This window comes from Magnetospirillum sp. SS-4 (assembly GCF_902729425.1).
Classification (GTDB): Bacteria; Pseudomonadota; Alphaproteobacteria; order Rhodospirillales; family Magnetospirillaceae; genus Phaeospirillum.
This window is the reverse complement of record NZ_CACVCH010000070.1, coordinates 113,589-169,626: the sequence shown is the minus strand read 5'-3', so window position 1 is coordinate 169,626 and position 56,038 is coordinate 113,589. Positions and strand designations below refer to the sequence as shown.

Annotated in this window: 53 protein-coding genes and 1 tRNA gene (2 of these 54 only partly in view); 36 read left to right on the top strand and 18 right to left on the bottom strand. The window is 67.3% G+C overall.

Annotation, left to right across the window (positions count from 1 at the left end):
• Nucleotides 1-92, bottom strand: partial view of an endonuclease domain-containing protein gene (locus MTBSS4_RS12920; RefSeq protein ID WP_173983947.1) — the beginning only. The gene continues 280 nt to the left of window position 1, outside the view; only the first 92 of its 372 coding nucleotides appear in the window; its start codon is at nucleotides 90-92; its stop codon lies beyond the left edge, outside the window.
• Nucleotides 93-190: 98 nt separating this feature from the next.
• Here MTBSS4_RS12920 and MTBSS4_RS12915 point away from each other — a divergent pair, with 98 nt between their 5' ends.
• Genes MTBSS4_RS12915 through pseI form a run of 5 tightly spaced genes read left to right on the top strand, consistent with a single transcriptional unit; the run spans nucleotide 191 to nucleotide 5,297 of the window.
• Nucleotides 191-1,216: an ABC transporter permease gene (locus tag MTBSS4_RS12915; RefSeq protein ID WP_173983814.1), complete on the top strand. Its 1,026-nt coding sequence runs from the start codon at nucleotides 191-193 to the stop codon at nucleotides 1,214-1,216.
• Nucleotides 1,213-2,814 (top strand): ABC transporter ATP-binding protein, encoded by a 1,602-nt coding sequence (locus MTBSS4_RS12910; protein ID WP_173983813.1) that lies wholly within the window; start codon nucleotides 1,213-1,215, stop codon nucleotides 2,812-2,814. Before MTBSS4_RS12915 ends, MTBSS4_RS12910 begins: the two co-directional genes overlap by 4 nt.
• Nucleotides 2,815-2,851: 37 nt before the next feature.
• Nucleotides 2,852-3,745: a DMT family transporter gene (locus MTBSS4_RS12905; protein ID WP_173983812.1), complete on the top strand. Its 894-nt coding sequence runs from the start codon at nucleotides 2,852-2,854 to the stop codon at nucleotides 3,743-3,745.
• Entirely contained in the window at nucleotides 3,745-4,200 is a 456-nt protein-coding gene (gene gpt / locus MTBSS4_RS12900) for a xanthine phosphoribosyltransferase (protein WP_173983811.1), read from the top strand. The genes MTBSS4_RS12905 and gpt overlap by 1 nt, the downstream gene beginning before the upstream one ends.
• Before the next feature lie 47 nt (nucleotides 4,201-4,247).
• Nucleotides 4,248-5,297 (top strand): pseudaminic acid synthase, encoded by a 1,050-nt coding sequence (gene pseI / locus MTBSS4_RS12895; protein WP_173983810.1) that lies wholly within the window; start codon nucleotides 4,248-4,250, stop codon nucleotides 5,295-5,297.
• Nucleotides 5,298-5,315: 18 nt separating this feature from the next.
• Here pseI and dksA read toward each other — a convergent pair whose 3' ends face one another.
• Both dksA and MTBSS4_RS12885 read right to left on the bottom strand, forming a co-directional pair.
• Nucleotides 5,316-5,732: an RNA polymerase-binding protein DksA gene (dksA, locus tag MTBSS4_RS12890; protein ID WP_173983809.1), complete on the bottom strand. Its 417-nt coding sequence runs from the start codon at nucleotides 5,730-5,732 to the stop codon at nucleotides 5,316-5,318.
• Between the two features lie 119 nt (nucleotides 5,733-5,851).
• Nucleotides 5,852-6,283, bottom strand: a complete 432-nt coding sequence (locus MTBSS4_RS12885; RefSeq protein WP_173983808.1) for a flagellar assembly protein FliX — start codon at nucleotides 6,281-6,283, stop codon at nucleotides 5,852-5,854.
• Nucleotides 6,284-6,543: 260 nt separating this feature from the next.
• Here MTBSS4_RS12885 and MTBSS4_RS12880 point away from each other — a divergent pair, with 260 nt between their 5' ends.
• From MTBSS4_RS12880 to MTBSS4_RS12855, 6 genes are read left to right on the top strand one after another with little or no spacing between them, the layout of a single operon-like run.
• Nucleotides 6,544-7,719 (top strand): flagellar basal body P-ring protein FlgI, encoded by a 1,176-nt coding sequence (locus MTBSS4_RS12880; RefSeq protein WP_173983807.1) that lies wholly within the window; start codon nucleotides 6,544-6,546, stop codon nucleotides 7,717-7,719.
• Complete coding sequence (locus MTBSS4_RS12875; RefSeq protein WP_173983806.1) at nucleotides 7,719-8,057, top strand: rod-binding protein; 339 nt, start codon at nucleotides 7,719-7,721, stop codon at nucleotides 8,055-8,057. The genes MTBSS4_RS12880 and MTBSS4_RS12875 overlap by 1 nt, the downstream gene beginning before the upstream one ends.
• A gap of 1 nt (nucleotide 8,058) precedes the next feature.
• Nucleotides 8,059-8,532, top strand: coding sequence for a flagellar protein FlgN (locus MTBSS4_RS12870; RefSeq protein WP_173983805.1), 474 nt, complete (start codon nucleotides 8,059-8,061; stop codon nucleotides 8,530-8,532).
• A gap of 24 nt (nucleotides 8,533-8,556) precedes the next feature.
• Nucleotides 8,557-11,166 (top strand): flagellar hook-associated protein FlgK, encoded by a 2,610-nt coding sequence (gene flgK, locus MTBSS4_RS12865; protein WP_173983804.1) that lies wholly within the window; start codon nucleotides 8,557-8,559, stop codon nucleotides 11,164-11,166.
• A 12-nt stretch (nucleotides 11,167-11,178) separates the two neighbouring features.
• A complete protein-coding gene (locus MTBSS4_RS12860; protein ID WP_173983803.1) occupies nucleotides 11,179-13,323 on the top strand; it encodes a flagellin in 2,145 nt (714 codons plus the stop codon).
• A gap of 8 nt (nucleotides 13,324-13,331) precedes the next feature.
• Nucleotides 13,332-15,083 (top strand): tetratricopeptide repeat protein, encoded by a 1,752-nt coding sequence (locus MTBSS4_RS12855; RefSeq protein WP_173983802.1) that lies wholly within the window; start codon nucleotides 13,332-13,334, stop codon nucleotides 15,081-15,083.
• On the opposite strand, the gene MTBSS4_RS12850 is transcribed toward MTBSS4_RS12855, so the two are convergent.
• The gene (locus MTBSS4_RS12850) at nucleotides 15,074-15,520 is read right to left on the bottom strand and encodes a flagellar biosynthesis repressor FlbT (RefSeq protein ID WP_173983801.1); all 447 of its coding nucleotides are present in this window, start codon (nucleotides 15,518-15,520) and stop codon (nucleotides 15,074-15,076) included. The genes MTBSS4_RS12855 and MTBSS4_RS12850 overlap by 10 nt on opposite strands.
• 260 nt (nucleotides 15,521-15,780) lie before the next feature.
• On the opposite strand from MTBSS4_RS12850, the gene ffh reads away from it, so the two are divergent.
• The 10 genes from ffh to leuB all read left to right on the top strand — a co-directional run bounded on the left by ffh (nucleotide 15,781) and on the right by leuB (nucleotide 24,374).
• The gene (gene ffh / locus MTBSS4_RS12845) at nucleotides 15,781-17,145 is read left to right on the top strand and encodes a signal recognition particle protein (RefSeq protein WP_173983800.1); all 1,365 of its coding nucleotides are present in this window, start codon (nucleotides 15,781-15,783) and stop codon (nucleotides 17,143-17,145) included.
• Nucleotides 17,146-17,180: 35 nt separating this feature from the next.
• Nucleotides 17,181-17,552 carry a 30S ribosomal protein S16 gene (rpsP, locus tag MTBSS4_RS12840; RefSeq protein ID WP_173983799.1) on the top strand — a complete coding sequence of 124 codons (372 nt, stop codon included), beginning with the start codon at nucleotides 17,181-17,183 and terminating at the stop codon, nucleotides 17,550-17,552.
• A 6-nt stretch (nucleotides 17,553-17,558) separates the two neighbouring features.
• Nucleotides 17,559-18,104: a ribosome maturation factor RimM gene (gene rimM / locus MTBSS4_RS12835; protein WP_173983798.1), complete on the top strand. Its 546-nt coding sequence runs from the start codon at nucleotides 17,559-17,561 to the stop codon at nucleotides 18,102-18,104.
• A gap of 19 nt (nucleotides 18,105-18,123) precedes the next feature.
• Nucleotides 18,124-18,810: a tRNA (guanosine(37)-N1)-methyltransferase TrmD gene (gene trmD / locus MTBSS4_RS12830; RefSeq protein WP_173983797.1), complete on the top strand. Its 687-nt coding sequence runs from the start codon at nucleotides 18,124-18,126 to the stop codon at nucleotides 18,808-18,810.
• Between the two features lie 3 nt (nucleotides 18,811-18,813).
• Nucleotides 18,814-19,245: a 50S ribosomal protein L19 gene (gene rplS, locus MTBSS4_RS12825; RefSeq protein ID WP_173983796.1), complete on the top strand. Its 432-nt coding sequence runs from the start codon at nucleotides 18,814-18,816 to the stop codon at nucleotides 19,243-19,245.
• 149 nt (nucleotides 19,246-19,394) lie between these two features.
• On the top strand, nucleotides 19,395-20,798 hold the full coding sequence (gene leuC, locus MTBSS4_RS12820; protein ID WP_173983795.1) for a 3-isopropylmalate dehydratase large subunit: 1,404 nt from the start codon (nucleotides 19,395-19,397) through the stop codon (nucleotides 20,796-20,798).
• 12 nt (nucleotides 20,799-20,810) lie between these two features.
• Nucleotides 20,811-21,998 carry an AAA family ATPase gene (locus MTBSS4_RS12815; RefSeq protein ID WP_173983794.1) on the top strand — a complete coding sequence of 396 codons (1,188 nt, stop codon included), beginning with the start codon at nucleotides 20,811-20,813 and terminating at the stop codon, nucleotides 21,996-21,998.
• On the top strand, nucleotides 21,995-22,567 hold the full coding sequence (locus MTBSS4_RS12810) for a DUF4276 family protein (protein ID WP_217425541.1): 573 nt from the start codon (nucleotides 21,995-21,997) through the stop codon (nucleotides 22,565-22,567). The genes MTBSS4_RS12815 and MTBSS4_RS12810 overlap by 4 nt, the downstream gene beginning before the upstream one ends.
• 2 nt (nucleotides 22,568-22,569) lie before the next feature.
• A complete protein-coding gene (gene leuD / locus MTBSS4_RS12805; RefSeq protein WP_173983793.1) occupies nucleotides 22,570-23,175 on the top strand; it encodes a 3-isopropylmalate dehydratase small subunit in 606 nt (201 codons plus the stop codon).
• Nucleotides 23,176-23,267: 92 nt separating this feature from the next.
• Nucleotides 23,268-24,374: a 3-isopropylmalate dehydrogenase gene (gene leuB, locus MTBSS4_RS12800; RefSeq protein WP_173983792.1), complete on the top strand. Its 1,107-nt coding sequence runs from the start codon at nucleotides 23,268-23,270 to the stop codon at nucleotides 24,372-24,374.
• Between the two features lie 75 nt (nucleotides 24,375-24,449).
• Here leuB and flgH read toward each other — a convergent pair whose 3' ends face one another.
• From flgH to flgF, 4 genes are read right to left on the bottom strand one after another with little or no spacing between them, the layout of a single operon-like run.
• Complete coding sequence (gene flgH / locus MTBSS4_RS12795) at nucleotides 24,450-25,232, bottom strand: flagellar basal body L-ring protein FlgH (protein WP_173983791.1); 783 nt, start codon at nucleotides 25,230-25,232, stop codon at nucleotides 24,450-24,452.
• Nucleotides 25,233-25,254: 22 nt separating this feature from the next.
• Nucleotides 25,255-26,271 (bottom strand): flagellar basal body P-ring formation chaperone FlgA, encoded by a 1,017-nt coding sequence (flgA, locus tag MTBSS4_RS12790; RefSeq protein WP_173983790.1) that lies wholly within the window; start codon nucleotides 26,269-26,271, stop codon nucleotides 25,255-25,257.
• A gap of 10 nt (nucleotides 26,272-26,281) precedes the next feature.
• Nucleotides 26,282-27,067: a flagellar basal-body rod protein FlgG gene (gene flgG, locus MTBSS4_RS12785; RefSeq protein ID WP_173983789.1), complete on the bottom strand. Its 786-nt coding sequence runs from the start codon at nucleotides 27,065-27,067 to the stop codon at nucleotides 26,282-26,284.
• Between the two features lie 29 nt (nucleotides 27,068-27,096).
• The gene (gene flgF / locus MTBSS4_RS12780; RefSeq protein ID WP_173983788.1) at nucleotides 27,097-27,837 is read right to left on the bottom strand and encodes a flagellar basal-body rod protein FlgF; all 741 of its coding nucleotides are present in this window, start codon (nucleotides 27,835-27,837) and stop codon (nucleotides 27,097-27,099) included.
• A gap of 291 nt (nucleotides 27,838-28,128) precedes the next feature.
• Here flgF and MTBSS4_RS12775 point away from each other — a divergent pair, with 291 nt between their 5' ends.
• The 12 genes from MTBSS4_RS12775 (at nucleotide 28,129) to MTBSS4_RS12720 (ending at nucleotide 41,483) form a co-directional block, all read left to right on the top strand.
• Entirely contained in the window at nucleotides 28,129-28,671 is a 543-nt protein-coding gene (locus MTBSS4_RS12775) for a flagellar basal body-associated FliL family protein (RefSeq protein ID WP_173983787.1), read from the top strand.
• A gap of 21 nt (nucleotides 28,672-28,692) precedes the next feature.
• Complete coding sequence (fliM, locus tag MTBSS4_RS12770; protein ID WP_173983786.1) at nucleotides 28,693-29,880, top strand: flagellar motor switch protein FliM; 1,188 nt, start codon at nucleotides 28,693-28,695, stop codon at nucleotides 29,878-29,880.
• A gap of 3 nt (nucleotides 29,881-29,883) precedes the next feature.
• On the top strand, nucleotides 29,884-30,414 hold the full coding sequence (locus MTBSS4_RS12765; RefSeq protein ID WP_173983785.1) for a DUF6468 domain-containing protein: 531 nt from the start codon (nucleotides 29,884-29,886) through the stop codon (nucleotides 30,412-30,414).
• A 10-nt stretch (nucleotides 30,415-30,424) separates the two neighbouring features.
• Nucleotides 30,425-31,279, top strand: coding sequence for a MotE family protein (locus MTBSS4_RS12760; RefSeq protein ID WP_173983784.1), 855 nt, complete (start codon nucleotides 30,425-30,427; stop codon nucleotides 31,277-31,279).
• Between the two features lie 119 nt (nucleotides 31,280-31,398).
• Nucleotides 31,399-31,785 carry a response regulator gene (locus MTBSS4_RS12755; RefSeq protein ID WP_068489845.1) on the top strand — a complete coding sequence of 129 codons (387 nt, stop codon included), beginning with the start codon at nucleotides 31,399-31,401 and terminating at the stop codon, nucleotides 31,783-31,785.
• Nucleotides 31,786-31,919: 134 nt separating this feature from the next.
• Nucleotides 31,920-32,561 (top strand): protein phosphatase CheZ, encoded by a 642-nt coding sequence (locus tag MTBSS4_RS12750; RefSeq protein WP_173983783.1) that lies wholly within the window; start codon nucleotides 31,920-31,922, stop codon nucleotides 32,559-32,561.
• 37 nt (nucleotides 32,562-32,598) lie between these two features.
• Nucleotides 32,599-35,988, top strand: coding sequence for a tetratricopeptide repeat protein (locus tag MTBSS4_RS12745; protein WP_173983782.1), 3,390 nt, complete (start codon nucleotides 32,599-32,601; stop codon nucleotides 35,986-35,988).
• Nucleotides 35,989-36,013: 25 nt separating this feature from the next.
• On the top strand, nucleotides 36,014-36,637 hold the full coding sequence (locus tag MTBSS4_RS12740; RefSeq protein WP_173983781.1) for a hypothetical protein: 624 nt from the start codon (nucleotides 36,014-36,016) through the stop codon (nucleotides 36,635-36,637).
• A gap of 43 nt (nucleotides 36,638-36,680) precedes the next feature.
• Nucleotides 36,681-36,756 (top strand) — tRNA-Val (locus MTBSS4_RS12735).
• 151 nt (nucleotides 36,757-36,907) lie between these two features.
• On the top strand, nucleotides 36,908-37,507 hold the full coding sequence (locus tag MTBSS4_RS12730; protein ID WP_173983780.1) for a DsbA family protein: 600 nt from the start codon (nucleotides 36,908-36,910) through the stop codon (nucleotides 37,505-37,507).
• A gap of 23 nt (nucleotides 37,508-37,530) precedes the next feature.
• Entirely contained in the window at nucleotides 37,531-40,995 is a 3,465-nt protein-coding gene (smc, locus tag MTBSS4_RS12725; RefSeq protein ID WP_173983779.1) for a chromosome segregation protein SMC, read from the top strand.
• 50 nt (nucleotides 40,996-41,045) lie between these two features.
• Entirely contained in the window at nucleotides 41,046-41,483 is a 438-nt protein-coding gene (locus tag MTBSS4_RS12720; RefSeq protein ID WP_173983778.1) for a hypothetical protein, read from the top strand.
• Here the strand turns inward: MTBSS4_RS12720 and MTBSS4_RS12715 are convergent.
• Nucleotides 41,461-41,733 carry a BolA family transcriptional regulator gene (locus tag MTBSS4_RS12715; RefSeq protein WP_173983777.1) on the bottom strand — a complete coding sequence of 91 codons (273 nt, stop codon included), beginning with the start codon at nucleotides 41,731-41,733 and terminating at the stop codon, nucleotides 41,461-41,463. The genes MTBSS4_RS12720 and MTBSS4_RS12715 overlap by 23 nt on opposite strands.
• A 158-nt stretch (nucleotides 41,734-41,891) precedes the next feature.
• Between MTBSS4_RS12715 and MTBSS4_RS12710 the strand changes: the two genes are divergently transcribed.
• Nucleotides 41,892-43,721 (top strand): aminopeptidase P family protein, encoded by a 1,830-nt coding sequence (locus tag MTBSS4_RS12710; RefSeq protein WP_173983776.1) that lies wholly within the window; start codon nucleotides 41,892-41,894, stop codon nucleotides 43,719-43,721.
• On the opposite strand, the gene MTBSS4_RS12705 is transcribed toward MTBSS4_RS12710, so the two are convergent.
• Complete coding sequence (locus tag MTBSS4_RS12705; protein WP_173983775.1) at nucleotides 43,702-44,394, bottom strand: class I SAM-dependent methyltransferase; 693 nt, start codon at nucleotides 44,392-44,394, stop codon at nucleotides 43,702-43,704. The two genes, MTBSS4_RS12710 and MTBSS4_RS12705, sit on opposite strands and share 20 nt — an antisense overlap.
• Nucleotides 44,395-44,519: 125 nt before the next feature.
• Here MTBSS4_RS12705 and MTBSS4_RS12700 point away from each other — a divergent pair, with 125 nt between their 5' ends.
• Nucleotides 44,520-45,326 carry a glucosamine-6-phosphate deaminase gene (locus MTBSS4_RS12700; protein ID WP_173983774.1) on the top strand — a complete coding sequence of 269 codons (807 nt, stop codon included), beginning with the start codon at nucleotides 44,520-44,522 and terminating at the stop codon, nucleotides 45,324-45,326.
• A 43-nt stretch (nucleotides 45,327-45,369) separates the two neighbouring features.
• Entirely contained in the window at nucleotides 45,370-46,647 is a 1,278-nt protein-coding gene (locus MTBSS4_RS12695; protein ID WP_173983773.1) for an alpha-glucosidase/alpha-galactosidase, read from the top strand.
• Between the two features lie 27 nt (nucleotides 46,648-46,674).
• On the opposite strand, the gene MTBSS4_RS12690 is transcribed toward MTBSS4_RS12695, so the two are convergent.
• From MTBSS4_RS12690 to MTBSS4_RS12655, 8 genes are all read right to left on the bottom strand, one after another.
• Complete coding sequence (locus MTBSS4_RS12690) at nucleotides 46,675-48,174, bottom strand: DnaJ domain-containing protein (RefSeq protein WP_173983772.1); 1,500 nt, start codon at nucleotides 48,172-48,174, stop codon at nucleotides 46,675-46,677.
• A 69-nt stretch (nucleotides 48,175-48,243) separates the two neighbouring features.
• A complete protein-coding gene (locus MTBSS4_RS22735; RefSeq protein ID WP_173983771.1) occupies nucleotides 48,244-49,959 on the bottom strand; it encodes a DNA polymerase III in 1,716 nt (571 codons plus the stop codon).
• 28 nt (nucleotides 49,960-49,987) lie between these two features.
• The gene (locus tag MTBSS4_RS12680; protein ID WP_173983770.1) at nucleotides 49,988-50,785 is read right to left on the bottom strand and encodes a MinD/ParA family protein; all 798 of its coding nucleotides are present in this window, start codon (nucleotides 50,783-50,785) and stop codon (nucleotides 49,988-49,990) included.
• Nucleotides 50,782-51,780: a GTP-binding protein gene (locus MTBSS4_RS12675; protein WP_173983769.1), complete on the bottom strand. Its 999-nt coding sequence runs from the start codon at nucleotides 51,778-51,780 to the stop codon at nucleotides 50,782-50,784. The genes MTBSS4_RS12680 and MTBSS4_RS12675 overlap by 4 nt, the downstream gene beginning before the upstream one ends.
• Nucleotides 51,781-51,817: 37 nt before the next feature.
• On the bottom strand, nucleotides 51,818-53,926 hold the full coding sequence (gene flhA / locus MTBSS4_RS12670) for a flagellar biosynthesis protein FlhA (protein WP_173983768.1): 2,109 nt from the start codon (nucleotides 53,924-53,926) through the stop codon (nucleotides 51,818-51,820).
• Between the two features lie 24 nt (nucleotides 53,927-53,950).
• The gene (locus tag MTBSS4_RS12665; RefSeq protein ID WP_173983767.1) at nucleotides 53,951-55,324 is read right to left on the bottom strand and encodes a sigma-54 dependent transcriptional regulator; all 1,374 of its coding nucleotides are present in this window, start codon (nucleotides 55,322-55,324) and stop codon (nucleotides 53,951-53,953) included.
• A 31-nt stretch (nucleotides 55,325-55,355) separates the two neighbouring features.
• Entirely contained in the window at nucleotides 55,356-55,679 is a 324-nt protein-coding gene (fliN, locus tag MTBSS4_RS12660) for a flagellar motor switch protein FliN (RefSeq protein WP_173983766.1), read from the bottom strand.
• Nucleotides 55,680-55,891: 212 nt separating this feature from the next.
• A protein-coding gene (locus tag MTBSS4_RS12655; RefSeq protein ID WP_173983765.1) for a FliH/SctL family protein crosses the window boundary here: on the bottom strand, nucleotides 55,892-56,038 show its end. Its footprint extends 528 nt past the window's final position; only the last 147 of its 675 coding nucleotides appear in the window; its start codon lies off the right edge, out of view — the gene reads right to left on this strand; the stop codon is at nucleotides 55,892-55,894.

The window sequence follows — 56,038 nt, the reverse complement described above, 5'->3', positions numbered from 1 at the left end:
CCCTCAAGGCGCCGACCGCGCAAAGCCGACCACAAACGACGCTCCGCATCGGTCATGACATATCGCAATTGGCGTGCTTGTCGGCCGGGCATGGAGAAAAGAGTATCATACAACCCCTCACCCTCCCAAAGCTCCGCTTTTGGCCCCTCCCTCTCCCGCATCGCGGGAGAGGGGGTCAAGGGAGGGCGTCATGACTCTCACTCCGCTGGATCGCCGCCGGCTCGATGCCTTCCGCCGCAACCGGCGCGGCTTCTGGTCGCTGTGGATATTCCTGGCGGTGTTCGGCCTCACCCTGGCCGCCGAGCTGATCGCCAACGACCGGCCCATCGTGGTCGGCTATGACGGCGCGCTTTATTTTCCGGTGGCGAAGGACTACCCGGAAGTCACCTTCGGCGGCGACTTCCTGACCTATGCCGATTATCGCGATCCCTATATCGTCGCCAAGATCGACGAGAAGGGATGGGCGCTGTGGCCGCCGGTCCGGTTCGACTACAAGACCATCAATTACGATGCCGGCCGGCCGCATCCGGCGCCTCCCAGCGCCGCCAATCCGCTGGGCACCGACGATCATGGCCGCGACGTCCTGGCGCGGCTGATCTACGGCCTGCGCCTGTCCATCGCCTTCGGGCTGGCGCTCACCCTGGTCAGCACGGTGATCGGAGTGGCCGCCGGGGCGGTGCAGGGCTATTTCGGCGGCCGGGTCGACCTGGTGTTCCAGCGGTTCCTGGAAATCTGGGGCGGGCTGCCGGAACTGCTGATCCTGATCATCGTCGCCTCCATCATCACGCCGGGTTTCTGGAGCCTGCTGCTGGTGCTGGTGGCGTTCTCGTGGACCAATCTGGTTGGCGTGGTCCGCGCCGAATTCCTGCGCGCCCGCAATTTCGACTATGTCCGCGCCGCCCGTTCGCTGGGCATGGCGGATTCGCGGATCATGATCCGCCATGTCCTGCCCAACGCCATGGTGGCGACCCTGACCTTCATGCCCTTCATCCTCAATTCCTCGATCGTGTCGCTGACGGCGCTGGATTTCCTCGGCCTGGGGCTGCCGCCGGGCTCGGCGTCGCTGGGCGACCTGCTGCGCCAGGGCAAGGACAACCTTCAGGCCCCGTGGCTGGGCCTGACCGGCTTCATCGTCGTCGCCACCTTGCTGTCGCTGCTGGTCTTCGTCGGCGAAGCGGTGCGCGACGCCTTCGATCCCCGAAAGACCAACGGATGAATGACGTGACCCCAATCCTGGTCGTCGACGACCTTGCCGTCAGCTTCGGCGACACCCAGGCGGTCCGGGGCGTCTCCTTCACCCTGGCGCGTGGCGAGACCCTGGCCCTGGTGGGCGAATCGGGCTCGGGCAAGTCGGTCACCGCGCTCTCCATCCTGCAATTGCTGCCCTATCCCCGTGCCCGCCACCCCAGGGGCAGCATCCGCTTCGACGGTACAGAACTGGTGGGAGCGCCCGAGCCGGCGCTGCGGGCGGTGCGCGGCGCCCGCATCTCCATGGTGTTCCAGGAACCCATGACCTCGCTCAATCCCTTGCATTCCATCGAGACGCAGGTGGGCGAGGTGCTGGAGATTCACGAAGGCCTGCGCGGCGCCCCCTTGCGCACCCGCGTGCTGGAATTGCTGGCCATGGTGGGGATTCCCGAGGTGGAAAAGCGGCTGGACGCATTGCCGCATGAATTGTCGGGCGGCCAGCGCCAGCGGGTGATGATCGCCATGGCGCTGGCCAACCAGCCCGACATCCTGATCGCCGACGAGCCGACCACCGCGCTGGACGTCACCATCCAGGCCCAGATCCTGAAGCTGCTGAAGGACTTGCAGGCCAGGATGGGCATGGCGCTGCTGTTCATCACCCATGATCTCGGCATCGTGCGCAAGATGGCCGACCGGGTCGCGGTGATGTGCCGGGGCGAGATCGTCGAGACCGGTCCGGTGGCCGAGGTGTTCGACACCCCCCGGCACCCTTACACCCAACGCCTGCTGGCGGCCGAGCCCAAGGGCCGGCCGGCCGGCTCCGACCCGGACGCGCCGATGGTGATGGAGGCCCTGGACCTCAAGGTCTGGTTCCCCATCAGGGGCGGCCTGTTCCGCAAGACCGTCGGCCACATCAAGGCGGTGGATGGCGTCAGCCTGGAGGTCCGCCGGGGCCGCACCATCGGCGTGGTGGGGGAATCCGGCTCGGGCAAGACCACGCTGGGGCTGGCGCTGCTGCGCCTGACCGGATCGGAGGGCGGTATCGTGTTCGGCGGTCGGCCGATCCAGGACATGGGCGCCGGGGCGTTGCGGCCGCTGCGCCGCGAGATGCAGATGGTGTTCCAGGACCCCTACGGCTCGCTCAGCCCACGCCTGTCGGTGGGCCAGATCGTCGGCGAGGGCCTCGAGGTCCATCACCTCGCCGCCGGGCCGGGCGAGCGCGAGGCCGCCATCGTCCAGGCGCTGGAGGAGGTCGGGCTGGACCCCGACTCCCGCCACCGCTATCCCCATGAATTCTCGGGCGGCCAGCGCCAGCGCATCGCCATCGCCCGCGCCCTGGTGCTGAAACCCAAATTCATCGTGCTGGACGAGCCCACCAGCGCGCTCGACGTTTCGGTCCAGGCCCAGATCGTCGATCTGCTGCGCGACATCCAGGCCCGTCACGCCATCGCCTATCTGTTCATCAGCCACGACCTGCGGGTGGTGCGCGCCCTGGCCGACGATCTGGTGGTGATGAAGGACGGCAAGGTGGTGGAGGCCGGACCGGCCGAATCACTGTTCTCGGCGCCCCGGACCGCCTATACCCGCGCCCTGATGGCCGCCGCCTTCGATCTGGAGGTGGCGTGATCTTGCAAACGCTCTCAATCGCCGGGCGGGGTGCTCCATGACCGGTCGCCGCGCCCATCTCGACGCCCTGGCCATGACCGTGATGGTGGGGCTGTGCATTCTGTGGGGGCTCAATCAGGTGGCGGCCAAGCTTGCCAATGCCGGCATCTCGCCGGTGATGCAGGCGGGCTTGCGCTCCGCCGGCGCCGCGCCGCTGCTGTGGGCGTGGTCGGCGTGGCGCGGCATTCCGCTGTTCGGCCGCGACGGAACCTTGATGGCGGGACTGGCGGCCGGGCTGCTGTTCGCCGGCGAATTCGCCCTGATCTTCTGGGGGCTGGAATATACCACCGCGTCGCGGGGCGTGGTGTTCCTTTACACCGCGCCGTTCGTGGTGGCGGTGGGCATGCACGTTCTGGTGCCGGCCGAACGGCTGAACCGTTGGCAGACCATCGGCCTCGTCCTGGCGTTCCTCGGCGTGGTCGCCGCCTTCGCCGAGACCCTGGCGCTGCCCAGCGGCCAACAATGGCTGGGCGATTCCATGCTGCTGGTCTCGGCGGTGATGTGGGGCGCCACCACGGTGTTGGTGCGGGTCACCCGGCTTGGCAAGGCCAGCGCCGAGAAGACGCTGTTCTATCAGCTGGCGGTGTCGGCGGCGCTGCTGCCGCTGGCCTCGCTGGCCCTGGGCGAGAAGGGGTTCACCGATCCGACGCCGCTGGTCTGGGCGTTGCTGGCGTGGCAGGCGGTGGGAGTGGCCTTCGCCTCGTATCTGGCGTGGTTCTGGCTGATCACCCGCTATCCCGCCACCAAGCTGTCGGCGTTCTCGTTCCTGACGCCGCTGTTCGGAATGGTGTTCGGGGCGTGGCTGCTGGACGAGCGCATCACGCCGACGCTCGGCCTCGCCATGGTGCTGGTGGCGGCGGGAATCTGGCTGGTCAACCGGAAGAAGGCCTGATGGAACTCGATCCCGCCTTCACCACCACCTTGTCCCTGTCGTGGGAGGACATTCACCGCGATTCCCGCGCCCTGGCCCGCCTGCTGAAGGCCAGGGGGCCGTTCATGGGCATCGTGGCGGTGGCGCGGGGCGGATTGGTGCCGGCGGCGATCCTGGCGCGCGAGCTTGGCCTTCGCCATGTGGACACCATCTGCATCGCCAGTTACGGCGACGGCACCCGCGAGAACATGGCGGTGATCAAGCGCATCGAGGGCAGCGGCATCGGCTGGCTGGTGGTTGACGATCTGGTGGATACCGGCGGCACGGCGCGCATGGTGCGCTCCATGCTGCCGGCCGCCCATTACGCCACGCTTTACGCCAAGCCGGCCGGAAGGCCGCTGGTGGATGCCTTCGTCGCCGAAATGGCCCAGGACGCCTGGCTGGTGTTTCCCTGGGACGCGCCCGAACGGGTCTGATCCGACCGGGCTTCAAGCCTTGGGTCCGATGGGCTACACTTGCCGCCATGAACACCATCTCCATCGACGGCCGCGCCATCGGCCCGGACGTTCCCCCCTATGTGGTCGCCGAGATGTCGGGCAACCACAACGGCGATATCGGCCGCGCCTTCCGGCTGCTGGACGCGGCCAGGGCGGCGGGCGCCGACGCGGTCAAGCTTCAGACCTACACCGCCGACACCATCACCATCGACCATGACGGCCCCGGCTTCGTGATCGAGGGCGGACCGTGGAGCGGGCGCAGCCTGCATGACCTGTATCGCGAGGCCCATACGCCGTGGGAGTGGCACCGACCGCTGTTCGAGCACGCCCACGCCCTGGGGCTGACCATCTTCTCGTCGCCGTTCGACGCCACCGCGGTCGACCTGCTGGAGGATCTGGGGGCACCGGCCTACAAGGTCGCCTCGTTCGAACTGGTGGATCTGCCGCTGGTGCGTCGAATCGCCGCCACCGGCAAGCCGCTGGTCATGTCCACCGGCCTGGCCCATCTGGGCGAGATTCAGGATGCGGTGACGGCGGCCCGCGATGCCGGCTGCCGCGACCTGATCCTGCTGCATTGCGTGTCGGGCTATCCGACCGCGCCGGAGGACGCCAATCTGCGCACCATCCCCCATCTGGCCGAGGCCTTCGGGGTGGCGGCCGGCCTGTCCGACCATACCTTGGGCGTGGCGGTGTCGGTGGCGGCGGTGGCGCTGGGGGCCTGCTTCATCGAAAAGCATTTCACCCTGGCCCGCGCCGACGGCGGTCCGGACGCGGCGTTCTCGCTGGAGCCCGACGAACTGAAGGCGCTGGTGGACGGCGCCCGCACCGCCTGGGCGGCGTTGGGGCGGGTGTCCTACGACCTGAAACCGTCGGAACGCGGCAACCTGCAATTCCGCCGCTCGCTGTACGTGGTGGCGGACATGGCGGCGGGTGAAATCTTCACCGAGGCCAATCTGCGTTCCATCCGTCCCGGCCACGGCCTAGCGCCCCGCCACCTGCCGGAGGTCGCCGGCAGGCCGGCGACACGGGCGCTGGCGCGCGGCACGCCGCTGTCGTGGGACATGGTGGGGCGGTAGGACTTCGCCGGCCCGGACTCAGTCTTCGCGGTGGGTGCGTTCCAGCCGCTCGTGACGTTCCTGCGCCTCGATGGACAGGGTGGCGATGGGACGCGCCTCCAGCCGGCGGACTCCGATGGGTTCGCCCGTTTCCTCGCAATAGCCGTAGGAATCGTCCTCGATGCGCTGCATGGCGGAATCGATCTTGGCGATCAGCTTGCGTTCGCGGTCGCGGGTGCGCAGTTCCAGGGCGCGGTCGGCCTCGGCCGAGGCGCGGTCGGCGATGTCGGGTTCCTGCATTCCGCCTTCCTGGAGGTGTTGCAGGGTCTCGTCCGACTCGCGCAGCAGTTCGGAGCGCCACCGCAGAAGCTTCTGACGGAAGTATTCCTTCATGGTCTCGTTCATGAAGGCCTCGTCCTCGGTGGGACGGTAATCCGGCGGCAGCGTGACGGTCATCAACATCCCTCGATGTCACGGTCGGGTCTGGTCGCTGCGCAATATATGGACAGGGATGCCCCCTCGCAAGCGCAATTGCGTTTCGTGGGCACAGCGAGGGGCTGGGATATCAGTCCGCTTCAGAAATCGCGGGACAGCTTTGCCAGTTCGACCTCGACCCGAAGCTCGATCTCGTCGAGCAGGGCGGCGAGGCGGGGGTCGGAACAGGCCTCGCGCCGCGAGCGCACCGACTGGGCCAGGGCGGCCATCCTGGCGCTGGGAATCTCGCCCATCAGCAGGCCGTGACGCAGGTCCTCCAGGCCGTCCAGCAGCAGTTCGCCGTGGCGCACCAGCCGGCGGCGGGCGTCGCGCTCGGCGGAGCCGTCGACCTGCTGGATCACCAGCAGGGCGTCGACGGCGGTAATGCCGACCGGCGTTTCCACGGCATGCGCCTCCTCCATCGAATCCATGGATTCGACGAGGGCCTGCTTGAACTCGCCCTTCCTGTCGGTCTTGTCGGTCTTGCGGGCGCCGGTGGCCGGGCCCTTGGAACCGATTCCGGAAATCTTCATGTGTCTCGCGCGATGATGGGTTCGCTTGATTCTAGCCGTTCGGACCCGACGGCGATAGGCGCTATTTCGCCAGACCGGCGGCTTCGGGTCAACTGGGCAGGAATTGCCGGGCAAGGGGGGACGGAAGTTCCCCCGAAACCATGACGGAGGCGAGGCCGATGTGGCGTGAAGGGCGGAAACACGGGGGCGCGGCGGTTGGCACGGCTTTCGCATCGGGTATGGCGAACGACCGTGACCCGCTTGTCTGGGGTGAGATGATCATGACCCGCATCGACGTAACCGCCGCCACCTTCACCGCTCCGCTGCGCGCCCTCTTGCTGGCTGCCTCGCTGATGGCGGTGACGGTCGGACTGATGCCCGCCCAGGCGCTGGGCGCGTCGCGCATCAAGGATATCGCCGACTTCGAGGGAGTCCGCGAGAACATGCTGGTGGGATACGGCCTGGTGGTCGGCCTCAACGGCACCGGCGATTCGCTCACCAACGCTCCGTTCACCAAGGAAAGCCTGGTCGGCATGCTGGAACGCCTCGGCGTCAACATCCGCGACAAGACCGGCGCCATCACCTCGGTCAGCCCCAAGAACGTCGCTGCCGTCATGGTGACCTCGGTGCTGCCGCCGTTCTCCCGCCAGGGATCGCGCATCGACATCCAGATTTCCGCCATGGGCGACGCCAAGGACCTGCGCGGCGGCACCCTTCTGGTCACGCCGCTGATCGGCGCCGACGGCGAGGTCTACGCCGTGGGCCAGGGGCAGGTCGCCACCGGCGGTTTCAGCGCGACCGGCGCGTCCGGCACTTCGGTGGTCAAGGGCGTTCCCACCGCGGGGCGCATCGCCAACGGGGCCATCGTCGAGCGCGAACTGCCGTTCGAGATGGCGCATCTGGAAGCGGTCAAGGTGTCGCTTCGCAATCCCGACTTCACCACCTCGCGCCGCATCGCCCAGGCCATCAATTCCTATCTTGGCGGCGACATGGCCCGTCCGGTCGATCCCGGCACCGTCCAGGTGGTGGTTCCGCCCTCCTATCGCGGCAACGTGGTCGGCCTGCTGACCGACGTGGAGCAGCTTCGCGTCGAGCCCGACCAGATGGCCCGGGTCGTCATCGACGAGGTGTCGGGCACCATCGTCATGGGCGAGAACGTCCGCATCAGCACCGTCGCCATCGCCCAGGGCCAGCTCACCATCCGCATCTCCGAGACGCCGCAGGTGTCGCAGCCGTCGCCGTTCTCCGACGCCGGCACCACCACCACCGTCGAGCGCACCGACATCGAGGTCGACGAGGGCGCCGGCAACAAGCTGGCGGTGGTGCCTCAGAAGGTGACGTTGCAGGAACTGGTGGAAGGCCTGAACAGCCTGGGCATTGGTCCGCGCGACCTGATCACCATCTTGCAGGCCATCAAGGCCGCCGGCGCCCTGCAAGCCGAGCTGGAGGTCATGTGATGAGCATCTCCGCCATCCCGTCCTTCGACGCCGCGCAGATGAGCGTCAAGCCGCCGCCCATGACGGGGACCGTCAACCCCGCCACCGCCGCCAAGGTCGGGCGTCAGTTCGAGGCCCAGTTCGTGTCGCAGATGTTCCAGCACATGTTCGAGGGCATCAAGACCGACGGCGTGTTCGGCGGCGGCAGCGCCGAGGGAATGTTCCGGTCCCTGCTGATCGACGAGTACGGCAAGATGGTCGCCAATCGCGGCAGTATCGACGCCAGCGCCAAGGGCGGCGGCTTCGGCATCGGCGCCGCCGTCCAGAAAATGCTGCTGAAGCACCAGGAGGTGCAGTGACATGACCCAGATGAACGACAGCGATCACGACAACCCCGTTGATCGCAGCCCCATCATTCCCTTCGACGATCTCATCTTCGCCTGCACCAATCTGTGCGAGCTGCTGGAGATCGAGAACGAGGCGCTGGCCAGCCACGATCCGGAGACCGTCAAGGCGGTGCTGGAGAACAAATCGGCGCTGGCCCGGCTGTACGAGCAGTCGATGCAGCCGATGATCACCAGTCCGGAACTGGCCGAGACCCTGGAGCCGGAGCAGCGCGAGGAATTGCTGGCCGTCGGCCTGCGCCTCAAGGAACAGGTCGAGATCAACGCCATGCGGCTGATGGCCGAGATCGAATCCTATCAGCGCGTCATGGACATCCTGGCCACCACGTCCAAGGCGCAATCGACCACCACCAGCACCTATGGCCGCGCCGGCACCTTCGATTCGCCGCCGGCGACCGGGTCTTCCATTTCGTTCAACAAGTCGCTCTGACGCCGGAACGGCGGGGAGAATATCATGGGCCTCACACTCGGTCTCAGCACGGCGCTCTCGGGGCTCCTGACCAGCCAGAAGGGGCTGGACGTCATTTCCCAGAACGTCGTCAACGTCAACACCAAGGGCTATGTCCGCAAGGTGATGACGCCGGAATCGGTGACCGTCAACGGCATGGGGGCCGGCGTCCAGACCGGCAAGATCATCCGTTCGGTGGACGAGGGTCTGTTGCAGGACATCCGCCGCCAGACCTCGACCCAGGGCATGCTGGACACGCTGAACCAATACTATCCCCGCGTCATGGACCTGTTCGGCCAGGTGGGCGACAACAACTCGATCTCGCATCAGATGCAGACGCTGCAATCGTCGTTCCAGTCGCTGGCTGCCCAGATCAACACGCCGGCCATGCAGACCGCGGTCATGCAGACCTGCCTGGATACCGCCAACCAGCTCGACCAGATGTCAGAAAGCCTCCAGAGCCTGCGTCTCGAGGCCGATCGCGGCCTTCAGACCGTGATCGGGCTGGCCAACGAGCAGATCGCCAATATCTTCGATCTCAACCAGAAGATCGTTCGCGCCTCGGCGATCGGTTCCGAGGTCGGCGACCTGGAAGACAAGCGCGACAACGCCCTGACCGAGTTGGCCAAGTACATGGACATCCAGTACTTCCCGCGCGGCGACAATTCCGTCGGCGTCTACACCAAGAGCGGCAAGACCCTGGTCGACAAGGGCGCCGCCGAGCTGACCCATGTGGCCACCACCATCACCGACGCCTGGATGACCAAGGCCGGCGGCAACTTCAATTCCATCACCGTATCCACCGACGATCTGCTAAGGGACATCACCGGCGACTTCACCAGTGGCGAGATGCGCGCCCTGATCGACCTGCGCGACAAGATCGTGCCCAACCTTCAGGCCCAGATCGACGAACTGGCCGCCAAGATGAAGGACGTGGTCAATCAGGTGCACAATCGCGGCACCACCTATCCCACCACCCGTTCCACCATGAGCGGAACCCGCCAGTTCATGGACCCCAACAACCCGGACATCAACGCCGGCATTCCCGCCGCCCTGGTGGCCGATCCGCAGACCATATGGCTGAGCGGCGACGACGACGTCACCATCGCCATCTTCGATCCCAACGGTACCGAGGTGGCCAGCACCACGCTGAAGACCATCATGGCGAGCAACGCCTACAACGACGCCGCCGGCAACGCCACCGCGCTGGACATCTCGGACACTCCGGCGACGCCGGGCGTCAAGCTGACCGACGTCGCCGCCAAGATCCAGAACTGGATGCAGGCGCAGACCTACCAGAACAGCACCCTGAGTTCGGCCAGCGCGTCCTTCGCCACCGGCAAGTTCGAGCTCAACACCGGCCATTCCTCGCTGTCCCTGGCCTTCCGCGATCAGGTCTCGTCGGTCAAGGGCAGCAACGCCGAGGACGCCACCATCAATTTCGACGCCGATGGCGACGGCACCGCCGACCAGTCGGTGGACGGATTCAGCAACTTCTTCGGCCTGAACGACCTGTTCACCAAGACGGTGCCGAATTCCATCAGCGATTCGAACATCCTGCACCAGGACTTCACCCTGTCGACGACCCGGACCATCCGTCTGCTGGACCCGTCGGGGCAGATCGGCAACGCCATCAGCATTCCCACCGGCTCCAACCTGGCGGCCATGGCCGCCGCCATCAACAAGCAGACCCAGACCAACGAATCGTCGACGCTGTCCACCGCCGCCGTCACCATGACGTCGGACGCGACCATCACCATCTACGATTCCTACGGCACCATCACCGGCTTTCCCATCACCATCGATTCGGCCACCACCGACAACCTCAACGACATCGCCGCCGAGATCAACAATGTCGGCGGTTCGGTCCAGGCCAAGGTGGTGCAGACCGGTCCCAACGCCTTCAAGCTGCGGGTGTGGGACAGCCGCGGCACGCCGCTGACCATGTCGGTGGAGGCCGGCGCCATCGGGTCCAGCAATCTGGGGACCTATCTCGGCATGCAGCAGGCCAACCTGATCCAGGCGACGGTGGTTCCCGACGGCTCGGGCTATCGGTTGCGTATCCGCCAGACCGACGACCAGGAACTGTTTGTCGCCGCCGACCAGGACAACGCCACCCCACCCACCAGCTTCATCACCGAGATGGGGTTGCGGGCCTCGTCCAGCCGCTCCGCCGGCAACCTTTCCGTCCGCACCGACATCCAGGGATCGCCGTCGCTGATCAGTCGCGGCGCCATGAAGTACAACGCCGATCTTCAGCAATACGCACTGTCCGAGGGCGACAACACCACCACCATGGCCATCGCCAACGCCATGGCGGCCAAGTCGCAGATGGCGTCGGCCGGCAACATCTATGCCGGCAGCTACAATTTCGTCGAATACGCCGCCGCCAGCATCTCGGTGGTTTCCACCAACGCCTCGCACGCCAAGGATCAACTGGCCTACCAGAAGACCCTCAGCACCGCGCTGAACAACCAGCATACCTCGTTCAGCGGGGTGAACCTCGACGAAGAGGTCGCCAACATGATAAATTTCCAGCAGGCCTATTCGGCCTCGGCGAAGGTGATCTCGACCCTTCAGCAGATGCTGGACACCCTGGTCAACATCATTCAGTAGGGAGGGCCGGTCATGACACGCATCGGCACACTCGGCGCCAACACCTCGTTCATCACCCGGATGTTCGACATCCAGACCAGGATGAACGATGCCCAGGCCCAAAGCGTCAGCGGCCTGAAGTCGCCCTCCTACGCCGGCATCCACCGCGAAACCAACATCTTGCTGACCTTCGAGGCCCAGGTGGCGGCGTCGAACACCTATATCGACAGCAACAAGGTGGTCGAGACCAAGCTGAGCGCGGTGATGGCGTCGATGACCGGCATCGAGAGCTCCATCAAGAACTTCAAGAACGCCCTGACCTCGTTCAACCAGGGGGACACCACCACCCGGAGCAGCGTCGAGCAGATTCAGACCTTCGCCTGGGAGACCATGCTGGACCTGCATTCCTACCTGTCGGAAAGCGTCAACGGCCAGTACCTGTTTTCCGGCGGCAAGCTGAGCCGGGAGCCCATGGAGCTTCCCGCCACCACCAAGGACGGGTTCCAGGCCATCTACGACGGCAGCAACCGCACCTGGGCCACCACCCGTTCGGCCCAGTTGCTGGAGACCACCCTGACCAAGGAGGCGTCCACCAGCCTGATCCTCAACGCCACCACGGGGACCATCCGGGCCGCCGACGCCGACAGCCTGACGCCCTTCGCCAGCGGCACCGCCGTCACCATCACCGGCAGCATCTCCAACAACGCCACCTATCAGGTCCGCAGCCACGCCGCCACCAACGTGGCCGGAACCCCGCTGGCCGAGGGCACCACCGCCACCGCCACCACCATCAGCTACGGTTCCACCCCCACCGACCTGACCAGCGGCGCCGACACCGGCGCGCTGACCTTCGCCTTCGCCCCCAACGGCAACATGACCATCACGCCGGCCACCGCCAATTCCCTGGCCAACATGACCGCCGGCACCACGTTCACCATCAACGGCTCCACCAGTTGGGACGGCGCCTTCAAGGTGGTCAGCAATACCGACGGCGTGGTCGAGATCGCCGTCGACACCGACCAGGCCAAATCCGAGACCATCACCCAGACCGCCGCCAGCACGCCGCTGACCCTGACGCAGAACGGCGGCGCCGCCATTCCCCTGACCAGCGGCGCCATCACCATGACCACCAGCGCCTCGGCGGCCACCGGCCTGACCACGGTGACCATCACCACCGCCGGCAACGATCTGGCCTTCGTCGCCGGCGACACCATCTCCATCGGCGGGTCGGACGCCCATAACGGCACCTTCACCGTCGCCGCCGCTCCCGCCCCCACCGCCAGCACGGTTTCGTTCGTGATCAACGCCGACGCGCTGCGCATCAGCAAGTTCCTGCCGCAGACCGGGCGTTCCGACGTCACCCTCACCTACGACACCGACAGCAGCGACGCGGTTCTGAACACCTCGATCACCGCCACCGCCGGCAGCGCCGCCACCGGCTACGGCACCCTGACCTTCAGCCCCAGCGGCACCACCGGCGAGCGCATCACCGCCAGCAACGGCGCCAATTCGTTCCTTGACGGTTCGGGCAATCCGCATCCGCCGGTGGGGCAGATATTCACCCTGTCCAGCACCAGCGGCGTCAATGACGGCGTCTACAAGGTCACCGCCAACAACGGCGACTATCTGGAGGTCGAAAGTGTCCAGCTGACCACCGAGACCGTGACCACCGCCGAGGTGTCGGCGTCGTCGTGGTACAAGGGCGACACCCAGCAGGTCCAGCACTACATCGATCGCGAGCGGGCGGTGAACGTGGGCATCTACGCCTCGTCGCCCGGCATCGAGAAGGCGATCCGCGCGCTGGGCATCATCGCCCAGGGGGCGTTCGGGACCGCCGGCGGCCTGGACCAGAATCAGAACCGCATCGACGAGGCCATGTATCTGCTGCGCGACGCCCTCGAATCGCCGCAATCGGGAACGCCGCCCTATGGCGAGGAAATCCGGGGCGACGTCATGGCGATTCAGCAAGACGTCGGCTTCGTCCAGGAAGTCATCAACAGCAAGAACACCAAGCACCTCGCCTTCAAGGGATTCCTCAGCACCCGGATACAGGAGCTTGAAGGCAGCGATCCGCTGGAGGCGGCGGTTCTGTTCAACAGCGAATACAACGCCCTTCAAGCCAGTTATCAGGTCCTGGCCAAGGTCCAGAGTCTGAGCCTGCTGAACTTCCTGAGGTAACGGATCGGATGGATATCGACGAGGAATTGCGGCTGGGGATCGAGTGCCAGCGGGCCGGCCGGCTGGGCGACGCCGTGCGCCACTATCGTCAGGTGCTGGCGCACGATCCCGCCAACCTGGACGCCCTCAACCTGATGAGCGTGCTGGCGCTGACCGCCGGCGACGGCGCCACCGCCGCCGCGCTGGCGGCATCGGCCGTCGAGCGGCAGCCCGACTGGTTCATGTCCTACCTCAACCTGGGCAACGCCCTGCAATCGCTCGACCGGGTCGGCGAGGCCATCGATTCGTTCCAGAAGGCCATCACCTTGCATCCCGGGTCGGCCGAGGCCCACATCAACCTGTCCGGCGCCCTGGAACTGGCCGGCCGTCATGCCGAGGCGGCCGACATGGCGGTCAAGGCCATCATGATCGCGCCGCACATGGCCGATGCCCACGTCAATTTCGGCAACGCCCTGCTGGGGCTCGATTCGCCGGGCGAGGCGGTGGAGGCCTATGTCAAGGCCACCCTGCTGGAGCCGGACAACGCCCTGGCCTGGTTCAACATGGGCAACGCCTTCGCCGCCATGGGCGATCACGCCGACGCCGCCGAGCGCTATCGCCGCGCCATCGCCATCGCCGACGGCGCCGTCAAGCAGTTCAGCCTGGGCAATGCGCTTCGCGCCCTGCTGCGGCTGGACGAGGCGGAGGCGGCCTATCTGCGCGCCCTCCATCATGATCCCCGCTACCTGGACGCCTTCATCAACCTGGCGGCGGTGCAGCGGGAGAGGGGGCGGCTGGCCGAGGCCGAGGCCACCTTGCGCGCCGCCCTGGAAATCGCTCCCGACGAGGCCGACCTGCACTGGAACCTCGCCCTGGTCAAACTGACCGGCGGCGATTTCGCCGAGGGCTGGCGGGAATACGAATGGCGCTGGCGCACCCCCCATTTCAAGCCGTTCGTCCGCCGCTTCGCCTCGGCTCCCTGGCGGGGCGAGTCCCTGGCCGGCCGTTCCATCCTGGTTCATTCCGAGCAGGGATTCGGCGACGCCCTGCAAATGTGCCGGCTGGTGCCGATGCTGGCCGACCTGGGGGGCGAGGTGACGCTGGAATGCCGGACCGGCCTGGGGCGGCTGTTCTCCACCCTTGATTCGCGCATCGCGGTGGTCGAGGGGCAGGCCGCGCCGCCGCCCGCCTGCGACCTCCATGTGGCGCTGATGTCGCTGCCGCTGCGGCTGGGGCTGACGCTGGACACCATTCCCGCCCGGGTTCCCTATCTGGGCGTTCCCGCCGGCGCCGGCGATTTCGCCGATGTCGCCGCCGCGCCGGGAATAAGGGTGGGGCTGGCGTGGAGCGGCAGCAACACCAGACGCGACAATGGCGGGCGCAGCTTCGCCCCCCACGATCTGACCGGCCTGCCGGGAGCACGGCTGTTCTCCCTGCAAAAGGGCGACGCCGCCGCCACCGCCTCGGATCTGTTCGATTTCGGACGGATGACCGACCTGGGGCCGCGTCTCGCCGACTTCGCCGACACCGCCGCCGCCATCATGGCCATGGATCTGGTGATTTCCGCCGATACCGCCGTGGCCCATCTGGCCGGGGCGCTGGGCAAGCCGGTCTGGGTGCCGCTGCCCGATCCCTGCGGCGCCTTCCTGTGGATGCTGGGCCGCGACGACAGCCCCTGGTATCCCAGTCTTCGCCTGTTTCGCCAGCCGGCTCCCGGGGACTGGGCCGGGGCGCTGGCCGGGCTGCGCCAGGCCTTCGCCGACCGCTTCGTTCAGTCCTGACCGGTTTCGGCTTCGGATTCGGCTTCGGCGGGGGCTGCCGCGGCGGCACGGTTGTAGAGGTCCAGGACCTGCGATTCGTGCTTCAGCAGCTTGCGGGCCAGCTTCAACGCCTTGTAGTACTCCTCGCTGATGACGGCCGCGCGCAATTCCTCGCCCAGCGGGGCGGCGCTGGCGCAGGATGTTACATAATCATCCAGGCAGCGCATGAAAAGCTCTACATATTTGTCGCGGCTTCCTGGGAATATGTAGGCGTTCTGAATAAAGAAATACACCCGCCCTGCCGGGGTGATGTTGTCTCCATCCGCGACGATGTCTTTCTCGCGCAGGATGTTCGAATCGTTAAGAACCCGAAGCTTCGTCGAATGGCCGGCATTTTCGACGACCGCGCCGTTGATGATTACTTTCTCGCCGGGCTTCAGGTCAATCAGCAGGGGCACGTCGGTTCTCCCAGAGCTAAGGCGGGGGGGGTCATGATTTGTAAGGGCTGGGCCGGCCGCTGGCAATCATTCCTTGGGTTTGTCCCGGCCGTCCCGCCTGTCCGCGCCGGCTCCAGCCTTCAATTTCGTTGACTCCGGCGGTGGAGAGGGATACAACCCCAGCCTCTTCAGTGATCTGGAGACCACCGCCTCCACGGAGGCCCGCCGGTCCGCGACCTTACGCGCACCGGCGTGATGATGCTTATGGGTGACGGTTTCGCATGTTCGAGGGTTTGAGTTCCAAGCTCGGCAAGGTGTTCGAACGTCTGACGGGGCGCGGCGCGCTGACCGAGGCCGACGTCACCGAGGCCCTGCGCGAAGTCCGCGTCGCGCTGTTGGAGGCCGACGTCGCCTTGCCGGTGGTCAAGGATTTCATCGGCCGGGTCAGGTCCCGCGCAATCGGCCAGGAGGTGATCAAGTCGGTCACCCCCGGACAGATGGTGGTCAAGATCGTCCATGACGAACTGATCGCCACCCTGGGCGCCAAGGGCACCGAACTCAACCTCAGCGCCGTGCCGCCGGTGGTCATCCTGATGGTCGGCCTTCAGGGCTCGGGCAAGACCACCACCTCGGCCAAGATCGCCTTCAAGCTGAAGCGCGAGAAGAAGAAGGTCCTGCTGGCCTCGCTGGACGTCTACCGTCCCGCCGCCCAGCAGCAATTGCAGATTCTCGCCGGCCAGGCCGAGGTGGGCTCGCTTCCCATCGTCATGGGCGAGATGCCGGTGGCGATCTCGAAGCGGGCGCTGGGCGTCGGCCGCAAGGAAGGCTACGACGTCGTCATCCTCGACACCGCCGGCCGCCTGCACATCGACCAGGAACTGATGGCCGAGGTCGCCAACGTCAGGGACGCGGTCAAGCCGACCGAGACCCTGCTGGTCACCGATGCCATGACCGGCCAGGACGCCGTCACCCTGGCCCGCGAATTCAACGAGAAGGTCGGCGTCACCGGTATCGTGCTGACCCGCATCGACGGCGACGCCAGGGGCGGCGCCGCGCTGTCCATGCGCTCGGTCACCGGCCGGCCCATCAAGTTTCTCGGCGCCGGCGAAAAACTGGACGCGCTGGAAGTCTTCCACCCGGACCGGATCGCCGGGCGCATTCTCGGCATGGGCGACGTGGTCGGCCTGGTCGAGAAGGCCATGGAGACCCTCGACCAGGAAGAGGCGGAGCGGCTCGCCAAGCGCATCGAGAAGGGCAAGTTCGACCTGGACGACATGCGCAAGCAATTCGCCCAGGTCCGCAAGATGGGCGACCTGAAGGGCATCCTCGGCATGCTGCCCGGCATGGGCAAGATGGCCGGCCAGCTCAAGGACGCCAACATCGACAACAAGATGGTGGCCCGCCAGGAGGCCATCATCTCCTCCATGACTCCCGCCGAGCGCAGGAATCCCGACCTGATCAAGGCGTCGCGCAAGAAGCGCATCGCCGCCGGTTCGGGCATGAGCGTGCAGGACGTCAACAAGCTGCTCAAGCAGTACCAGCAGATGGCCGACATGATGAAGAAGGTCGGCAAGATGGGGCAGAAGGGGCTGATGCGTCACGGCATTGGCGGATTGCTGCCCCCCAACATGAGGTTCGGGCGCTAGCCCGAGGGTAATTTCGCACAGAGGAAGACCGAAGAATGGCTCTGAAGATTCGTCTCTCCCGCGGTGGCGCCAAGAAGCGCCCCTTCTACAAGATCGTCGTCGCCGATGCGCGCAGCCCGCGTGACGGCCGCTTCATCGAGAAGGTGGGGACCTACAACCCGATGGTCGCCGTCGAGTCCGGCCAGCGCTGGACCCTGGACGACGAGCGCGTGAAGCATTGGCTGTCGGTCGGCGCCCAGCCCACCGACCGTCTGGTCCGCTTCTTCGCCGATCGCGGCCTGGTGGCCAAGGTCGCCCAGCCCGAGCAGACCAAGAAGCCGCAGCCCAAGGCCAAGGCCCAGCAGCGCGCCAAGGACGAGGCTGATCGCGCCGCCGCCGCTGCCGCTGCCGCCGCCAGCGCGGAATAGTCTCCCATGTCGGACCGGGTGTGCGTCGGTGTCGTGGTCGGCGTGCACGGGGTTCGCGGCGCGGTCAAGGTCAAGAGCTTCACCGAGGTGCCGACCGATATCGGCTACTATTCCCCGGTGGAGGACGAGACCGGTAGCCGCAAGATCCGGCTCAAGGTGACGGGCGAGGCCAAGGGCGTCGTCATCGCCGCCCTGGACGGGATCGGGGATCGCGATGCCGCCGAGGCGCTGAGGGGGACCAAGCTCTGGGTCTCCCGCGAGCGTCTGCCGAGGACCGGGGAGGACGAGTTCCTCTACTCCGATCTGATCGGGATGGCGGTGGAGGGAACCGACGGCCGGAGGCTCGGCACCGTGGCGATGGTGCACGATTTCGGTGCCGGCGACGTGCTGGACATCGCGCTGGCCGAGAGGGGGAACCTGATGGTCCCCTTCACCAAGGCGGCGGTGCCGGAGGTGGATGTGCCGGGGCGCAGGCTGGTGGTCGTTCCGCCGCTCTACGTCGCGGACGAGCAAGACGAGGGAAGCGAGGTCCCGGGTGGACGAGACGGTTAGGCAGCCCTGGCGGGCCTTGATGCTGACCCTCTTCCCCGAGATGTTTCCCGGGCCGCTGGGGTTGTCGCTGGCGGGCCGGGCGCTGGAGGACGGGATATGGTCCATCGAGGCGGTGGACATCCGGGGCTTCGCCACGGACAGGCACCGCAACGTGGACGATTCGCCCTTCGGCGGCGGGGCCGGCATGGTGATGCGCCCGGACGTTCTGGACGCCGCCATTCGCGGCGCCGGGGCGATCGGGCCGCTGGTGTACATGACGCCGCGCGGGCGCAGGCTGGATCAGGCTCTGGTCCGCGATCTGGCCGAAGGGCCGGGCGTCAGGGTGTTGTGCGGGCGCTTCGAGGGAGTCGACCAGCGGGTGCTGGAGGCCCACGGAGCCCTGGAGGTCAGTGCCGGCGATTTCGTCCTGTCGGGCGGGGAACCGGCGGCGCTTCTGATGTTGGACGCCATCGTGCGATTGCTTCCCGGCGTGGTCGGCAAGCAGGAATCGCTGGCGGAAGAGAGCTTCGAATGGGGATTGCTTGAATATCCCCATTATACCCGCCCCCAGACATGGGAAGGGCGGTCGGTGCCGGAGGTTCTGCTGTCCGGTCACCACGAGAAGATCAGGGCCTGGCGCAAGCGTCAGGCGGAGGAGATAACCCGGCTGCGCCGGCCCGATCTGTGGGATCGGTATGTCGCAGCCTCTAAAGTAAGCGAGGGTTGAGCCATGGTGAATATCATTGAGCAGCTCGAAAAGGAGCAGATCGACAAGCTGACCGCCGTTCGCGGCGTTCCCAGCTTCGCTCCGGGCGATACCGTTCGGGTGAACGTGAAGGTCATCGAAGGGAATCGCGAGCGCGTCCAGGCCTATGAGGGCGTCTGCATCGCCCGCAAGAACGACGGACTGAATTCGTCCTTCGTGGTGCGCAAGATTTCGTATGGCGAGGGTGTCGAGCGCATCTTCCCGCTGTACTCCCCCAACATCGCCTCCATCGACGTGGTCCGCCGCGGCGATGTGCGTCGCGCCAAGCTGTACTATCTGCGCGACCGTCGCGGCAAGTCGGCCCGCATCGCCGAGCAGACCACCGGCCATTCCGGCAAGGTCACCGCCGCCGAGCGCGCCGATGCCGCCGCCGCCAAGGCGAAGGCCAAGGAATAATCCTCCTTCGCCTCGGACTGCCCCTCGCACCGGTTCCGCCTTTGGGCGGAGCCGGTTCCGGGGAATCGACGGGTTGTTGAAGGCCTCTTGCCAAGGGATGGATACATCCCAAGATTCGAGGCTGAACACGCCGCATTTAGGGATTCGACATGGCCAAGCCCCGCACGTTGTTCGACAAGATCTGGGACGCTCATCTGGTTGACGTCCAGGATGACGGCACCTGCCTGATCTATATCGACCGCCATCTGGTTCACGAAGTGACCAGTCCGCAGGCCTTCGAGGGGCTGGAGATGGCCGGCCGCAAGGTGCGCCACCCCGAGATGACCCTGGCGGTGGCCGACCACAACGTGCCGACCACCGACCGGTCCAAGGGGATCGAGAACCTGGAAAGCCGGGTGCAGGTCGAGACCCTGGAGGCCAACGCGCGGAAGTTCGGCGTCGAGTATTTCGGCATGGACGACATCCGCCAGGGCGTGGTCCACATCATCGGTCCGGAACAGGGCTTCACCCTGCCCGGAACCACCATCGTCTGCGGCGATTCCCATACCTCGACCCACGGCGCCTTCGGCTCGCTGGCCTTCGGCATCGGCACCTCGGAGGTCGAGCATGTGCTGGCCACCCAGACCCTGGTGCAGAAGCCGGCCAAGAACATGCGCATCACGGTCAAGGGCAAGGCCCCGGCCGGCATCACCGCCAAGGACATCGTGCTGGCCATCATCGGCAGGATCGGCACCGCCGGCGGCACCGGCTACGTGGTGGAATACGCCGGCGAGGCCATCCGCGATCTGTCCATGGAAGGCCGCATGACGGTCTGCAACATGACCATCGAGGCCGGCGCCCGCGCCGGCCTGATCGCGCCTGACGACAAGACCTTCGCCTATATCGCCGGCAAGCCGCGCGCTCCCAAGGGGGCAGCCTTCGAGGCTGCCGTCAATTACTGGAAGACGCTGCACACCGACGACGGCGCCCATTTCGACGTCGAGATCGAGCTGGACGCTGGCGCCCTGGTGCCGCAGATCACCTGGGGCACCAGCCCCGAGGACGTGATTCCGATCACCGGCGCCGTGCCTGACCCGGCCGACATCAAGGACGAGGCCAAGAAGAAGGCGGTGCAGCGCTCGCTGGACTACATGGGACTCGTCGCCGGCCAGAAGGCCACCGACATCGCCATCGACGTGGTGTTCATCGGGTCGTGCACCAACGGCCGCATCGAGGATTTCCGCGCCGCCGCCGAAGTGTTCAAGGGCCGCAAGGTCGCCGCCGGCGTCCAGGCGCTGATCGTGCCCGGCTCCGGCCTGGTCAAGGAGCAGGCCGAGGCCGAGGGACTGGACAAGGTGTTCATCGAGGCCGGCGCCGAATGGCGCGAGCCCGGCTGTTCCATGTGCCTGGCCATGAACGCCGACCAGTTGAAGCCCGGCCAGCGCTCGGCCTCGACCTCGAACCGCAATTTCGAGGGACGCCAGGGACGCGGCGGCCGCACCCACCTGGTCAGCCCCGCCATGGCGGCGGCGGCGGCGGTCACCGGCAGGCTCACCGACGTTCGGAGCCTCTGAGGAGCCGTTCCGATGCGCCTTGTGTCCATCAAGGTCAAGAACTTCAAGGTGCTGCGGGACGTGTCCATCGACAACGTCCCGCAGTTCATGGTTTTGGTCGGCGCCAATGGAGCTGGCAAAAGCACTTTTTTTCAGCTTTTCGGTTTTCTGGGCGATGCCCTGCGCAACAATGTCCGGCAAGCCCTGCAAAAGAGGGGCGGCTTCAACGAGGTGGTGTCGCGCGGCTGTGCCGACCAGACCATCCTGATCGAGTTGAAGTTTCGTATGCAGTTGCTCGACCGAGAGCGGCTGGTGACCTATCTGGTGGAGATCGGCAAAGCCCCCAACAGCCAACCGGTGGTGGTGAAGGAGATTCTCCGCTATAAGCGCGGCCCCCAGGGCAAGCCGTTTCACTTCCTACAGTTCTCTTCCGGGCAGGGCTACGCCATCTCCAACGAAGAGAATTTCAATAAGCCTGACGAGGATCTGACTCGCGAGGATCAGACCCTGGACTCGCCTGACATTCTGGCACTCAAAGGGCTGGGGCAGTTCCAGCGTTTCAAGGCGGCTCGTGCGGTGCGTTCCCTGATCGAGAACTGGCACCTATCGGACTTTCACATCAACGCGGCTCGGGGAGCCAAAGATGCCGGCTATGCCGAGCATCTGTCCGCCGACGGTGACAATCTGCCGCTGGTGACCCAGTACCTCTATGAAAGTCATCCGAAACTGTTCCAGCAGGTTCTGGACAAAATGACCCGGCGGGTTCCCGGTGTCGCCAAGGTCGAGGCTGTTCCAACGGCGGATGGCCGCATCGTCCTGCGTTTCCAGGACGGAACCTTCAAGGATCCGTTCGTCTCGCGCTTTGTTTCAGACGGTACCATCAAGATGTTTGCCTATCTGGTCCTGCTGCACGACCCCACACCCCATCCGCTGCTGTGCGTCGAGGAACCGGAGAACCAACTCTATTACTCGCTGCTGGGCGAACTGGCTGAGGAATTTCAGGATTATGCGCGGCGTGGTGGGCAGGTTGTCGTTTCAACCCACTCTCCCGACTTCCTGGATGCCGTTTCCCTGGACTCTATCTTCTGGCTGGAGAAGAGGGATGGCTTTAGCGCCATCGCCCGTGCCTCCGATGACCCGCAGCTTGAGGCACTGGTCCGCGAGGGGGATCTACCCGGCCGTCTGTGGGCACAGAAACTGTTCGGGAAGGTTGATCCATGATGGGACCCGAACTGGTCTTCATGGTGGAAGAAGCCTCGATGGAGAACACTCTGAAAGCCATCCTGCCCCGCCTTCTGCCGGACGGTCTGGCTTTCAAGATTATTCCTCATTCGGGCAAGGGCGATCTTGAAAGATCTTTTCCCAGAAAGTTGCGAGCCTGGAAGAACCCACGAGCCCGCTTTGTCATCGTTCGGGACAATGACGGTGGTGATTGCGTTGCATTAAAAAGCCGGCTTGTGGAAACATGCACGGCCAGCGGGCGACCGCAATCCCTTGTCCGGATTGTCTGCCAGGAATTGGAGGCGTGGTTCCTGGGGGATCTTCGGGCCGTCGAACACGCTGGTCTGGCGAAGGATTGCGCCAAGCTTCAGGCAAAGAAGCTATTCCGCAACCCCGATCACATTGAGAAGTCCAAGAATAAGCTGATCGATCTGGCGCCGACCTATCAGCCGCGCAATGGCTCGCAGGCCATCGCGCCGCATTTGTCTCTCGACAACAACACCTCGACCAGCTTTAACGTCTTTATCTCCGGCGTCCGACGGGTCGCCGAGCAAATGGGAACCGCCTGACCATGGAAAAGTTCACCGTTCTCACCGGCGTCGCGGCGCCGCTGTCCATGATCAACGTCGATACCGACATGATCATTCCCAAGCAGTTCCTGAAGACCATCAAGCGCACCGGTCTTGGCAAGAATCTGTTCGACGAGATGCGCTATACCCCGGACGGCAAGGAAGTCGCCGAGTTCGTGCTGAACCGGCCGGCCTACCGCGCCGCCAGGATCCTGGTGGCCGGCGCCAATTTCGGCTGCGGCTCGTCGCGTGAGCATGCGCCCTGGGCCATCAACGATTTCGGCATCCGGTGCATCATTGCCCCCAGCTTTGCCGATATCTTCTTCAACAACTGCTTCAAGAACGGCATCCTGCCGATCGTGCTGCCGCAAGAGCAGGTGGACAAGCTGCTCGACGACGCCGAGCGCGGCGCCAACGCCGTGGTCACCGTCGACCTGGAGAAGCAGACCATCACCGGTCCCGACGGCGGCCTGATCCGCTTCGAGGTCGATCCGTTCCGCAAGCATTGCCTGCTGAATGGCCTGGACGACATCGGTCTGACGTTGCAGCGCGAGGAAAAGATCTCCGCGTTCGAGGACCAGCGCAGGACCTCGACGCCCTGGTTGTGACGCATGGCGTCCATTACCGAACGCGGGTTGACGCCGGCTCTGGTCGGCGCTAGGCATTAGATCGTCCGATATAGATAATGTGGGAGAGTACCATGGCCGCCAGGAAGCTCCTGATTCTGCCCGGTGACGGCATCGGCGTCGAGGTCATGGCGCAGGTGCGCCGGATCATCGACTGGATGGCGAAGAAGCGGAAGATCGAGTTCGACCTCTCCGAGGGGCTGATCGGCGGTTCGTCCTACGACGTTCACGGCACGCCGCTCTCCGACGCCACCCTGGCCGCGGCCATGGAATCCGACGCCGTGCTGCTGGGCGCGGTGGGCGGCCCGAAGTGGGACGACCTGCCCTTCGACAAGAAGCCGGAACGCGGTTTGCTGAAGATCCGCAAGGAGATGGGCCTGTTCGCCAATCTGCGTCCCGCCACCGTGCTGGACGCCCTGGCCGACGCCTCGACCCTGAAGCACGACGTGGTCGCCGGCCTGGACATCATGATCCTGCGCGAGCTGACCGGCGGCCTTTATTTCGGCGAGCCGCGCGGCATCGAGACCCTGCCCGACGGCAGCCGCAAGGGCTTCAACACCCTGGTCTACACCACGCCGGAAATCGTCCGCATCGGCCGCGTCGCCTTCGAGCTGGCCAGGAAGCGCAACAAGCGCGTCTGTTCGGTGGACAAGGCCAACGTGCTGGAATGCACCGTCTTGTGGCGGGAAGAGATGATCAAGCTGCAAAAGGAGGAGTTCCCCGACGTGGAGCTCAGCCACATGTACGTGGACAACGCCGCCATGCAGCTGGTGCGCAATCCCAAGCAGTTCGACGTCATGGTCACCGAGAACATGTTCGGCGACATCCTGTCCGATTGCGCCGCCATGCTGACCGGCTCGCTGGGCATGCTGCCGTCCGCCTCGCTGGGTGCCGCCGATGCCCAGGGGCGCCGCAAGGCGCTGTACGAGCCGGTGCACGGCTCGGCCCCCGACATCGCCGGCAAGGACATGGCCAATCCGCTGGCCACCATCATGAGCTTCGCCATGTGCCTGCGCTATTCCTTCGACATGGTGGCCGAGGCCGACCTGATCGAGGCGGCGGTCAAGGCGGTGCTGAAGGGCGGCCTGCGCACCGCCGACATCATGCAGCCGGGCAAGGCCAAGGTCTCGACCACCGTCATGGGCGAGGCCGTGGTCCGCGAACTGGACAAGGCGGCCTGAGCCATCAGGCCCCGCCCAACGGAAAAGGCGCTTCCCTCGGGAAGCGCCTTTTCCGTTGTAGAGGGGCGGGATGTATCAGAACGGGAAGATGATGTCGAAGATCTGCTGGCCGTAGCGCGGCTGGGTGACGTCGCTGACCATGCCGCGTCCGCCGTAATAGACCCGGGCCTCGGCAATTTTTTCCGAGGCGACGCTGTTGGACGAACTGATGTCCTCGGGCCGGATGATGCCCTGGATGGACAATTCCCGCATCTCGTAGTGAACCCGGAATTCCTGGCGGCCCGAGATCACCAGGTTGCCGTTGGGCAGAACCTGGGTGATGACGGCCGCCATGGTGACGTTGATGGCCTCGGTCCGGGCGGTCTTGCCGGTGTTGGACACGCTGGAGGCGGACTTGATGTCGGCCAGGCTGGCCAGATTCAGGCTTTCGGGCAGGATCTTGTTCAGGCTCTGCTCGAAGCCCAGCAGCGACACCGGGCTGCCGGTGGTGCCGCTGCCGGCCGATTCCGAGCCGGCGCGGGTGTTGGTCAGGGTGCTGGTCAGGGTGGCGTTGTCGTTGATGGCCACCGAAACGGTCAGGATGTCGCCCACGTCCTTGGCGCGCTGGTCCTTGAAGAAGGCCCTCGCGCCCGGCCGCCACAGCGAGTTGGCGTTGGCCGGCGGCGCCACCGGCTGCGGCATCGGCATGGTGATGGGCTGGTAGCCGGCCCGCTGGGTCGGGTTCTGAATATCGGAAATCTGGGGGCCGGAGCCGACTTCCGACATGCGGGTCAGGATGTTGCAGGCGGCAAGCTCGGAGACGGCGGCGATGACGGCGATGGCGCGCAGGGTCTTGGGAAGGGCTTCGCGGCGGAACATGATCGTTACTCCCATCTACTCGTCAGTTCGCAAGGGCGCGCATGCCGCCCGGCAGCACCGACACCTGTCCCGGTCCCTCGACCTTGGCGTCGACGGTCTGCTTGCTCTGGACGTTGGTGACGCGGATGACGTCGCCGATGCTGCCGTCCTCGATGGCGCGGCCCTGGGCGGTCAGGGTCATGAACTTGCTGCGCACCATCATGGTGACCGAGCTGTTCTTGGCGACCGCCACCGGCTTTTGCACCTCGACCGTGCGGACCGGGGCGCCGGAGCGCAGCTGGTAGCGCGGCTCCTGGCCGATCAGCTGGCGGGCGGTGGTGATGATGTCGCGGCGGATGACCTCGTCGCGCACGTCCACCCACTGGATATCGGCTTCGGTGATGGTGTCGCCGCGTCCCATGGGGCGCGCCAGGACCGGAATGCTGACCGAGGCGAAGACGTTGCCGGCGACCTTGACCCGGGTGGCGTTGGGAGCGCCGGCCGGAACCTCGACCATGGCCGAGAAGCGGTTCATGCGGCGGTCGTAGAACACGTCGCGGATTCCGACGGTCGGAGTGACATTGCTGGGGATGACGATGTGCATGGCGGCGCGGTTGGTGATTTCGACCGTGCTGTTGTTGGGCGCGCCTTCCAGGCGCAGCGCCTCGCGCAGTTCGGTCTCGACCGAGCGGAAGTCAACGGTCTGGCCGGAACGTTCGACCACCGAACGCTCGAACGGGGTGGCCGGGCGCCAGTCGAGCCCATGGGACTGGGCGACCACGGCCAGCCAGCGGGTTTCCAGGGTGACGCGCTTGCCCGGCTGCGGCGCGTTGGCCAGCGGCACCTCGGCCTTGTCGCCGATATTCTCCCACAGGTCGCCCAGGCGGATGATGTCGGCGTCGATGACGACGCTGGCCTTCAACTGGGGGGGCAACTCGGCGGCGGCGGCGGCGGCGGCACCGAGCGACAGGGCGGCGGCGGCGGCGGCGGCACCGAGCGACAGGGCGGCGGCGAGGGCGATGCCGGCGATGCGAACGGAGGCGGCGAGGCGGCGGGTCATGGCGGTCTCCTTACTTCATCTGGTTGATGGTGGAGAGCATTTCGTCGGAGGCCTGGATGACCTTCGAATTCATTTCGTAGGCGCGCTGGGCGCCGATCAGGTTGGTGACCTCGGCCACCACGTTGACGTTGGAGGTCTCCAGGAAGCCCTGCAACAAGGTGCCGAAGCCGGGCTTGCCGGGGGGCTGGGTCGAAGGCTGGCCCGAGGCCGGGGTTTCCATGAACAGGTTGTTGCCGCGCGCTTCCAGGCCGGCGTCGTTGGCGAAGGTGGCCAGCGTCAGCTGGCCCTTGACCTGGCTTTGCACCTGGCCGTCCTGCTTGACGATGACCTGGCCGGTGGCGTCGACGGTGATGCCGACCGCGTCCGGCGGAATGGTGATCTGCGGCTGCACCAGATAGCCTTCGTGGGTGACGATGTTGCCTTCGGGCGACAGCTGGAACGAGCCGTCGCGGGTATAGGCGGTTTCGCCCGACGGCAGCAGGACCCGGAAGTAGCCCTTGCCCTGGATCGCCATGTCCAGCGAGTTGTCGGTGCTTTGGACGCTGCCCTGCTCGGTGATGCGGTAGACGGCGGTGGTCTTGACGCCGAGGCCAAGCTGCACGCCGGTCGGCACGATGGTGCCGGTATCGGACGATTGCGAGCCGACGCGGCGCAGGTTCTGGTACAGAAGGTCGGCGAATTCCGGACGCCGCCTGGTGAACGCCGTGGTGTTCATGTTGGCGATGTTGTTGGAAATGACCTCGACGTTGGTCTGCTGGGCCAGCATGCCGGTGGCGGCGATATTGAGCGAGCGCATGGCGTGTTCCTCTTCCCCTATGATTCCGGTCAGGCGGGCCGGGCGCCCGACAGGGCCTGCATGGCCTTCATGGTGCGTTCGTGCTCGGTGTCCAGCATCTTCTGGACACCCTGGTATTCCCTCAGGATCTGCGTCATCCGGGTCATCTCGACCACCGGCTGGACGTTGGATTCCTCGATCATCCCCTGGACGATGGCGGGGCGGGCCACCACCTCCGGCTCCAAGGTGGTCTCGAACAGGGTGTCGCCGGCGTTGCGCAATTCCTGATCGTTGCTGAACTTGACCACCTTGAGGCGCGCGACGCGGCCGTTCTCGGTGGAGACGGTGCCGTCCTCGGAAACCTCGATGCGGGTTTCGTTGGGGGCGAAGATGATGGGCTGGTCGCGGTCGTCCATCACCGCAAACCCCTGGGAATTGACCAGCATGCCGGTCTGGTCCATGCGGAAATGGCCGCTGCGGGAATAGCGCATGCCGGCCTCGGTCTCGATCTGGAAATAGCCGTCGCCGTGGATGGCGAAATCCAGGGGATTGTCGGTCTTGGTCAGCGGCCCCTCGCGGGTGTCGCGCAGCACGCCGACGTCCTGGACGAACGAGAGCTTGCCGCCGATGGCGCGCTGGCTGGAGCGGGTCGGGACCAGGAATTCCCGGAACATCATCTGCTCGCTCTTGAAGCCGGTGGTGTTGGCGTTCGCCATGTTGTTGGCGACCACGTCCAGCTGGCGCTGCAAGGCGGCCTGGCGGGAAAGGGCGATGTACGAGGTGTTCTGCATGGGTCTGCTCGCTGGCAAAACGGTTCGCCATCCTCAATGCATGGGGCGTGCCAATTGCTGGATATGGCGGAAATGCTGGAATGGGGGGCCCGCCGGGCGGCGAGGCGGGCGTCCTTGCCGGGCAGTTATTGCCGGGCGGGGCGGAGGATTGCTATCGTGGCGTCCGGCGGGCTGGCCGGGGTCCACTCTTTTATGGGGTGGCAACCTTATGTTAACCGCCGGGGGCTAGTTTCTAGGGTGAACAGGCGCAGGTCCGGTCGGGCCGGCGCGCCGACCGTTCGGATGAGGGCCATGGCCGAAGACCTGGAAGAAGATTTCGAAGAAGGCGAAGGCTCGGAAGACTCATCGGAGTCGCCGAAGAAAAAGCTGCCGATCAAGAAGATCCTGATCATCGTGCTGCCGATTCTGCTGCTGGCGGGCGGCGGCGCCGGGGTCTATTTCTCCGGCATCCTGGACAAGTTCCTGGGCGACAAGGTCGAAGAGGCCCCCAAGGAGGCCGCCGCGCCGCCGCCGCCCAAGGCGGTGCAGGCGGCCGCCTTCATGGATCTGCCCGAGATGCTGGTCAATCTTCAGACCACCGGCCGCAAGCAGGCCTTCCTCAAGCTGCGGGTGGCGCTGGAACTGGAGGCGATCACCGACCAGCCTCGGGTCGAGCAGATGCTGCCGCGCATCGTCGACAACTTCCAGGTCTATCTGCGCGAGCTCAGGATCGAGGATTTGCAGGGTGCGTCGGGCATGCATCTTCTGCGCGAGGAATTGCTGACCCGCGTCAACGCGGCGGTCAAGCCGGTCAAGGTCAGCGACGTGTTGTTCAAGGAAATGCTGGTCCAATGACGGACCGGCCCTAGCGCTGGAATGGCGATGGAAGACGAAGGCGGCCAGGGTAGAGGCGCCGAGGACGAAGAAGCCCTCATGAAGGAATGGGCTGCCATGGCCGGCGACGGCGATGGCGGGGGCGGAGGCGGCGGAGGCGGAGACGAGGACGGCGGCGCCATGGCCGCCGAATGGGAGGCCATGCTCGGCGCCGGCGATTCCGGCGCGTCGGAAACCCAGGCCGCCGTCGCCAAGGACGCCACCCGCGTTCTGAACCAGGACGAAATCGATTCGCTGCTGGGGTTCGACGACGACGGCGGCGGCTCCGGCGACAAGTCCGGCATCCAGGCCATTCTCAACAGCGCCCTGGTCTCCTACGAACGCCTTCCCATGCTGGAGGTGGTGTTCGACCGTCTGGTGCGCATGATGTCGACCTCCATGCGCAATTTCACGTCGGACAACGTGGAAGTGTCGCTGGACAACATCCTCAGCCTGCGTTTCGGCGACTACCTGAACTCGATTCCGCTGCCGGCCATGCTGGCGGTGTTCAAGGCCGAGGAATGGGATAATTTCGGGCTGCTGACCGTCGATTCCTCGCTGATCTATTCCATCGTCGACGTGCTGCTGGGCGGCCGGCGCGGCACCGCGGCCATGCGCATCGAGGGCCGTCCCTACACCACCATCGAACGCAATCTGGTCGAGCGCATGGTGCATGTGGTGCTGTCGGACCTGTCGGCCGCCTTCGATCCGCTCAGCCCGGTCACCTTCCGCTTCGACCGGCTGGAGACCAATCCGCGCTTCGCCACCATTTCCCGCCCCAGCAACGCCGCCATCGTCGCCAAGCTGCGCATCGACATGGAAGATCGCGGCGGCCGCCTCGAACTGTTGCTGCCCTACGCCACCCTGGAGCCGGTGCGCGAGTTGCTGCTTCAGATGTTCATGGGCGAAAAATTCGGCCGCGACTCCATCTGGGAAACCCACCTGGCCGAAGAGCTGTGGATGACCGAGGTGGAACTGGAGGCGGTGCTGGACGAGCAGGTGATGAACCTGCGCGAGGTCCTGGCCTGGAAGCCGGGGTCGAAGCTGACGCTGAACGCCACGCCGGATTCCCATATCGACATGCGCTGCGGCGACATTGCCCTGTTTCGCGGCCGCATGGGACGCAAGGGCCAGCACATCGCCATCCAGGTCGACGACACCAGCCGGCGCGACAAGACGAAGGGAAGCTGAACCGTGGATTGGAAGGTCGCCCTCGACATCGTGGTTTCGCTGCTGCTGATCGCCACCATCGGCTATGCGGTGATGCTGAACTCGCGGCTGTCGTCCCTGCGCAAGAACCGCGACGACCTGGCCCGGACCATCACCAATTTCAACGAGGCCACGGTCCGGGCGGAATCCTCGATCCCCAAGCTGCGCAAGGCGGCGGAGGAAGCCGGCCAGACCTTGCAGGAACGGGTGGAGAAGGCCCAGTCGCTGCGCGACGATCTCGCCTTCATGATCGAGCGCGCCGACACCATGGCCAACCGCCTGGAAAACGCGGTGCGCAACGCCCGTCCCGACGGTCGTCCCGACGGCCGCGCCGGGGCGGCGGCCAGCGCGCCGGGACTGGCGGCGGCCTCTCCGGCCCCGGCGCGGAGCGGCGCCGGAGCCCGCGCCGCCCAGCAGGCAGCCATCGCCGCCGCCGCCGCCAGCGCCGAGGCCGAGGACGACGAACGCTCGGAAGCCGAGCGCGAATTGCTGCGCGCCCTGCAATCCATGAGATGAGGGCCGCGCCATGGCATCGAAATCCTCCAAGCCCTCCCGCCAGTCCTCCGGAAACCGCAAGCAGAAGCCGGCGGCCCCGGTTTCCGCCGCGCCCTCCGCCGCCGCCGCCGGACCTCGGCCGCCCATCGTCCGCATCCTGCCGGTCCTGATCTTCGTGGGGGTGCTGATGCTGTCGGTGCGGGTCACCGACATCTTCAAGGGCATGTTCGGGCTGGATTCGCTCTCCGTCGCCGAATTGCAGGCGCAGCAGCCCCCCAAGCCGGCGGCCGCGCCGGCGCCGGCCGCCGCGACTCCCGCCGCCGCGCCAGCCGCCGCTCCGCCGCCCACTCCGGCGGCCGCCACTCCCGCCGCCGGGGCGGCCGGCGCTCCGCCGTCCCCTCCGCCCGCCGCCGCCACTCCGGCCAATGCCCCGGTCGGAGGCAATTCGGACGGCACCTTGAGCCAGACCGAACTGGACGTTCTGCAAAAGCTACAGGAACGGCGTGGTTCGCTGGACGTGCGCGAACGCGACATCGAGCGGCGAGAGGCACTGCTGAAGGCCGCCGAGGATCAGATCGAGCGCAAGGTCGCCGAGATGAAGACGTTGCAGCACACCATCGAGGGATTGCTGCGCCAGTACAACGACCAGGAAGACAATAAAATGCGGTCCCTGGTCAAGATTTACGAAAACATGAAGCCCAAGGAAGCCGCCAAGATATTCGAGCAACTGGATATGAGCATCCTGCTGGAAGTCCTGGAGCGCATGAAGGAACAGCGGGTGGCGCCGATCCTTGCGGAAATGGATCCGTCCAAGGCCAAGGGGGTTACGGCCGAATTGGCGCAAAGACGCCAATTGCCGATGCCCAAGGGTGGACCTGGCGGTTAATCAGCGGGGAATGCATAAAAATGACTTGCGCAAGTGCCATCCCCTATCTTAACTAAGAAAATTCGTAGGATACCGGGTTTGTCGGTTTTCTGCGGGTAGTGTCTCGAAGGAGCGGATGAATGGCTGTCGATAAGAATATGAACGTCCTTATCGTGGATGACTACAAGACGATGTTGCGTATCATCCGGAACCTGCTGAAGCAGTTGGGCTTCAACAATGTCGATGAGGCTACCGACGGCGCCATGGCGCTGCAAATGCTCCGGGTGGGGACTTACGGTCTGGTTATTTCCGACTGGAACATGGAACCCATGACCGGATTGCAGTTGCTGCGCGAGGTTCGCGCCGACCCCAAGCTGAAGCCGGTTCCCTTCATCATGGTGACCGCCGAATCCAAGTCGGAAAACGTCATCGCCGCCAAGGAGGCGGGGGTCTCCAACTATATCGTCAAGCCGTTCAACGCCGAGACGCTGAAGACCAAGATGACCAGCGTTCTGGGCGATTTCTGACGCCGGACCGGATCGCCGCCATCCCGTCTCGACGGAATGGCGGCCGGTGACGGCTCGCGCCCCGGGAGGTGGGGATTTGCCGGGTGGGTCGCGGTTGCGGGCTTGCCGGGGTTTGGGGGAGAGGAGTCGAGGCCATGCCGGCCAAGGGCGTTGACCGCGATCTGGAACTGCGATTGGACGCCATCCGCCAGGAGCATGGCGATACCGTCAAGGTCGACAAAATCGGCGAGGTGGTGCGGGCCATGCTCGACAGCATGACCGGCGACATCAGCGCCGGCGACTTGCGGCTGTACCGCGAGCTGGAATCGCTGTCGCAATACATTCACGCCGCCAAGGAGGAGATCGCCGCCCTGCGCCCCGGCGAGATCAAGAACGAGTTCATCGCCTCGGCGACGGACGAGCTTGACGCCATCGTCGGCGCCACCGAGGCCGCCACCAACGAGATCATGGACGCGGCCGAAAGCCTGGGAAGCCTGTCCCCCCTGCTCGATCAGGAGGTCGCCAACCGGCTGGACGAAATCACCACCCGCATCTTCGAGGCCTGCACCTTCCAAGATATCACCGGCCAGCGCATCACCAAGGTGGTGAAGGCGCTGAAGGAAATCGAGGACAGGGTGGAAAGCCTGGTCAAGATGTTCGGCGCCGAGTACGAGGACGTGACGAAGACCACCGAGCCCAAGGCGCTCACCGACCAGGACCTTCTCAATGGCCCGCAGTTGCCCGGTGGCGGCACCAATCAGGCCGATATCGACGCGCTGCTGGCCAGCTTCGACTAGCCCCTCCATGGAGGCTGGACACAGCGGCGGACGACGAATGGCGGTATCTGGCTTCCTGCGGACCATCCTTCTGATCGTTGCCCTGCTGGGGCCGGTTCCGGCCGTCCTCGCCCCGTCGGCCCTGGCCCAGTCGACGCCCCGGGCCGCCGAGCATTCCGGCTTCGGCCGCATGGTGTTCGATTGGGACGGGCCGGTGAAGTTCTCGGCCGAGGTGGTCAACAGTCAGTTGATCGTCCGTTTCGACAAGCCCATCGCCGGCGACGCCAAGGTGGTGCTGCGGCCGCTGGCCCGCTACGTCAAGGGCGTCACCGTCAGTCCCGACCGCAAGATGGCCACCTTCCCCCTGGCGGTGCCGGTCCAGGTCAAAAGCTTCCTGACCGGCAATTCGGTGGTTGTCGATCTGGTGGAAAGCAAGACCCCAACCTCGTCGTCGGCGCCGCCGCCGGCCCCCGCCACCGCGACTCCGCCGCCCGACAGGCAGCCCCCCGACAAGCCGGCGTCCGACAAGCCGGCGTCCGGCAAGCCGCCGCCGGCCGCCGCCGCCGCGCCGCCGCCCGAAACGCCGGCCGGCCCGCCGGTCGACCTGATGGTGCGCGGCGGCGAGCATACCGGTTTCAACCGTCTGGTGTTCGATTGGCCCAAGCCGGTCGGCTATGCGGTGGACGAGTCCGGGGGGCGCGTCACCATCACCTTCGACCGTCCGGCCAATGTCAACGCGACCTCGCTGCGGGCGGCGCTGCCGCCCGACGTCGGCTTCCTCGAGACCAGGCCGGCCGGCTCGGGGACCATGGTGGCGCTGTCGCTGCCGCCGGGCATGCGGGTCCGTCACTTCACCGCCGGTCCGCGCATCGCCCTCGATCTGGTGCGGCCGGCCGGCGCGCCGCCGCCGCCGCGCGCCAGCGGCGCCGCCGCGCCGCCGCTGGCTCCGGCGCCGGGAACCGCCGAACAGCCGCAGGCGCTGCAACCGCTGACCCAGGCTCCGGCACCGTCCTCGCCGCCGCCCGCCGACGGCAAGACCAGCGGCCGGCCGGCCACCGCGTCCGAACCGGCCAAGGCCGGCGAGGAGGCCGTTCCCGCCGGCAAGTCGGTCAGTCTGGGCTTCGCCTTCGACAAGCCCGCCGGGGCGGCGGTGTTCCGCCGGGCCGGGTGGCTGTGGGCGGTATTCGACCTGAAGGTCGAGATGGACACCAAGCTGATCCGCCGCACCGGCGGCGACGTGGTGCTGCATGTGGAACAGATCCAGGGCTTCAAGGGCACGGCGGTGCGCATGATCACCCGGCCGGGCTTCAATCCGACCGTGCGCAAGGAAGGCCAGTTGTGGGTTCTGGACATTTCCGAGCACCCGATGGCCCCCAAGACCGCCGTCGATGTCAGGACCCAGCTGGATTTCCAGGATCGCGGCCGGGTGATCATCTCCATGACCGACGGCGCCCCCGCCATGGTGCTGAAGGATCCGGAGGTGGGCGACACCATCCAGGTGGTGACGGTTCCCAATATCGGCGTCGGCGTCAGGGGCGGGCGCGATTACCCCGGCATCGAACTGCTGCCCACCGCCCAGGGAATCGCCGCCGTCATGCACAGCGACGTCGCCCGCCTGGATGTCGGCAAGGCCGGCGTCGAGGCCACCATGCCGGGGGGGCTGTACCTGTCGCCGCTGCCGGGTGGCGGCGAGGCCGGCCAGGCGGCGGCTCCGGTGGCGGCCGAGATGATGGCGACCGGGCCGCTGGAAATCGGCAAGTGGCTGCGCGGCGGCAACGACAAATTCGTCGATGAGCACCGCAAGCTGCAAAGCCGTATCGCCTTTGTCCGTCCCGACGAGAAAAACGCCCAGCGCATGGAAATCGCCCGGCACTATCTGGCCAACGGCTTCGCCGCCGAGGCGCTGGGCGTCGCCAAGATCATGGCCGCGGTCGATCCCGCCATCGTCGAGACCCCGGCGTTCAAGGCCCTGCGCGGCGCCGCCAATTTCCTGATGCGCCGCGACGCCGACGCCATCGCCGACCTGTCGCTGCCGGCGCTCAAGGACGATCCTACCGTCCAACTGTTCCTGGCGGCGGCCATGGCCCGCTCGCAGCCCGACCCCAACAAGCAGGCGCTGGTGCTGCGTCTCGCTCACGAGGACATCAAGGGCTGGCCGCGCACGCTCCGCATGGAAATCGGCGAGGTGGCGGCCAGGACGGTGGCCAATGCCGGCGATTCCAAGGGCGCCGCCCGCATCGTCGATTCCATGATGGGGCCGGGGCTGTCGCGGCGCGACGTCGGCAAGCTGGCCTATCTGTCCGGCCTCGCCGCCATGGTGGGCCGGCAATACGATCAGGCCATCTCGCGCTTTCGCGACGCCGAGGCCAGCGACAGCCGCCCCGATCGCGCCCATGCCGCCCGCGACCGCGTCGAGCTGATGCTGCGCCTGGGCAAGATGACGCCGGTCGAGGCGATTCACGAACTGGAAAAGCTGCGCTTCGCCTGGCGCGGCGAGGATTTCGAATACCGCCTGATGAAGCGGCTGGGCCAGTTGCAGATCGCCGCCGGACGCTATGGCGAGGGGTTGCGCAGCATGCAGAGCCTGGCCGTCAATTACCCGGACAATCCCGATATCCCCAAGGTGACGGACGAGATGCACGACGCCTTCAACCGCCTGTTCCTGGGCGGCGAGGCCGAGAAGCTCCAGCCGGTGGTGGCCATCGGCCTCTACGACGAATTTCAGGAACTGACGCCGTCGGGCGCCCGGGGCGACGAGATGATCCGCCGGCTGGCCGACCGGCTGGCCTCGGTCGACCTGCTGGACCGCGCCAGCGAATTGCTGCGCCATCAGGTGGAATTCCGCCTGTCGGGCCTCGACAAGGTGCGGGTGGGAACCCGGCTGGCCTTCCTCAACATCTCGGACCGCAAGCCCGGCCTGGGGCTGGAGGCGCTGGAAGCCAGCGAGGTTCCCGACATTCCCGCCGATCTGGCGGCGCAGCGGCGTTATCTGCGGGTGCAGGCGCTGGACGATCTCGGCCGTTCGGCCGAGGCGCTGGCGCTGATCATCAACGACCAGGGCGACCAGGCCCGCAAGCTGCGCGCCGATATCTACTGGCGCCTGAAGAAATGGCCCGAGGCGGCCGCCACCTTGGAAAGCACCATCGAGAAGCCCATCGGCAACCGGCCGCTGGACCCCATCATGGCCCGGCGCGTGCTCGACACCGCCATCGCCATGACCCTGGGGCGCGACGAACGCGGCCTTGCCCGCCTGCGCCGTTCCTACGCCCCGCTGATGGCCGCCACCGAGTGGAAGGAGGCGTTCGACCTGCTGACCAGCGAACCCGAACGCGGCATCATCGATTACCGCCGGGTCGCCGACAAGATCAAGCAGGTGGAGGACTTCCAGAGCTTCATGGGCGAGTGGCGCAAGCGGGTGAAGACCGATGGGCTGTCATCCATACGGTGAATTGGTTCCAGAGCGGGAGAGACGCATGACGGGTATGGGCAAGGCCGCGGTGGCGGCGACGATCACGGTTCTGCTCTCCGGCTGCATCGCCCAATTGCCGCCGGCCGACAGCGTGCAACTGGCGCCGGTGCCCGGCGTGGCGCTGCCGTTCAAGGCCCGCGTCATGGTGTTCGCCGGCGAGGCCGATCTGGCGCGCAACCTCACCATCCAGATTTCGCGCTTCCAGTCCGAGGAAACCAAGGTGAAGGAAGGCCTCGCCCTGGCGCGGGCGACGCGGGCGGTGCTGGCCAAGGGGTTCGAGCAGGTGGAGATCAACGACCCCTCCATCCGCCCGCAGATCGTGGTCAAGCTGATCGGCAAGGCGGCATGGTCGCGACAGGACGCCAAGATGAAGCTGGGCTGTGGCGTCGATGCCTGGACCGCCGACGGGGTGCCGCTGGGCAGCTTCGTCGCCCGCTTCGACGCCAAGGATTCCGATTACCGCAGCGACCTGGAACCGGCCTTCGGCCAGTGCCTGGTCAAGCCGGTGGAGGATCTGCTGAACTCTCCGACCCTGGCCCGTCTGGCCGGCGCCGGCTTCCGCGATCCGCCGGAACCGGCGACCTCGGCCTGGATGCGGACCCTGGGGACCTTCGCGCCGGTGCGCTGATTCGCTTGCCCCATCGCCGGAAAAGCCATAGAACCGGCGCCACGGGCGGTTAGCTCAGCCGGTAGAGCGCCTGCTTTACACGCAGGATGTCGGCGGTTCGAACCCGTCACCGCCCACCATGCCTTCACGTCACGCTTGATGGTCCTCCGTCCCGGAGCGCTGGTCGCGGCGAATTCCGCCCAGGTCCGCTTCACCGGACTCACCCGTCTTGTGCCGGGGGCTTCCAGCCCCTAATATCCGCCTGGATTTTCCGCCTGGGAGGATACGAGGGTGAAGCCGTTCCGCCGTCTGCTAGCCGTTGCCGCCGCGCTGTTCCTTGGTCATGCCGCCCAGGCGGCCGAGGACGGGCACAAGATCGATCAGGTGCTGGGCAAGGCCGACGCCCCCCTCACCATCATCGAATACGCCTCCACCACCTGCGGCCATTGCGCCACCTTCCACAAGACCACCCTGCCCAAGCTGAAGAGCGAGTGGATCGACACCGGCAAGGCCAAGCTGATCTACCGCGATTTCCCCACCGGCCCCAAGGGGCTGTCGGTGGGCACCTCCATGATCGTTCACTGCGCCGGCCCGGAGCGCTATTTCGGGCTGCTGGGTCTCGTGATGGAGCAGCAGGAGAAATGGATGGGGGCCGCCGACAAGCTGGCGGAGCTGAAGAAGCTGGCCAAGCTGGCCGGACTGACCGAGGACAAGGTCGATGCCTGCCTCAAGCGCCAGGACCTGTCCGACGCCATCGAATTCCGCGCCAAGGAAGCCCACGAAAAGCTGGGCATCGACAGCACGCCCTCGTTTGTCATCGACGGCAAGGTCCTGGTGGGCGCCCAGTCGTTCGAGAGCCTGGACAAGGCGCTGAAGGCCGCCAAGAAATAGCGACCAGGGGGGACTCTCCGGGCTTGATCCAGTTCACCAAGCTGCGTCTGTCGGGTTTCAAGTCGTTCGTCGATCAGACCGAACTGCTGATCGAGCCCGGCATGACCGGCGTGGTCGGTCCCAATGGCTGCGGCAAGTCCAACCTGATCGAGGCGCTGCGCTGGGTGATGGGCGAGACCTCGGCGCGGCAGATGCGCGGCGGCGAGATGGACGACGTCATCTTCGGCGGCACGTCGTCGCGCCCGGCCCGCAATATCGCCGAGGTCGGCCTGGTGCTGGACAACGGCGACCGCACCGCGCCCCCCCAGTACGACCATGACGAGATCGAGATCATGCGGCGCATCGAGCGCGGCAGCGGTTCGCTCTACCGTCTGAACGGCCGCGAGGTCCGCGCCCGCGACGTTCAGCTGCTGTTCGCCGATGCCGCCACCGGGGCGCGCTCGTCCGGCCTGGTCAGCCAGGGGCGGGTCGGGGCCCTGATCAATGCCCGCCCGGCGGACCGGCGGCTGCTGCTGGAGGAGGCGGCCGGCATCTCCGGCCTTTATTCCCGCCGGCACGAGGCGGAATTGCGCCTCAAGAACGCCGAGACCAATCTGGACCGCCTCGACGACGTGCTGCTGACCCTGGACGAGCAGTTGCGCTCGCTGCAAAAGCAGGCCCGTCAGGCCAACCGCTATCGCACCTTGTCCGAGCAGATTCGCCGCATCGAGGCGCAGGTGCTCTATCTCGGCTGGCTGGAGGCGCTGGCGGTGGTCGATGCCGCCCGGTCCGCCTTCCGCGACTCCGAAATGCGGGTGGAGGAGGCGGCCGAACTGGCGGCGGTGGCCGCGACCCGTCAGGCGGAACTGGCCGCCGGCCTGCCCGAACTGCGCCGCGCCGATGCCGAGGCCAACGCCGCCCTGCAAAAGGCGATGGCCGAGCGCGAGCAGTTGGAGGCCGAAGCCGGCCGTCTGGCCGAGACCCGCCGCGATCTGGAGGCCCGCCTCGCCCAGGCCGGCACCGATCTTCAGCGCGAACATGCCCGCGCCGCCGACGCCGAACAGGCCGTCGCCCGGCTGGACGACGAAAGCCGCGCCCTGGTCGCCGCCGCGTCGGGAGAGGCAGAATCCCGCGCCGCCGCCGAGGATGCCGTCGATCTGGCCGCCGGGGCCGTGGCCGAGGTGGAGCAGGACCTGTCGGCGTTGATGGAGGAGGTCGCCAGCCACGACGCCGGGCGCGCCGCCGCGCTGCGGCGCCTGACCGAGACCGAGACCCGCCGCGACCGCCTGACCGAACGTCACGATCAGCTGAACGCCCAGCGCGCCGCCATCGAGGCCGAAAGCATCGACCGGGCCGAGCTGACCGCGGTGGAAATGGACCTGGAAGGGGCGCTGGAATACCTGGAGGAATCCCGCGAGGCGGCCGAGGCCACCGACCGCGACCGGGTCCGCGCCCAGGCCGCCCGCGATTCCGCCCGCGACGCCTTTCAGGCCAAGGTCGCCGCCCGTTCGCGCCTTCAGGCCGAGGCCGACGCCCTGAAGCAGGTTCTGGCCCAGGCCCGCCCGGGCGATCATCGCCCGGTGCTGGAGGACACCTCCGCCATGTCCGGGTTCGAGCCGGCCCTGGCCGCCGCCCTGGGCGACGATCTCGGCGCTTCGGCCGATAGGGCGGCTCCCTTGCGCTGGGACCTGCTGGAGCCGCTCGGCCATCCCCCCGCCCTGCCCGCCGGCGCCGAGCCGCTGGCCCGCTTCGTCACCGCGCCGCCCCAACTGGCGCGGCGGCTGTCTCAGGTCGGCGTCGTCGCCGATGCCGCCGCCGGCGAGGCCCTGCGCCCCGCTTTGGCGGTGGGGCAGCGTCTGGTCAGCCGCGATGGCGACCTGTGGCGCTGGGACGGCTATGTCGCCCGTGCCGGCGCTCCCAGCCCGATGGCGCTGCGTCTCGCCCAGCGCAACCGTTTGCGCGAACTGGATGCCCGGCTCGACGATGCCGCCATGGGAGTGGAGGAGGCGGAAGAGGCGGTGGAGGCCGCCACCCGGGCGGTCGAGTGCGCCACCGAGGCCGAACGCCGCGCCAAGGAGGCCGTCCGTCAGTCCGAGGCCGAGACCGCCAAGGCCCGCGACGCCCATGCCCGGCTGTCGCAACGCTTCGCCGCCTATGAATCGAGACTGGCCGCCGCCGCCCAGCAAGGCGAGACGGTGGCGGCCGACCTTGCCCTGGCCGAGGCCGACCTGGCCGAGGCGCGGGCGGCGGTGGCGGCCTTTCCCCAATCCCACGACGGCCGCGACCGCGTCGCCGCGCTCCGCGCCACCCTGGCGGAACGGCGTTCGGCCCTGGTGGAGGCGCGCTCCGAGCTGGATCGTCTGATCCGCGAGACGGGGGAACGGGCGCGGCGGCTCGACGCCCTGGCCGCCGACGTCCAGTCGTGGCGGCGGCGCGCCGATTCCGCCCGCCAGCATGTGGAGGAACTGGAGGAGCGGCGGGAAGCGGTGCTGGCCGAGATCGAACGGCTGGCGAGCCTGCCCGACACCATCGCCCGGCGCCGCGACGAGTTGCTGGACCGCATGGAGGCGGCCGAGGCCGCCCGCAAGGCCAGCGCCGATGCCCTGGTGGGCGCCGAACAGGGGCTGGCCGAGGCCGACCGCCAATCCCGCGCCGCCGAGGGCCAACTGGCCGCCGCCCGCGAGGACCGCATCCGCCGCGAGGCCGCCGTCGCCGCCGCCGACCAGTCCTGCCGCGCCGTGGCTGCGCGCATCAACGAGCGTCTCGACATGACGCCGGAGCAATTGCGCGAGACCGCCGGCCTGGTCGAAAGCGAGCGCCCCGACCCCGAGGAACTGGGCCGTAAGCTCGACCGTCTGCTGCGCGAGCGCGACGGCATGGGGCCGGTTAACCTGCGCGCCGAGCAGGAGGTGGAGGAATTGCAGGCCCGCATCGCCGGCATGGTGGCGGAAAAGGACGATCTGGTGGCCGCCATCGCCAAGCTGCGCCACGCCATCGGTGAACTGAACCGCGAAGGCCGCGAGAAGCTGCTGGCCTCGTTCCAGGCGGTGGACCAGCATTTCCGCGACCTGTTCGTCAAGCTGTTCGGCGGCGGCCGCGCCCATCTGGCGCTGACCGAATCCGCCGATCCGCTGGAGGCCGGGCTGGAGATCATGGCCAGCCCGCCGGGCAAGCGCTTGCAGCAATTGTCCCTGCTGTCGGGCGGCGAGCAGGCGCTGACCGCCCTGGCGCTGCTGTTCGCGGTGTTCATGACCAATCCGGCGCCGATCTGCGTCCTGGACGAGGTCGACGCGCCGCTGGACGACGCCAATGTCGACCGTTTCTGCTCGCTGGTGGAAGGCATCGCCCGGGCGACCCGCACCCGCTTCCTCATCGTCACCCACCACCGCATGAGCATGGCCCGCATGGACCGCCTCTACGGCGTCACCATGGCCGAGCGCGGCGTGTCGCAACTGGTCTCGGTCGATCTGGCCCAGGCGGAGGCGCTGCGCGACAAGGTGGTGGCGTGACGGCGCATGGGCGTGTCGCTGGTCGATGATTTCATGCTATGATTGCCGCCATGGACATGACCTCACATCCCGAGGACGACGTTCGTCTCATCCTCGATGAAATGCGGTCGATGCGGGCCGAGATTCAGGCGCTGCACCGGGAAACGCGGGCCGCCCTGGCCGGCATCCGCGAGATGGTCGACGAACTCCATCGCATCGAGCGTACCGAGGCCGCCATCGAATCCGAACTGGGCGACGTCACCGGACGGATCGATCAGGCCTTCGGCACGCAATGCTCGCTCGACACCTGCGAGAAATGCGGCTCGATGGTGGAGCGCCATCCGGCCGAGAGCGGCGTCCTGGTGATCTGCAACGCTTGCGGCCATACCGCCTTCTGCGATCGCCGCACCATCCCGGACCGCCGGAACTTCCAGCGCGATGTGGACGAAGGCGCCCCGTCCGCGATGGTCGATCCGGTCGGCTGGGTCAGCGATCCTCCGCCGGAGTAAGGGTGCTCAGCGCCAGGGCGTGGACCCGTCCGGCCAGTTCTTCGGCCAGCAGGGAATTGACCATGCGATGGCGCTCGACCCGGCTCTTGCCGGCGAAGGCGTCGGATACCACCACGATGCTGAGGTGGCTTTCGCCCAGGGGATTGTGGCCGGCATGGCCGGCATGGCGATGGGAATCGTCGGTGATGGCAAGCCGGACGGGGTTCAGCCCGTCTTCGAGCTTCTTGCGGATAAGTGGCGAGACCTGCATGTGATGGCCCTTCGGATATGGCGCGGCCATCCCCAAGTGGGGCCAAAGCCATCCGGTGTCAAGGATGACGGGGCATGCAATCGGCCTCTATTCCCGTCCGCTCCGATCAACTATCTATACCGAAGGCCATGCCGGCGCGGCGCAGCGAAGCGAGTGTCATGATGAACGATGCCGATCCCATTGCCGGCTCCGCCGGTCCCGAGCGCCTGGATGCCCTGCGCGCCGAGTTGCGGCGACGCGGCCTCGCCGGCTTCGTGGTGCCCAGGAGCGACGAGCACCAGGGCGAATACGTGCCGCCCTCGGCCCAGCGGCTGGCGTGGCTGACCGGCTTCACCGGCTCGGCCGGTATGGCGGTGGTGCTGGCCGAGCGGGCCGCCATCTTCGTCGATGGCCGCTATACCCTCCAGGTGCGGGCCGAGGTCGACACGCTTCGCTTCCAGCCGCTGCATCTGGTGGACCTGCCGCCGTCCCGCTGGGTCGGCGAGATGCTGGCCGTCGGCGACCGTCTCGGCTACGACCCCTGGCTGCACACCGCCGACCAGGTCGAGGCGCTGGCCATCGCCTGCGAACGGTGCGGCGCCCGGCTGGAAGCCTGCTCCGACAATCCGGTGGACGCGGTGTGGACCGACCGGCCGCCGCCGCCGCTGGCGCCGGTGGAACCGCTGGACGACGCCCTGACCGGACGGGATTCCAGGGCCAAGCGCGCCGACATGGCCGTCGCCCTTGCCGCCGACCGGGTCGACGCCGCCGTCCTGACCGCGCCAGATTCCATCGCCTGGCTGCTGAACATCCGGGGCGGCGACGTCGCCTATACGCCGTTGCCGCTGTCGTTCGCCATCCTGCGTGCCGACGCCTCCGCTGACCTGTTCATCGATCCGGCCAAGCTGCCGGCCGGGGTCGAGGCCCATCTTGGCCCCGATATCCGCCGCCATCCGCCGGCGGCGCTGGACGCGGCGCTGGATCGGCTGGGGGCCGGGGAACTGCGGGTGCGGCTGGACATGGCGACCGCCCCGGCCCATGTGGCCGACCGGCTGAAGCGTTCCGGCGCCCGCATCGACAAGGGGGCCGATCCCTGTCAGTTGCCCAAGGCCTGCAAGAATCAGGTGGAACTGGACGGCTGCCGGGCCGCCCACCGCCGCGACGGAATCGCCATGGCCCGCTTCCTGGCGTGGCTGGCCCGCGAGGCCCCGGGCGGCACCGTCGACGAACTGGGGGCCGCCGAGGTCCTGGAAGATTTCCGCCGCCGGGGAGAACGCTTCCGGGGACTGTCGTTTCCCACCATTTCCGGGGCAGGTCCCAATGGCGCCATCGTCCATTACCGCTCGACGCCGGAATCCAATCGGCGGCTGACGACCGGCGAGCTTTATCTGGTGGATTCCGGCGCCCAATACCTGGACGGAACCACCGACATCACCCGCACCGTCGCCATCGGCCGGCCGGGCGAGGAGCAGCGCCGCCGCTTCACTCTGGTGCTGAAGGGCCATATCGCCCTGGCGCGGGCGGTGTTTCCCATCGGCACCACCGGCGGCCAGCTCGACATGCTGGCCCGTCACGCCCTGTGGGCCGAGGGGCTGGACTACGACCACGGCACCGGCCATGGCGTCGGATGCTATCTGTCGGTGCACGAGGGACCGCAGCGCATCTCCAAGGTCGGCAATCCGGTGGCGTTGCGGCCGGGCATGATCGTGTCCAACGAGCCCGGCTACTACAAGGCCGGCGCCTACGGCATCCGCATCGAGAATCTGGTCTGCGTGGTCGAGCGGCCGGCGCCGGCCGGGGCCGAGCGGAGCCTGCTGGGATTCGAGACCCTGACCCTGGCCCCCATCGACCTTGCCCTGGTCGAGCCGGCCCTGCTGAGCGCCGACGAGGCCGGGTGGCTGAACGCCTATCACGCCCGCGTCCGGGCCGAGATCGGCCCGCTGGTGGAAGATGGGGTCAGGGACTGGCTGGATGGCGCGACGCGAACGGTTACGCCGCCGTCGCCGTGACCGAGCGGCGGTGGCGGGCGTGGCCGATATTCCAGCCCAGCGGCGCGGCCTCGAATCCCGCCGCCTTCAGCGCCGCCAGAATCCCGTCGATCGAATAGGTGGACAGCCCCAGCTTTTGCCGCGCCTGCCGGTAGTCGGACCGCAGGGTCTTGAACAGGCCGATCACCGCGTCCATCAGGAATCCCTCCTTCAGTCCGAAGCCCAGCAGCGCCAGGGCGTCATCGGCGATGGAATTGTCCGGCGCCAGGATATCGCCCAGCACCAGCCGGCCGCCGGGCTTCAGCAGGCGGCGGATGCGGGCCAGCAAGCCCGCAAGCTGGTCCTTGGGCACGTACTGGATCACCGAGATCATCAGCACCATGTCGCAGGTTCCAGCCAGCGAGTCGGTCTCGTCGGGAATCTCGATGCCGGGGATAGAGGCGAAGCGCTGCCGCAGGGTTCCCCGCCGGGCCGCCGCCTCGTCGAACAGGATTACCCGGCCGCCTTTGGCGGCGATGGCGGGCGCCATCAGCGCCTCGCCGCAGCCGAAATCCAGCAGGGTGAACGGCGCTGGCGGCAGCAGTGGCTCGATGGCGGCCAGCAGGCCCTGGTAATGGGCTTCGAGATGGCGCCGGCTGACGTAAAGCGAGACGTCGCCGTCCCAATAGTCCAGCCATGCCGCGTTGGTATCCATCGAGTCTCCCCCCCCCTGTTGGCCTCAAGCATGGCGGAAGGCGGAAAGTCTGACAAGACGCCTATGGGACGCGCCGAAATGATCGTATGCTGTCGGAACGTGATCCTTGGGGGAGGAGCCAGTCCGTGCGCGTGGTCGTTCTGTCCGATGCCCAGGCCGTCGGTCTGCGCGCCGCCGCCATGGTGGCGGCGCTGGTCCGCCGCCGTCCCCGCGCCGTGCTGGGCCTCGCCGCCGGGGCCACCCCGCTGGCCGCCTATGCCGACCTGGTCCGCCGCCACGGCGAGGGTCTGGATTTTTCCGCCGTCACCGTGTTCGGGCTCGACGAATATCTGGGGCTGTCGCCCGACCATCCCGCCAGTTGCCACCTCACCTTGCGCCGCCACCTGATCGAGAAGGTGGATATCGCGCCGGTCCGCGCCCATCTGCTGGACGGCACCCATGCCGGCGACCTGACCGAGTATTGCGCCGCCCACGAGCACGCCATCCAGGCGGCGGGAGGCCTCGACCTTCAGATCCTCGGCCTGGGGGTCAACGGCCATATCGGCTTCAACGAACCGGGGTGCAGCCTGGGCGGGCCCTGCCATGTGGTCGGGCTGCGCGCCTCGACGCGGGCCACCAACGCCCCGATCTTTCCGCCACCCGAGGAGGTGCCGAGGGCCGCGCTCAGCATGGGGGTGGGAACCATCCTGGCCGCCCGCCGGGCGTTGCTGCTGGTGACCGGCCCGGCCAAGGCCGATGCCCTGGCCAGGGCGGTGGAGGGACCGGTCACCGCCATGCTGCCGGCCTCGGCGCTGCAAATGCACGCCGACGCGGTGGTCCTGGCCGACGAGGCTGCGGCGGCGGGGCTGCGGCTGCGCGCCGATTACGATGCCGAGGTGGCGGCCCTGGCCGACCTGCCCGGCATGGCGGGGCACTTCGGGCTGGCGGAATAGGACGCGCGTCCCCAGGTTCAAGAAAGCGACGGGAGAAAAGAGCATGGCCAACATAACCAAGATCGCCTTTCTGGGGGCGGGCAGCATGTCGTTCGGCCTCAGCACCTTCCGCGACATGTTTTCCTCCGACGCCCTGGCCGGCAGCACCCTGGTGCTGGTGGACCATAATCCCGAGGCCCTGGCCCGCATGACCGAACTGGCGCGGCGCATGAACCGCGACGGCGGCGCCGGCATGATCATCGAAAGCACCGCCGACCGCCGGGCCGCCTTCGATGGCGCCTCGGTGGTGATCAACTCGGTGGCCATCGACCGCATGCGGCTGTGGAGGCAGGATTTCGAGATTCCCAGGAAATACGGCATCCGCCACACCCTGGGCGAGAACGGCGGCCCCGGCGGCCTGTTCTTCACCATGCGCACCCTGCCGCTGATCTTCGACATCGTCGCCGACATGCGCGATCTGTGCCCGGACGCCCTGTTCCTCAACTTCTCCAATCCGGAAAGCCGCATCGTGCTGGCGCTGGGCAAGTATTCCCCCATCAAGGCGATGGGGCTGTGCCACGGCATCTTCATGGCGCGGGGCGCCATCTGCCACATCACCGGCGTGCCCTGGCACGACGCCGAATGCTGGGGCATCGGCCTCAACCATTTCCAATGGATGATGCAGGTCCGCCACCGCTGGACCGGCCAGGACCTCTATCCGCTGCTGCGCGAGAAGGAGCCGGGCTTCGATCCCGCCTTCGAGCCCTTCACCCGCAAGATGTTCAACATCTACGGCCTGTGGCCCAGTTGCAGCGACGACCACATGGGCGAATACCTGTCGTTCGGTTGGGAAGGCGGCGAGAAGGGCCACGATTACGAGGCCGATTCCCGCGAGCGGGAGGAACTGCAACGGACCATCGACGGCGTCCTGGCCGGCGGCCCGCTGCCCGAGGAATGGACGCATTCGGTGGGCGAGCGGACCAACGTGGTGGTGGACGGCCTCATCAACAACCGCCACCACTACCTGGAATCGGCGGTGCTGATGAACAACGGCACCATCCCCAACCTGCCGCCCGACCTGGCGGTGGAGGTTCCGGCCATCGTCGACGCCGCCGGCGTTCATCCGGTGTCGCTGGGGCCGCTGCCCGATCCCATCGCCAAGCTGGCCCTGATTCAGGCCGGAGTGCAGCAACTCGCCGTCGAGGCCGCCGTGCACGCCTCGAAGGAGCTTGCCCTCCAGGCGCTGCTGGCCGATCCGGTGATCAACTCGTCCGATGCAGCCGTCAAGCTGCTGGACGAATTGTGGGAGATCAACAAGCCCTATATCCGCAAATGCCTGTGATCCGTCCGCCGGGGCCGTATCCGGGCCTCAGTCGTCGGCGGCGAAACGGTCGGCCGGCAGCGGTTGCGGTTGGACCGGATCGTCGGGGGCGGGGGCCAGGGAGATTTCGGCGATGCTGGTCAGCGAGCGGACCGAACCCGGCGACAGGTACTTGAAGGTCAGGGTCACCGGCAGGACCGCCGCCTGCATGTCGTCGAGGAACACGCCGCAGCCGCGCGAATAGCGCGAGCCGGTGGCGAATTCGATCCGGTAGGTGCCGTCGGGAATGCCGCCGATGCCGATGTGATAGGTGGCCGGCACGTAGAACGAAGTGACGGTGTGGCCGGCCAGGGTCTTCAGCTTGACCACGCCGTCGCGGCGGCCTTCGTTGTGGACCAGCAGGCGGTGGTCGCCGGTGACCCGCCGGGTCAGGATTTCGCCGGTGCCGGCCGGGGCTCCCCGGTTCTCGGCGCACCACTGGCTCTTGAAACGGGCGCCCGAGCCGGCATAGAGCGAACGGGTCTCGACAAATCCGTCGATGCCGGACGGCGTGCGGATGCGAATCCATTCCGCCGAATGGGTCTCGTCGACGACCTCGACGGTGGTGAAGCGGTCCAGCAGGGTCAGCACCGGCGAGCCGGCGGCCGGGGCCATGCGCAGTTTCAGCCCCTCGACCGCCACATGGCGGATTTCCCCGATTCTGGCCGGACGCACCGCGATGCTGCCCGAGGTCGAGACCGGCTGATCCCATGGCCGGGTCGCGATCAGATAGAACATGCCGGCGGTGACCGGCAGGGCGGCCAGCGGCAGAACCTGGGCCAGGAAGACGCCGCCGCCCAGGGCCCAGCGGCTTTTCAGCCGGCGGTCGACCGGGACCGACCGGGTGGCGTGCAACAGGTCCTCGACACGGGCGCGGTCGTCGGGCCGGCGGGCGAAGCGGGCGGCCTGAAGCGCCAGCGAGCGGGCCAGTTCCGTCTCGCCCCGGGCCAGGAAGGCGCGGCCCTGGCGCAGCAGGATGCGGGTGTTCTCCACCCGGGGCTTGGAGCCGCCGAACAGGTTGCGCAGCAGCGCCAGCGGCGCCAGCAGCAAGCCGGGCGGCGACCACCATCCCCACAGCCAGGTGATGATCGAGGCGCGGACGGCGGTCTTGTCGGCGCAGGCCCGGCAAAAAATTCCCTCCAGCCGGCCGGTTTTTGCCCACACCAGGAAGGATCGCACCGTGTGGTAGGCCACGTAGCGGGGCTGGGCGGTCAGGCTGCCGCAGCACGAGCACGAGATGGGAATGGCTCCGGCCGGGGGATCGTCGTCGTCGTCGATGCCGGTCGCGCCGGTGGTGTCGTATTCGGCGCGGCGGACCACGTCCCGCAGCACGGCATAGGCTTCCAGCAGGCGCTGGAACTCGTCCCTGGCCCGCGACGAGGCGTTGCGGTCCGGATGAACGGCCTTCACCCGCGCGCGGTAGGCCTTCTTGATGGCGTCCATGTCCGCCCCGGGAGTCAGTCCCAGGGTCGCGTAATAGCCTTTGGGGTCGCGTGCCAGCGTGATCATGTCGGGCTTTGCATCAGGGGCCTGGAATTGGTCAAGCAAGGTCCGTGCCGTCGGCTGGGGTTCGCGGCATCATACCACGATTCGGGTGCCGGAGGCGTCCGTCGGCGGCAGATCGATGAAACCGCGTCCGGACTGAAAGCCGACATTGCCGATCACGCCGGTCATCTGGCCGCATTCGGCGAAGATGCCGGCAATGTCGCGGCGGATGTCGGACGCCAGCGGTTCCAGGGTGCGGACGATCAGGTCGAATCGCCTGGCCTCGCGGCTGACCAGTCCATCGAACTGGATACGCCCCAGCCGGCTCATGGTGACGTCCAGGATGAAGCGCTGTTCCTGCCCCTTGCGTCTGCCCTTTTCCCCCTCCTCGCCGGTTCCCTGGACGTAGAGGCGAATCGGTTCGATTTCGGCGCCGTGGGCGAACGGCATGGTGATGCCCTGCCACTCGCCGCCGCCCAGCGGCCGCTTGGCCTCGCTGGCCAGCGACAGGAAATCGGCCTTCAGCCGGTCGGCCAGATCGCGCCGGCCAGCCTTGTCCAGCCCCTTGACCACGTCGTCGCGGGCGAGGTGGCGGGCGTCGCCGGCCCTGACCGCGCCCGCGAATTGCGACATGGCCGCCGCCAGCTGGGGATTGGCCTGGGGGATCAGGCGGACCAGATGTTCCAGGGCCTGCCGGTCGGTCCGGGCCAGGGTGTCGGCCACGGCGGACAGGGTTGGCCACCCCGCCGGGCCCAGTCCCTGCGGTGGCGGCGCGGTGATCGGCGGCGGCGGCGGAATCGGCCGGCCGACCACTTCCAACTGCACGGTCCCGCCCGGCGGCAGATTGGTTCCGGCCGGCAGCGCCAGCAATCCGGCCGGGGTCTGGACCAGCGTCGGCCCGATCTGCTGCGGCGCCGAGACGACGGTTCCGCTCAGCAGGGGGGGCGCGGGCGCGGCGGCGGCCGGTCCGGCGGTGGGGGCGGATATGGGCGGCGGCGATGGCGGTGGCGCGCCCAGTGGCGTGCCCTGGGGCGGTGGCGTGGCCGCCGGCGGCGGTCCGGCGGCGAGGGGGGATGGAGAAAGAGGACTGCCCGGCATCGGCTGGGATTGGGGGGGCGGCGTGCCAGGTGGCGGCGGGACGACGCCGGCGATGCGCACGGTCAACTGGGTTCCGGGGACAAGATCGGCCAGACCGGCCGGCAGCGGCGACGATGACGGCGGCGACGCCTGCCCCGGCATGGCCGCATTCTGGGCGGTGGCGAGGGGAGGAGAGGCGGCGGGGCGTACCACCGTCGCGGTCAGCCCCGGCGGCGTCGCCGCCGCCGGCTGGCCGGGGCCATGTACCGCGGGCGATCCCGATAACGGCGGCGGCGCGCCCTGCGGCGTGCCCGGTCCCGGCGGCGTGGCGCGGCCGGCGAGCGGTCCGGCCATGCCAAGGTCGGGCAGGTCGGCCATGGCCGGAAGTTGCGGCAATCCCGGTTGCGGCATGCCGCCAAAGGGGCGGCCGTTGACGGACAGCAGCTTCAGCGCCGGCAGGTTGCCCTGCTGGATCAACTGGAAGGTCAGTTCGGCGCCCTGGGGAATACGGACATTGGGCGGCAGCTTCAGGTCGAGGATCTCGCCGCCGCCGGTGACCACCTGGATGACGTTCCGGGCCTCCACCGATCTGACGGTGGCGGTGACCAGCGCGCCGGCCGGCAGTCTGGCCAGCGCCTCGGCGCCCGCCGCCACCGCCACCACCGTTCCGGCCGGGGCCGGGACGGGCGAAGCGGCGGCGGGCGGTGCCGGCGGTATGGCGCCCGACGTCATGGTCAGCCCGGCGTCTGGAGGGGCGGCATCATCTTGGCCGGATCAGGCGTTCGACGATGGCTTCCACGTCGGCGGCGGCCTCGGCGTTGGGCGAGCGGGTCATGATCGGCGTCTGGTTGCGGATGGCCTCGCGCACCTTGAGGTCGCGGCGGATGACGCCGGCCAGTTGCGGCGATATTTTCAGGAACCCCTCGCAGGCCTTCAGCAAGGTGTTGTAGATGCGCTCGCCCTCCCGCGTCGAATTGGCCATGTTGACGACGATGCGCATGTCGGTGCCGGGCCGTTCCATGTGGGTGACCTTGATGAACGCATAGGCGTCGGTCAGCGAGGTGGGCTCGTCGGTGGTGACCACCAGGATGGTTCCGGCCTGCTGCGAGAAGTTGCGCGTGGTCTTCTCGACGCCGGCGCCCAGGTCGACCACGACGCGGTCGTAATTGCCGGCCAGCAGCAGCAGGTCCTCGCCCAGCATCTGAAGCCGCGACAGCGGGATGTTGGCCAGCGTGCCCGATCCGGACCGGCCGGCGATGATGTCGAAGCCGCCGCTGGGAAACGGGGTCAGGGCCTGATTGAGAGTCAGGCGGCCGGCGACCACGCTGCCCAGATCGGTCTTGGGCATCAGCCCCAGCTGGATGTCGACGTTGGCGAGGCCCAGGTCACCGTCGAACAGCAGCACCCGCTGGCCGGCCCGGGCCAGGGCGTGGGACAAGGTGATGGCGAACCAGGTCTTGCCGACGCCGCCCTTGCCCGAGGCGACCGCGAAGATATTGCGCCCCCTGGCCCTGAGGGGCGGGCGCGGCGCGAGCGTGGGTGCTTCCATCGTGGTCATGATGTCGGTGCCTCGGTCCAGAATGTTTGGTCTTGGGATTCGGTGGCGACGGGCTGGGGCATGATCAGCCGGGCCAGGGAAACGGCGGAAATGGGCGAGATGCCCGATGCGACGTGGGGGCTGGCCGAGACGTCGCAGAACGCCATGTGGCCGGCATCGGCCGAGGCCAGGATCGCCCCCAGCCGCCGTGTCGTGTCCAGCCGGGCGGCGAACAGCCGGGTGGCGCCGATGGCGGCGAAGGCCTCGCCGATCTCGGCGGCCTCGGCGGCGTCGCCGCCGGCGGCCAGCACCAGGATCGGCTCGACATTGGCGGCTTCGATCAGGTCTTGCAGGTAATCCATGTCGGATTGCTTGAACGGGTTGAGGCCGGGGGAATCGATCACCACCAGATCGAACTGGCCGTTCATGGCGTCGACGGCGCGGGCCAGGGAATCGGGGCCGCGCGCCCGCACCAGATCGATTTCCAGGATGCCGGTGAAGGCGGCCAACTGCTCGACCGCGCCGGCGCGGATGTTGTCGCAGGTGATGACGCCGACCTGGCGCTGCTTCAGAACCGAGCGGGCGGCCAGCTTGGCGGTGGCGATGCTCTTGCCCGACCCGTTGGGGCCGACCAGCATGAACGGGCGCGGCGCCCCGTATTCGGGCAGGTGGGCGAAGCTGAACCCGGCTTCCAGGGCGGCGGCGCAGGCCAGGATGGGGTCGGACAGTTCGGCGGTGCGCACCACGTTGACCAGCCGGTCGGCAAGGCGCTGCGGCACGCCGTGCTGGGCCAGGGCGCCGCGCACCGCGTCGGCGGCGCCGGAATCGGTGACCTCCTCGATCATCTCGGCGATGGCGAGATCGGCCTCGGCGGTTTCCAGGGCGGCGGTGATGCGCACGCCCTTGGTGCCGGCGGCGCGCTGGGTCGAGACGATGATGGCGTCGTCGCCCAGTTCCTGGCGAACCATCTCCATGGCCTCGGACATGGTGGGCGCGGTGAAGGACTTGAGCTTCATCGCCCCCCCGTCCGTGTCAACTCAGGGTGGTGTGCCGTCATATCTGCCCCAGGGTCTTGATACGGGCCTTCGGGTGGATTTCCGACTGGCTCATCACCACCGTCATCGGCCGGAAGCGTTCGATGATCGAGCGGACATAGGGCCGCACCACTGGGCTGGTCAGCAAGATCGGGGTTTCGCCCTGCATGGCGAAGCGCTCGAAGGTCTGGCGCACCCGGGTGATGAAGTCCTGCAATTGCGACGGCGGCATGGAAATCTGCTTTTCCTCGCCGCTGCCGACCAGCGATTCGGCGAAGGCCTGTTCCCATTCCGGCGACAGCGTCACCAGCGGGATGAAGCCCTGATGGCCGGTGTTGCCGTCGGATATCTGGCGGGCGAGGCGGGCGCGGACGTGTTCGGTGATCATGGTGACGTTGCGGGTGTGGCCGCAGGCCTCGGCGACGCCCTCCAGGATGGTCGGAAGATCGCGGATCGAGACGCGCTCTCCCAGCAGGTTCTGCAATATCCGCTGCAACCCGCCCACCGTCATCTGGGTGGGAAGCAGTTCGGTGACCAGCTTCTGGTGTTCGCGATCCAGTTCGTCCAGCAGCTTCTGGGTCTCGGCGTGGGACAGCAGCTCGGACATGTTGTCCTTGATCACCTCGGTCAGGTGGGTGGTGATCACGGTGGGCGGGTCGACCACGGTATAGCCGCGGAACAGCGCCTCCTCGCGGCCGGAAGCCTCGATCCACATGGCGGGCAGGCCGAAGGTGGGCTCGCGCGTCTTCTCGCCCGGCAAGGTGATGTCCTCACCCCTGGGGTCCATGATCAGCAGCATGTTCGGGCGCAGGTCGCCGCGTCCGGCCTCCACCTCCTTGATGTGGACCACATAGGTGTTGGCCGGCAGCTGCATGTTGTCCTGGATGCGGACGCTGGGCATGACGAAGCCCATCTCGGCGGCGACGGCGCGGCGCAGCGACTTGATCTGGTCGGTCAGGCGCTGGCCCTTGGGATTGTTGATCAGTTGCAGCAGGCCATAGCCCAGTTCGAGGCGGACATGATCGATGCGCAGCGCCGACGAGATCGGTTCTTCCGCCACCGGCGCCTGGGTCATGGCCTGGGTGGCCTCGGCGGCCGCTTCCTGTTCCAGCTTCTCGCGCTGGCTCTTGTCGAGGAAGAACGCCGCCGTCCCCATGCTGGCGCCCAGGATGGCGAAGGGCAGGAACGGCATGTTGGGCACCAGCGCCATGAACAGCATCAGCGCGCCGGCCATGCCGACGGCGCGGGGATAGCCGGCCAACTGGTTGAACAGGGCTTTGTCGACCGCCTGCTGGACGCCGGCCTTGGTCACCAGCATGCCGGCCGAGACCGAGACGATCAGCGCCGGCACCTGGCTGACCAGGCCGTCGCCCACGGACAGCTTGGTGTAGACGTCGGCGGCCTGGGTGAAGCTGAGGTCGTTCTGGACCATGCCGATCACCATGCCGCCGACCACGTTGATGCCGGTGATCAGCAGGCTGGCGACGGCGTCGCCGCGCACGAATTTCGAGGCGCCGTCCATGGCGCCGAAGAAGGCGGATTCCTGTTCCAGCTCGGTGCGACGCTTCCTGGCGGTGGGCTCGTCGATCAGGCCGGCCGAAAGATCGGCGTCGATGGCCATCTGCTTGCCGGGCATGGCGTCCAGGTTGAAGCGCGCCGCCACCTCGGCGATGCGCCCCGAGCCCTTGGTGATGACCATGAAGTTGACGATCACCAGGATGGCGAAGACGATGACGCCGATGACGAAATTGCCGCTCATGATGAAGCCGGAGAAGGCGGCGATCATCTGGCCGGCGCCTTCGACGCCTTCGTGGCCATGGGCCAGGATCAGGCGGGTGGACGCCAGGTTGAGCGCGAGGCGGATCAGGGTGGTGATCAGCAGCACCGTCGGATAGGAACTGAACTGAAGCGGCTTCTCGATGAAGATCGAGACCATCAGGACCAGGACCGACAGGGTCAGCGACAGGGCCAGGCCGATGTCCAGCGCCCAGGTGGGCAGCGGCAGGATCAGAACCGTCAGGATCAGGATGACGCCCAGCGCCAGCCCGACGTCGCCGCGCCGCATGGCGCGGTTGAAGCGCTCCAGAAGTTCGCGCCCCCCCATCCCCACCGCCTGGCCCTCAGCCATGATCAACGTCCTTCGCGGTCATCGTCACAGTGCCGCCCGCTCGCCCTCGCCGCCGGCGGGGGGGACGTCGATGCCCTCGTCGCCGTACTGCTTCAGCTTGTTGCGCAAGGTGCGGATGGAGATGCCGAGGATGGTGGCGGCGTGGGTGCGGTTGCCCAGGCAGTGGGACAGCGTGTCGATGATCAGGTCGCGTTCCACCTCGGCCACCGTCTTGCCGACCAGATTGCCCCGCGCGCCGCCCATCACCGAGGCGGCGGCGTTGGCCGCCTGCGCCACCACCGGATCGGGATTGGTGCCGACCTGTCCGCCCGACAGCATGATGGCCTCGGGTCCGATTTCGGCTCCGGAGGCCAGCAGCACGGCGCGATGCATGCAGTTTTCCAGTTCGCGCACATTGCCGCGCCAGACATGGCGGGTCAGCATCTGGCGGGCCTCGGCCGAAATCGGGCGGCCGGGCAGGCCGTTGGCCTCGGTGTAGCGCTTGGCGAAGTGGTCGGCCAGGATGGCGATATCGAGCGGCCGCTCGCGCAGGGCGGGCAGCGCCAGGGTGACGACGTTGAGGCGGTAATAGAGATCCTCGCGGAAGGTTCCCTTCCTGATCTCGTCCTCCATCTGACGGTTGGAGGTGGCGAGGATGCGCACGTCGACCTTGACCGGCTGGGTGCCGCCGACCCGGTCGATTTCCTTTTCCTGAAGCACGCGCAGCAGCTTGGACTGAAGCCGGATGTCCATCTCGGAGATTTCGTCCAGGAGAAGCGTGCCGCCGTTGGCTTCCTCGAACTTGCCGATGCGGCGCGCCACCGCGCCGGTGAAGGCGCCCTTCTCGTGGCCGAACAGTTCGGATTCCAGCAGGTTTTCCGGGATGGCGGCGCAGTTGACGGCGACGAAGCGCTTGTCGGAGCGCCGGCTCTTGTTGTGGATGAAGCGCGCGATCAGTTCCTTGCCGGTGCCGGATTCGCCGGTGATCAGAATGGATGCGTCGGAATTGGCCACCTGCCCGGCCAGCTTCAGGGTCTGCGCCATGCGCGGGTCCTTGAAGACGATGTTGTGGCTTTCCTGGGTGACGGCGGCGATGACGGCGGCGATCAGTTCGGCGTCGGGCGGCAGCGGGATGTATTCCTTGGCGCCGGCCTTGATGGCGCGCACCGCCGCCGAGGCGTCCGAGGCGATGCCGCAGGCGACCACCGGCACCACGATGCGCTCGGCTTCCAGCGAATCGATCAGGCCCTTGATGTCGCGCTTGACGTCGATCATCACCAGATCGGCGCCCTGAGTGCGCAGAACCTCCAGGCCGGCGGGCACGTCCTCGGCCTGGCGCACCTTGGCGCCCCGGGCCATGGCGATCTGGCTGGCGGCGCCGATCTGCCCGTCGAGCGTGCCGATGATCAGAAGTCGCATGTCGTCCCTCTCCCGTCGGTCCGGGCCGCGTTCAGGCGCGGTCGGTCTTGATGATTTCGGTCATGGTCACGCCCAGACGATCCTCGACCACCACCACCTCGCCGCGCGCCACCAGCCGGTTGTTGACATAGATGTCGATGGCCTCGCCGACCTTGCGGTCCAGTTCCACCACGGCGCCGCGCCCCAGTTTCAGCAGCTGGTTGACCTGCATGGTGGCCTTGCCCAGCACCGCCGAGACCTGGACGGGAATGTCGTAGACCGCCTCCAGGTCGCGGGCCGATCTCGGAACGTCGGGAACGTCGCCGCGCTGCTCCTCGATCTCGGGCTTGAAGTCGTTGAGTTCGAAATCAGGCATGTCATCCTCCAGGTCCGGCGAATGGCCGGAAGAAACTCTTTCGCATGTCCCTCAAGCGCCGGGCGCTCGTTCCACTCGCTTGGCTCCTCCGCTAAAGCTCCGGGTCGCTCAACGCTCCCGCGCTTCGGCTTCGCCTCGCTCGATCTCCCTCAAGCGCCTCAGCATCGGCTTTGCCGATACGAGGCCCAGGGGCCGGGCACCCGTTCCACGCCTCAATCCGCCGGCCGGCCGGTGGCCGGCGCCAGCGAACGGTCCACGGCGGCCTCGATATCGGCCAGCAGGCGGGCCTGATCGCGCTCGGCGCCGCCATCGGCCCATTCCACCCGGCAATCGCCCTTGACCAGCCGGGGGTCGGCCTG

Coding starts and splice junctions, on each gene's coding strand:
- flgK (WP_173983804.1), top strand. CDS start 8,557: ATGGGCCTCACACTCGGTCTCAGCACGGCGCTCTCGGGGCTCCTGACC.
- MTBSS4_RS12705 (WP_173983775.1), bottom strand. CDS start 44,394: ATGGATACCAACGCGGCATGGCTGGACTATTGGGACGGCGACGTCTCG.
- gpt (WP_173983811.1), top strand. CDS start 3,745: ATGGAACTCGATCCCGCCTTCACCACCACCTTGTCCCTGTCGTGGGAG.
- MTBSS4_RS12680 (WP_173983770.1), bottom strand. CDS start 50,785: ATGACCACGATGGAAGCACCCACGCTCGCGCCGCGCCCGCCCCTCAGG.
- flgG (WP_173983789.1), bottom strand. CDS start 27,067: ATGCGCTCGCTCAATATCGCCGCCACCGGCATGCTGGCCCAGCAGACC.
- MTBSS4_RS12855 (WP_173983802.1), top strand. CDS start 13,332: ATGGATATCGACGAGGAATTGCGGCTGGGGATCGAGTGCCAGCGGGCC.
- trmD (WP_173983797.1), top strand. CDS start 18,124: ATGCTGACCCTCTTCCCCGAGATGTTTCCCGGGCCGCTGGGGTTGTCG.
- rplS (WP_173983796.1), top strand. CDS start 18,814: ATGGTGAATATCATTGAGCAGCTCGAAAAGGAGCAGATCGACAAGCTG.
- MTBSS4_RS12695 (WP_173983773.1), top strand. CDS start 45,370: ATGGCCAACATAACCAAGATCGCCTTTCTGGGGGCGGGCAGCATGTCG.
- MTBSS4_RS12885 (WP_173983808.1), bottom strand. CDS start 6,283: ATGAAGATTTCCGGAATCGGTTCCAAGGGCCCGGCCACCGGCGCCCGC.
- MTBSS4_RS12740 (WP_173983781.1), top strand. CDS start 36,014: ATGACGGGTATGGGCAAGGCCGCGGTGGCGGCGACGATCACGGTTCTG.
- ffh (WP_173983800.1), top strand. CDS start 15,781: ATGTTCGAGGGTTTGAGTTCCAAGCTCGGCAAGGTGTTCGAACGTCTG.
- MTBSS4_RS12880 (WP_173983807.1), top strand. CDS start 6,544: ATGACCCGCATCGACGTAACCGCCGCCACCTTCACCGCTCCGCTGCGC.
- leuB (WP_173983792.1), top strand. CDS start 23,268: ATGGCCGCCAGGAAGCTCCTGATTCTGCCCGGTGACGGCATCGGCGTC.
- MTBSS4_RS12875 (WP_173983806.1), top strand. CDS start 7,719: ATGAGCATCTCCGCCATCCCGTCCTTCGACGCCGCGCAGATGAGCGTC.
- MTBSS4_RS12910 (WP_173983813.1), top strand. CDS start 1,213: ATGAATGACGTGACCCCAATCCTGGTCGTCGACGACCTTGCCGTCAGC.
- leuD (WP_173983793.1), top strand. CDS start 22,570: ATGGAAAAGTTCACCGTTCTCACCGGCGTCGCGGCGCCGCTGTCCATG.
- fliM (WP_173983786.1), top strand. CDS start 28,693: ATGGCGATGGAAGACGAAGGCGGCCAGGGTAGAGGCGCCGAGGACGAA.
- flgF (WP_173983788.1), bottom strand. CDS start 27,837: ATGCAGAACACCTCGTACATCGCCCTTTCCCGCCAGGCCGCCTTGCAG.
- MTBSS4_RS12715 (WP_173983777.1), bottom strand. CDS start 41,733: ATGCAGGTCTCGCCACTTATCCGCAAGAAGCTCGAAGACGGGCTGAAC.
- MTBSS4_RS12745 (WP_173983782.1), top strand. CDS start 32,599: ATGGCGGTATCTGGCTTCCTGCGGACCATCCTTCTGATCGTTGCCCTG.
- MTBSS4_RS12755 (WP_068489845.1), top strand. CDS start 31,399: ATGGCTGTCGATAAGAATATGAACGTCCTTATCGTGGATGACTACAAG.
- pseI (WP_173983810.1), top strand. CDS start 4,248: ATGAACACCATCTCCATCGACGGCCGCGCCATCGGCCCGGACGTTCCC.
- MTBSS4_RS12710 (WP_173983776.1), top strand. CDS start 41,892: ATGATGAACGATGCCGATCCCATTGCCGGCTCCGCCGGTCCCGAGCGC.
- rimM (WP_173983798.1), top strand. CDS start 17,559: ATGTCGGACCGGGTGTGCGTCGGTGTCGTGGTCGGCGTGCACGGGGTT.
- MTBSS4_RS12815 (WP_173983794.1), top strand. CDS start 20,811: ATGCGCCTTGTGTCCATCAAGGTCAAGAACTTCAAGGTGCTGCGGGAC.
- MTBSS4_RS12665 (WP_173983767.1), bottom strand. CDS start 55,324: ATGCGACTTCTGATCATCGGCACGCTCGACGGGCAGATCGGCGCCGCC.
- MTBSS4_RS12860 (WP_173983803.1), top strand. CDS start 11,179: ATGACACGCATCGGCACACTCGGCGCCAACACCTCGTTCATCACCCGG.
- dksA (WP_173983809.1), bottom strand. CDS start 5,732: ATGACCGTCACGCTGCCGCCGGATTACCGTCCCACCGAGGACGAGGCC.
- rpsP (WP_173983799.1), top strand. CDS start 17,181: ATGGCTCTGAAGATTCGTCTCTCCCGCGGTGGCGCCAAGAAGCGCCCC.
- flgA (WP_173983790.1), bottom strand. CDS start 26,271: ATGACCCGCCGCCTCGCCGCCTCCGTTCGCATCGCCGGCATCGCCCTC.
- MTBSS4_RS12915 (WP_173983814.1), top strand. CDS start 191: ATGACTCTCACTCCGCTGGATCGCCGCCGGCTCGATGCCTTCCGCCGC.
- fliN (WP_173983766.1), bottom strand. CDS start 55,679: ATGCCTGATTTCGAACTCAACGACTTCAAGCCCGAGATCGAGGAGCAG.
- MTBSS4_RS12675 (WP_173983769.1), bottom strand. CDS start 51,780: ATGAAGCTCAAGTCCTTCACCGCGCCCACCATGTCCGAGGCCATGGAG.
- MTBSS4_RS12905 (WP_173983812.1), top strand. CDS start 2,852: ATGACCGGTCGCCGCGCCCATCTCGACGCCCTGGCCATGACCGTGATG.
- flgH (WP_173983791.1), bottom strand. CDS start 25,232: ATGTTCCGCCGCGAAGCCCTTCCCAAGACCCTGCGCGCCATCGCCGTC.
- flhA (WP_173983768.1), bottom strand. CDS start 53,926: ATGGCTGAGGGCCAGGCGGTGGGGATGGGGGGGCGCGAACTTCTGGAG.
- MTBSS4_RS12690 (WP_173983772.1), bottom strand. CDS start 48,174: ATGATCACGCTGGCACGCGACCCCAAAGGCTATTACGCGACCCTGGGA.
- MTBSS4_RS22735 (WP_173983771.1), bottom strand. CDS start 49,959: ATGACGTCGGGCGCCATACCGCCGGCACCGCCCGCCGCCGCTTCGCCC.
- MTBSS4_RS12775 (WP_173983787.1), top strand. CDS start 28,129: ATGGCCGAAGACCTGGAAGAAGATTTCGAAGAAGGCGAAGGCTCGGAA.
- MTBSS4_RS12750 (WP_173983783.1), top strand. CDS start 31,920: ATGCCGGCCAAGGGCGTTGACCGCGATCTGGAACTGCGATTGGACGCC.
- MTBSS4_RS12870 (WP_173983805.1), top strand. CDS start 8,059: ATGACCCAGATGAACGACAGCGATCACGACAACCCCGTTGATCGCAGC.
- MTBSS4_RS12720 (WP_173983778.1), top strand. CDS start 41,046: ATGGACATGACCTCACATCCCGAGGACGACGTTCGTCTCATCCTCGAT.
- MTBSS4_RS12760 (WP_173983784.1), top strand. CDS start 30,425: ATGGCATCGAAATCCTCCAAGCCCTCCCGCCAGTCCTCCGGAAACCGC.
- MTBSS4_RS12810 (WP_217425541.1), top strand. CDS start 21,995: ATGATGGGACCCGAACTGGTCTTCATGGTGGAAGAAGCCTCGATGGAG.
- leuC (WP_173983795.1), top strand. CDS start 19,395: ATGGCCAAGCCCCGCACGTTGTTCGACAAGATCTGGGACGCTCATCTG.